We start from the raw sequence: 56,907 nt of genomic DNA, 5'->3' as shown, positions 1-56,907 counted from the left end.
TCCGGGTACGCCCCGCTCGGCGCGATGATCGCCAGTGAGCGGCTGATGGAGCCGTTCCTCACCGAGACCGGCATGTTCGCGCACGGGGTGACCTTCGGCGGCCACCCGGTCTCCTGTGCGGTGGCGCTGGCCAACCTGGAGGTCTTCGCCCGCGAGGACCTGATCGGGCACGTCCGGGCCAACGAGGGCGCCTTCCGGTCCACCCTGGAGAAGCTCACCGACCTGCCGATCGTCGGCGACGTCCGGGGCGACGGCTACTTCTACGGCATCGAGCTGGTCAAGGACAAGACGACCCGGGAGACCTTCGACGAGGCCGAGTCGGAGCGGCTGCTGCGCGGGTTCCTCTCCACCGCGCTCTTCCAGGCCGGGCTCTACTGCCGCGCCGACGACCGGGGCGACCCGGTGGTGCAGCTCGCCCCGCCGCTGATCGCCGACCAGCAGCAGTTCGACGAGATCGAGCAGATCCTGCGGGCCGTGCTGACCGAGGCATGGGCACGGCTCTGAGCGGCGGCTCAGGTTCGGTCGGGGCCGGGACTCGCGACGGCGAGGACCGGCCCCGCGCCGTCGGCCCCGCCACCGCCGACCGCGACGGGGTCGGGGACACCGACCGGACCCGGGTACGCCGGCTGCCCGACCTCGCCGTCCACGACCGGGCGGTCCTGCACGCCGTGCTCGACGCCGGCCGGGTCGCCCATCTCGCCATCGCCGACGGCGCCCAGCCGTACGCGCTGCCCGTCGCGTACGCCCGCGACGGCAACCGGGTGCTGGTGCACGGCTCCACCGGCAGCCGTCTCTTCCGGCACCTCGCCGCCGGCGCCCCGGCCTGTCTCACCGTCACCCTGCTCGACGGACTCGTGCTGGCCCGCAGCGCCTTCGAGTCCTCGATGAACTACCGGTGCGCGATGGTGCTCGGGAGCCTCGCCGTGCTGAACGGCGACGACAAGCTCGCCGGCCTGGAGCGGCTCTCCGAGCACCTGCTCCCCGGCCGCTGGGCACAGGTCCGGCCGCCCTCGCCGAAGGAGCTGGCGGCCACCCTGCTCCTCGCCCTGCCGCTGGACGAGTGCTCGCTGAAGATCAGCGCCGGGCCGCCCGACGACCCCGAGGACGACCTCGACCGGCCGGTCTGGGCCGGGGTCGTACCAATCATGGAAAACTACGGGATCCCGCAGCCCGACCCGCGGCTGCGCCACGATCTGCCCCCACCGGAGTGGTGATGCGCTACCAGGAGCTGTCGTACTGGCTGTCCGGCGTGGACGAGCCGTTGACCCCGCGCCCCGGGTTGCCCGGCGACACCGACGCCGACGTGGCCATCGTCGGCGCCGGCTACACCGGCCTGTGGACGGCGTACTACCTGGCGCTGGCCGACCCGTCGCTGCGGATCGTCGTACTCGAGAAGGAGATCGCCGGGTACGGTGCGTCCGGCCGCAACGGCGGCTGGTGCTCGGCACTGCTTCCCACCTCGCTGCCCGCGCTGGCCCGCCGGCACGGCCGGGACCGGGCGCTGGACATGCAGCGAACCATGCACGAGACCGTCCGCGAGGTCGGCCGGGTGGTCGCCGCCGAGGGGATCGACTGTGACTGGCGGGCCGGTGGGACGGTGGTGCTGGCCCGCAGCGAGGTCCAGCTCGGCCGGGCCCGGGCCGCCGTGGCCGAGGCCCGGGAGTACGGCCTGGCCGACGAGGACCTGGTGCTCCTGGACGCCGCGGAGGCGGCCGCCCGCTGCCACGCCGAGGGGGTACGCGGCGGCACGTACACCCCGCACTGCGCCGCCCTGCACCCGGCGAAGCTGGTCCGCGGGCTGGCCCGGGCGGTGGAGCGCCGGGGCGTACGGATCTTCGAACGGACGCCGGTCACGGTCGTGCGCTCCGGTGCCGCGGTGACCCCCGCCGGGGTGGTCCGCGCCCCGGTGGTGGTCCGGGCGACCGAGGGCTTCACCTCCGCCCTGCGGGGGCAGCGACGCACCGTCGCGCCGGTCTACTCGCTCATGGTCGCCACCGAGCCGCTGCCCGAGGCGACCTGGGCGGAGATCGGGCTGGCCGAGCGGGAGACATTCTCCGACTACCGGCACGTCATCATCTACGGCCAGCGCACCGCCGACGGCCGGCTCGCCTTCGGCGGCCGGGGCGCGCCCTACCACTTCGGCTCCCGGATCCGTCCCGACTACGACCGGGAACCCCGGGTGTTCGCCGCGCTGCGCCGCGTGCTCGGCGAACTCTTCCCGGCGCTCGGGCCGGAGGTGCCGGTGAGCCACACCTGGGGCGGGCCACTCGGCGTGGCCCGGGACTGGACCGCCTCGGTGGGGCTGGATCGGTCGAGCGGTCTCGCCTGGGCCGGCGGCTACGTCGGCGACGGCGTCGGCACCAGCAACCTGGCCGGGCGTACGCTGGCCGACCTGATCCGGGGCGTGCCGAGCGACCTGACCGCGCTCCCCTGGGTCAACCACCGCTCTCCCCGGTGGGAGCCCGAGCCGCTGCGCTGGCTCGCGGTGAACGCCGGCCTGCGGATCATGTTCTCGGCCGACGAGGCGGAGCTGCGCACCGGCCGCCCGTCCCGCCGCGCCGCCGCCTTCTCCCGCCTCCTCGGCCACTGACCCCACTCACCTCTCCCGCCCCACCCCCACCGGCCGCATCCGGCCGCGCCGTCTCCGTTGATCAAGGAGTTTGCGTCGCCCCGAGCCCGGATCCCGACGCAAACTCCTTGATCAACCCGGACGGGGGCGGGGGGCGCGGGGCGGGGGGCGGGAGGGGGCGCGGTGGGGGTCAGTGGGTGGGGGGGATGACGCGGAGGTGGCCGCGACGGCCGGTCTGCTGGGGGTGCTGGGGGGCCACCTGGTCGTCCTCGGGCGGGCGCGGCGGCGCGGGGCGGGCGGCCTCGCGCACCGCCTCGGCCAGGGCGACCAGGTCGTCGGTGGTGGGCGGCGGGGGCTCGAACTCGCCCTCGTGCCGGACCACGTCCCAGCCGCGGGGCGCGGTCAGGCTGCGGGCGTGCGGCTCGCAGAGGTCGTACGTGTGCGGCTCGGCGAAGGCCGCCAGCGGACCCACCACAGCGGTCGACTCGTTGTAGACATAGGTCAATGTGGCGACCGCTTGCCGGGGGCAGCCGTTACGGGAGCAGCGCCGTGGTGACCTCACGGCGGCAGGGTATCTCCATTACCGGGTCCGGCGCACCGCTTCGCGTTGCGACACGCCCGTCTTGGTGATCACAAATCATCCGATCGGATCACCGGCACGCCACACCAGCGGCGCAACGGCGGACGGCCCGGCGGCGCGGGCTACCCTGTGCGTCATGACGAGCCCGGAACACCGCCGCCCCGGCTCCGGCCGGCGCACCCACCGCGACCGCCACGGGCGGGGGCTGCGGGGGCGGTTGGTGCCGGCCACCGTACCGCTGGCCCGGACCAAGGCCGAGGTCTTCGACGACCTGGTGCTGGACACGGTCGAGACCCTCGAACGCCGCTTCGCCAAGGAGCTGGCGGGCGTGGAGTTCGCCGTCGAGGACGTCCCGCCGGATCTGAACGTCTACGACTCGGACGTGCTGGAGGACGGCGAGGTGCCGCTCGCCCGGCTGCTGCCGGGGCGCCCGGGCCGGCAGGAGGTGCCACCGCGGATCGTGCTCTACCGGCGGCCACTGGAGTTCCGCGCGATGGACCGGGAGGATCTCGCGGACCTCGTACACGACGTGATCATCGAGCAGGTGGCGAACCTGCTCGGAGTGGACCCCGACGAGCTGGCCTGACCCGGCCCGCCCGTCACCGCCCGGCCGGCCCCCACCGGCCGAGCTGTCGGCCCGAGCCGGGCGGCCCCCACCGCCCCGGCCCGGTCCCGCCTCAGGCGGCTACCCGCCGCTTCAGCTTGCGCCGCTCCCGCTCGGAGAGCCCCCCCCAGATTCCGAACCGCTCGTCGTGCCCGAGGGCGTATTCCAGGCACTCCGTCTTGACCTCACACCGCGAGCAGATGCGCTTCGCCTCGCGGGTCGAGCCGCCCTTCTCGGGAAAGAACGCCTCCGGGTCGGTCTGCGAGCAGAGCGCCCGCTCCTGCCACTCCGGCGCGTTTCCGAGCAGGTCGGCCACCTCGAGCTGGCCGTCCATCAGTTGCCTCCTTGTCGCGCACCGGCGTCATCGCCGCTGCAACCCCCCACGCGAAAGGCGTGCTTGTCCGTCCGGTCACAATTTGTTGCGTTCCGAGCGAACAACCCCATTCAAATTACACGCGTGTAATACGTGCGCCGTCAAGCCAAACTTGATAATGGAGTCGCCCTCCCGACACCTTCCGGACGGCCATCTCCACCGCCCGAGCCTCGCAACCTGCCCTATCGATTCAGACCCCGGACGGGTAACGCCCTCTCCGGCGAGTTGCCCGACTTTTCTGCCGTGGCGGGCGCGGTGCGAACACCACCGGCGGCCCCCGGTGGAGGCTCCGGAAGGCCGGACCCCGGCGGCCGTCGCGGCACTGTCCAAGATCAGCATGTGGTTGGGAAAAGGTTAACGCGCCCCGCGCGGGACCGCCCGTCGAGCCGGCTCCCGCCGATCGCGCTCAGTCCACCATGTGGACGGAGCACGATGCGGACCGGGCCGGCCGATCAGTTCGTCTCCGGCGGCACGCTGGTCGGCCGGCCGAAATCGGCGACCGCGCCACCGGTGCCGGGGACCGCTCCGGCGGCTCTCCGCTCGTCCCACCAGGCGGTATGGAGACCGGCCGTCAGATCCGGGTGGACGGCACTGTGGAACGCCCGCCCCGCACGTGTCGCCGTCGTACCGCGGAGCGGGTGCGCGGCCCCTCCGGTCCGCGGCTGATCCCGATCTCGCGGCCGCCCAGTTCACGTCCGGTGTAGCTGCTCGGTGCGCCCGGAGTCGCCACCCGGGTCGAGCACGAGGCTGCTCCGCTCCGCCGGACCGCACAGATGTCCGTGCCCGCCCGGCTCCTGATTTCTGTCCGCGGAGGGGTTGTCGAAACCGTCGTAACGCAGCGCGTGGAACGGGAAGTCGCCGAGAAGCGGAAAACGACCGGTGGCATCCGGATAAGCACCGCCACGGTTGTCGATCCGAATCTCGGACCGGACGTCGTCGCCGTACTCGAAGAGGTTGGGGCCGGCGGCGGGGAGGGGCTACGCGCCGGCGTGACCGTAGGCGGTCGTCCGCCTGCGGGCCGGCCGGCCCGCCGCCGCCGCGATCGCCCGCAACTGCTCCTCCGTACGGGCCGAGCCGTTGCCCGAGCCGGCCATCCGGGAGATCGTCTCCTCCATCAGCGTGCCGCCCAGGTCGTTGCAGCCGCCCTGGAGCATCGCCACGGTGCCCTCGTCGCCGAGCTTCACCCAGGAACACTGGATGTTGGCGATTCGGCCGTGCAGCAGCAGCCGGGCCATCGCGTGCACCGCCCGGTTCTCCCGCCAGGTCGGCCCGGGACGGGCGATGCCGGCAAGGTAGATCGGCGCGTTGGTGTGCACGAACGGCAGCGCCACGAACTCGGTGAAGCCGCCGGTCCGGTCCTGCACCCCGGCCAGCACCCGGAAGTGTCCGAGCCACTGCCCCGGGTGGTCGACGTGGCCGTACATCATCGTGGAGCTGGACCGGACGCCCAGCTCGTGGGCCGTGGTCACCACCTCGACCCAGGCGGCGGCCGGCAGCTTGCCCTTGGTGAGCACCCAGCGGACCTCGTCGTCGAGAATCTCGGCGGCGGTGCCGGGGATGGTGTCCAGGCCGGCGTCACGGAGCTGGAGCAACCACTCCTTCACCGGCACGCCCGCCCTGGCGGCGGCGGTGGCGATCTCCATCGGCGAGAACGCGTGCACGTGCATCCCCGGCACCCGGGCCTTGATCGCCCGCACGAGGTCGGCGTAGCCGGTGACCGGCAGCTTCGGGTCGATGCCGCCCTGGAGGCAGACCTCGCTCGCCCCGGCCGCCCAGGCCTCCGCCGCCCGGTCGGCGACCTGCTCCACCGAGAGCCGGTACGCGTCGGCGTCGGTCTCCCGCTGGGCGAAGGCGCAGAACCGGCAGCCGACGTAGCAGACGTTGCTGAAGTTGATGTTGCGGTTGACCACGTAGGTGACGTCCTCGCCGACCGCGTCCCGGCGCACGTCGTCGGCGATCCGGCACAGCTCCTCCAGCGCCGGGCCGTCGGCGCCGAACAGCGCCAGCGCCGCGTCGGTGTGCCGGGGCTCCAGCAGCGCCGCCGGGTCGTCCGCGGCCAACCGCAGGCCGGCGCGCAGGTCGGGATCGCTCGACCCGCTCGTCGGGACGCTGACCCTGCCGGCGACCTCGGACCAGTCGCCGTAGACGCTGTCGAAGTCGCCCCGCCGGTCCCCGGTCCGCCCGCTGGTGTCGATGGTGGCGTGCAGGTCGGTCCGCCCGCCGAAGATCTCCTCCGGCTCCTGCCAGGGGCGGCCCACCGGGCGGGCCGCCTCGACCGCCAGGCCCGTCTCCGGATCGGCGAGGGCGGTGACGTGCGGCAGCAGGCGCGGATCCAGCCACGGGTCGCCCGCCCGGACGTACTCCGGGTAGATGGTCAACCGCTCGCGCAGGGTGAAGCCGGCCCGGGCGGTGTGCCGGGCCAGCTCGTCCAGCTGCGGCCAGGGGCGCTCCGGGTTGACGTGGTCCGGGGTGACCGGCGACACCCCACCCCAGTCGTCGATGCCGGCCCGCAGCAGCAGGTCGTACTCGCCGGCGATGAGGTTCGGCGGGGCCTGGACGCGGGCCTTCGGACCGAGCAGGATCCGGGCCACCGCGACCGTCGCGGCCAGGTCGTGCAGCTCGGCGTCCGGCATGCCACGCATCGCGGTGTCCGGCTTGGCGCGGAAGTTCTGCACGATCACCTCCTGGAGGTGGCCGTACTCCCGCATGCCCCGCCGGATCGCGAAGAGCGCGTCGACCCGCTCGGCCAGGGTCTCCCCGATGCCGATCAGGACGCCGGTGGTGAACGGCACCCCGACCCGGCCGGCGTCGTCGAGCACCCGGAGCCGGACCGCCGGCTCCTTGTCCGGCGAGCCGTAGTGCGGGCCGCCCGGCTCCGACCAGAGCCGGGTCGCCGTGGTCTCCAGCATCATGCCCATGCTCGGCGCCACCGGCTTGAGCCGGTGCAGCTCCGACCAGGACAGCACGCCCGGGTTGAGGTGCGGCAGCAGGCCGGTCTCCTCCAGCACCGCCACCGCACAGGCCCGCAGGTAGTCGAGGGTGGAGTCGTAACCGCGCTCGTCCAGCCACCGGCGGGCCGCCGGCCAGCGCTCCTCGGGCCGGTCGCCGAGGGTGAACAGCGCCTCCTTGCAGCCCTGCGCCGCGCCCTCCCGGGCGATCGCGAGGACCTCGTCCCGCTCCAGGTAGGCGGCCGGCAGCCGGTGCGGCACGGTGGCGAACGTGCAGTAGTGGCAGCGGTCCCGGCAGAGCCGGGTCAGCGGGATGAAGACCTTCTTCGAGAAGGTGACCACGCCCGGGCGGCCGGCCTCGCGCAGCCCGGCGTCACGTACCTCGCCGGCGATCCGGAGCAGCTCGTCGAGCGCGGGGCCACGCGCCGCCAGCAGTGCGCTCGCCTCGTCGCCGTCCAGCGCCCGGCCGGTCGCGGCCCGGCGCAGGGCCCGCCGCACACTAGCCTCCGTCGGCACGGACTCGCTGCGATCAACCATCCGCCCACCCTAAGCGCTGCCCACTTTGCGGACGCGAAGCCCGCGCCGGCCACCCCACGGTGGGCGATGGGCCAGCCTCGGCGGCGCGACGGCCACGTGCGGTGGGCACGGGACACCTGCGGCCGGCGTGTGCACCCCGCGTCGCGCGGTGGGTCCGCGTTCGCGCAGCGGGTGGCCTCCCCGGAACGGGAGGCCACCCGCTCCGTCAGCGCGGCTGGTTCGGGTCGTCCCGGTCGAAGCGCTGGGTACGGTCGCTGTCCTCGGGGGACGCCGGCTGGCCGGGCTCGGCCGGCTGACGCGGGATGGCCTGCGTCGGGTCGGCCGAGGGAGGCTGGCCGAAGGGCGGCGCCGGGTGCGGCGCACCGTACGAGGGCGTCGGCTGCGGAGTCCCGTACGGCGCGGCGGACTGCGGAGTCCCGAACGGCGGCGCAGACTGCGGAGTCCCGTACGGCGCGGCGGACTGCGGAGTGCCGAACGGCGGCGCGGACTGCGGGGCGTGCGGCGGGGCGGTGTTGAACGGCGCCGCCGGCGGCTGACCGTACTGGCCGGGGGTCGGGTAGCCGCCCGGGCCGGGGTGGGCGCCCGGCTGGCCCGGCGCGGGATAGCCGCCCGGCTGCTGCGACCAGCCCGGCTGGGGCTGCCCGTACACGCCGGGCTGCGGCTTCGGCTTCGGGACGTAGTAGAGGGTCCGCCAGATCCGGTAGACCATGAACGCGGTGGCCCCGAAGATCGCCAGCCAGGCCAGCCGGGTCAGCATGCCGAGGAAGGCGTCCAGGATCTCGCCCTCGGCGAGCCGGCCGACCAGCCAGATCAGGAAGGCCAGCGCACCGAAGAGGGCGGCGAGGGCGTACTCGCCGAGGGCCGCCTCGGTGATCAGCTTCGCCCTCGACACCGACGGCCGTACGTGGGTGGCGAGCAGGACGGCCAGCACCGGCAGCACGACCGACTCGACGCCGACGAAGATGAAGAACGTGCTGCCCGCCCGGAGGCCGAAGGTGCTGTAGGCGTCCATCGGCACCAGCAGGCGAAGCAGGCCGACGAAGAGCAGCACGGCGTTCGCGCCGAGCAGGACGAGCGCGGCCAGTTCGCGCAGCGGCTTGGTCACCTGGCTGGCCTGCGTGGCGTCGCCGGACGCGGGCTCGGCGGGGCTGGTCACGGACTCCCCCTTGGGGACGAAAACGGACAGTTGCCGACGTGAGCCTAGTCTGCCGGGCCACCGGCCGACGGGCGGCGGCGCGTGGGGAAGGATGGACGTCATGCGCATCGTGGTTCTGACCGGCGGGATCGGGGGCGCCCGGTTCCTGCTCGGCGTCCGGGCGTACGCCGGGGAGGTGGAAGCCGAGGTGACCGCCCTGGTCAACGTCGGCGACGATCTGCTGCTGCACGGGCTCAAGGTCTGCCCGGACCTGGACAGCGTGATGTACACGCTGGGCGGCGGCGCCGACCCGGAGCGGGGCTGGGGCCGGGTGGGCGAGACCTGGACGGTCAGGTCCGAGCTGGCCGCGTACGGCGCCGAGCCCGCCTGGTTCGGCCTGGGTGACAAGGATCTCGCCACCCACCTGGTCCGGACGACCATGCTCAACGCCGGGTACCCGCTGTCCCAGGTGACCGAGGCGCTCGCCACCCGCTGGCAGCCCGGCGTACGCCTGCTGCCGGCCACCGACGACCGCCTGGAGACCCACGTGGTCGTGAGCGGGAGGAGTGAGCCGGCGAGCCCCGCAGTCGCGAACCGCGCCGCCGAACTGGACGGCGGCCAGCGGGCGATCCACTTCCAGGAGTGGTGGGTGCGCTACCGGGCCGACCTCCCGACCCACCGGTTCGTCTTTGTCGGCGCGGAGACGGCGAAGCCGGCGCCGGGCGTGCTGGAGGCGATCGGCGCGGCCGACGTGGTGCTGGTCGCGCCGAGCAACCCCGTGGTGAGCATCGCCCCGATCCTGGCCGTGCCGGGGCTGCGGGACGCGGTCGTCGACGGGCGGGCCCCGGTGGTCGGCGTGTCCCCGATCATCGGTGGCGCCCCGGTACGCGGCATGGCCGACCGCTGCCTCGCCGTGCTCGGGGTGGAGTGCAGCGCGGCCGGCGTGGGCGGCCTCTACGGTGGCCGGTCGGCCGGCGGTCTGCTCGACGGCTGGCTGGTCGCCCCCGAGGACGCCGGGACCCTGGTGCCGGACGTGACCGTACGGTCGGCACCGCTGCGGATGACTGACGAGGCGGCGACGGCCGCGATGGTCCGGGCCGCGTTGGAGCTGGTGTGAAACTGGAGATTCTGCCGGTGCTCGGCATCGGCGACGTGACCGAGGGCGACGACCTGGCGGCGCTGATCGCCACCGCGGCGCCGTGGCTGCGCGACGGCGACGTGCTGGTGGTCACCAGCAAGATCGTGTCGAAGGCGGAGGGCCGGCTGGTCGACGTGCCGGCGGACGGGCCCGAACGCCTGGCCGCCCGGGACGAGGTGCTCGCGACGGAGACCGCCCGGGTGGTGGCCACCCGCGGGGCGACCCGGATCGTGCAGACCCACCACGGCTTCGTGATGGCCTCCGCCGGCATCGACGCCTCGAACGTGGACAAGACCCGGCTGGTGCTGCTGCCGAAGGACCCGGACGCCTCGGCCCGGGCGCTGCGGGCCGCCCTGCGCGACCACTACCACCTCGATGTCGCGGTCATCGTCAGCGACACCATGGGCCGCCCGTGGCGCAACGGGCTCACCGACGTGGCGCTCGGGGTGGCCGGGATGCCGGCGATCCGCGACCACCGGGGCGAGATCGACCCGTACGGCAACGAGCTCCATCTCACCCAGATGGCGGTGGTCGACGAGCTGGCCGGCGCCGCCGAGCTGATCAAGGGCAAGTGCGACCAGGTGCCGGTCGCGGTCGTCCGTGGCTACCTGGGGGTGGAGCGGGCCGCCGACGGCGAGGGCGCCGGGGCGCTGATCCGCGACGCCGCACTGGACCTGTTCTCGCTCGGCACCGCCGAGGCGAGGGCGGCCGGGCTGCGGGAGGCGGCCGTACTGGCCGACGGCCCGGGGTCGACGCCGGCCGACCCGGCCGCCGTGGACCGGGCGATCGCCGCGGTCGCCGACGTGGTCGCGCCCGGCACGGTCTTCACCCACGTCACCGACGACGAGGTACGCGCCGGCCTGGTCGCCAGCCTGCCCGGGTGGCCCGCGCGGGCCACCGGACTCGTCCTCGGCGCCCCGCCGGCCCCGGTCGACCAGTCGGACCTGGTGCGTTTCGGCGCCGACCTGCAACGCCTGCGGTCCGGGTTGGCCGCCGAGGGCGTCTCCTCGGCGCTGCTCCCGCCGCCGGCCGGCAGCACCGCCAGGGCCGCCCTGGCCCTCTGAGCGGGTGGCGGTCAGGCGTCGAGGACGGCGCGGCCGAGCGGGGTGAGGGTGTGCAGCACCGTGTTGCGGTCCCGCTGGCTGACCAGCAGGCCGGCGTTGCGCAGCACGGTGGTGTGCTGGCTGGCCGCGGCGGCGGAGATGCGCAGCCGGCGGGCCACCTCACCGGTGGTGCAGCCGTCGTCGGCGGCCTCCAGCACGGCGGCGCGGGTACGGCCGAGCAGGGCGGCGAGGGCCTCCCTGGTGCCGTCCGGGTTGCCTCCGGCGCCGGTCCCCGCCTCCCCGAGGAGGCCGCCTAGCCGGTCGACGGGGTAGACCAGCACCGGGGGCAGCGTCGGGTCCAGGAGCGCGACCGGGGTGCGCGCGCAGAAGAACGACGGGACCAGCAGCAGCCCCCGGCCGTCCAGGCGCAACTCCCGGCTGTCCGGGTAGTCCAGCACCTCGAGCACCCCGTCGGCCCACCGCATGCTGGGCCGCAGGCTCGCCAGCAGCCCCTCGGGGCCGCCGTCGAGCATCGCCCGTGCCCGCCGCGCCCGGTCGGCCTCCACCGCGGCCTGGATGCGCGACCAGTACGGGGTGACGGCGAGCGAGTGGTAGCGCGCCATCGAGTCGGTGAGGTGTTCGAGCACCTCGGGTTCACCCCGGGCCAGCGCGGCGGCCGAGGTGGGCAGCGGGCTCTCCTCGGCGAGCCGGGTGAGATCCCGGCGCAGCATGTCGACGGAAGTCTCCCGGACCGCCTCCAGCCCCGCCTGGAAGCCCTCCTTGCTCGCGTACGGGGTGAGGAAGTCGGGGAAGTAGCCGCGCGGCGGGTTGAGGGCGAGGAGGAGGCGGAACCGCTCGTTGGCGCTGTGCGTTCGCAGCCGGCGGGCCGTGTTGCGGCGCCACTCGGTCAGCAGCGGCTCACGCTGGCGCCCCTGGAGCAGGTGCAGGCTGAGGACCAGTTCCCAGACCGGATCCGCGGCGGAGGCCACCCTGGTCCGAAGGATGTCCGCACTCGTGAAAATGATCTTCAGCATGGTGTGCTCCCGGGGCGGACCGCAGGGACGCCCGCCACCGTTGGCACTGTACCTGGCGGCACTAATCTCCATCTTTAAGCGACGACTGAAAAACCTCGACGGGGAGCGGGCCGGTTCGGCAGACTTCGCCTTACCCGCCGGGGCCGGTGCGCAGCACCCTGGCCCGAGGTGAGCGGGGTTCTGGGGGAGCCGGACGGCCGGGCGGCACCAACGAGGGCCTGCGGCACTCGCCGCAGGGGTGCCCCCCGGTCGTCCCACCCGGCGGACCAGGGATACGAACCCCGCGCTCGTAGAGTGTCAGGATGACCGACACCCGCACCGACCTGTCGGCGTACGCCGCACTGCACGCCGATGCCAGCGCGGTGCTGAGCCGCTGGACGGCGACCAGCCCGGCCGCCGCGGAGGCGCGCGACCGCACCCTGGAGCTGCTGGCCGCCGGGCCGGTGGCGATGAGCCGCGGCAACCGGGTCGGGCACGTCACCGCGAGCGCGCTGGTGCTCGACGCCACCGCCCAGCGGGTGCTGCTCTGCCTGCACGGCAAGTTCCGCAGGTGGGTGCAGCTCGGCGGGCACTGCGAGCCCGGCGACCCTACCCTGGCCGCCGCCGCCCTGCGCGAGGCCACCGAGGAATCCGGGATCGCCGGGCTGGTGGTCGACCCGGAGCCGATCGACATCGACATCCACCCGGTCGCCTGCCAGGGTGGCTCGCTGCACTACGACGTACGGTTCGCCGTGCTCGCCCCGGCCGGGGCGACCGAGCGGGTCAGCGACGAGTCCGAGGCGCTGGGCTGGTTCCCGCCGGACCGGCTGCCCGAGCCGCTGGCCGACGGCACCGTACAACTGGTCGCGCCGGCGCTCGCCGCCTTCGCCCGCCGCGCCGCCGGCTGAGCCGACGGCGCGAGGCAGCAGTCAGACGAGGCCCTCCTCGCCGCGGTCCTTCAGCTCGTCGACCAGCTTCTTGACGTCCTGCGCCCGGTCGCGCGGGCAGACCAGCAGCGCGTCCGGAGTGTCCACCACGATCAGGTCGCGTAGGCCGAGCGCGGCCACCAGTCGGCCCGAGTGCGGCACCACCACCACGCCGCTGCTGTCCCGCAGCAGCACGCCCGGCTTGGCGTCCGCGCCCAGCACCACGTTGCCGACCTCGTCGGCGGGCAGCACCTCGCCGAGGGTGTGGAAGTCGCCGACGTCGTTCCAGCCGAAGTCGCCCGGCACGGTCGCCACCCGGCCGGCGGTCGCCGCGCCCTCCATCACCGCGTAGTCCACGGAGATCTTCGGCAGGGTCGGCCAGACCGTGCCGAGGACGTCGTCCTGCTCGGGGGTGCCCCACGCCGCCGCGATCGCGATGATCCCGGCGTGCAGGGCCGGCTGCTGCCGGGCCAGCTCGGCCAGGAAGACGTCCACCCGCCAGACGAACATGCTGGCGTTCCAGAGGTGCCGCCCGGAGCGGACGTAGCCCTCGGCCACCTCGGCGGCCGGCTTCTCCTTGAACTCGATCACCGGGCGCAGCGGACCGTCGCCGGTCGGCTCGCCGGTCTCCAGGTAGCCGTAGCCGGTCTCCGGGCGGGTCGGGGTGATGCCCACCGTCATCAGCAACCCCTGCTCCGCGCCGCGGATCGCCTGGCGTACGGTCTCGGCCCAGCGCGCCGGGTCGCCGATCAGATGGTCGGCGGCGAACGAGCCCATCACCGCGCTCGGCGCGCGCTCCGCAATCACCGCGGCGGCCAGCGCGATCGCCGCACAGGAGTCCCGCGGCGAGGGCTCGACCAGGATGTTCTCCTCGGGCAGGCCAGCCAGTTGCCGGGCCACCGCCGCGACGTGCGCGGCACCGGTGACCACCAGCGTCCGCTCGGGCGTGGTCAGCGGCGACAACCGGTCCACGGTCGCCTGGAGCAGCGACGCCGGGGTGCCGGTCAACGGGTGGAGGAACTTGGGATGGCCGGCCCGGGACAGTGGCCACAACCTCGTGCCACTGCCGCCCGCCGGGATGACGGCGTAGAACATCAGCACATCATGCCCGAACCGCCCCGCTTCGGGCCGGGGGTCGGCCGTACCCGCCCGGTCAGGACCGGGCCCGGTCCCACGCGGCGATGTGCACCTCGGCGCTGGACTCCCAGGTGAACTCCTTGGCCCGGTCGAAGCCGGCCTTGGCCAGGGAGAGCCGGCGCTGCTCGTCGTCCAGCAGGGCGGTCAGGTCGGCGGCGATCTGGTCCGGGTCCTCGCTGGTGTACGCCACCGCGTCGCCGCCCACCTCGGGCAGCGAGAGCCGCGGCGTGGTCAGCACCGGCGCGGCGCAGGCCATCGCCTCCAGGATCGGCAGGCCGAACCCCTCGCCGTACGACGGGTAGGCGGCGACCAGCGCGCCCCCGAGGAAGCCGGGCAGGTCGGCGTAGCGGAGGTAACCCGGCCGGAGCAGCCGCAGGTGCGAGGGGACCTCGGCCACCGCGCGGTCGATGTCGTCGTCGTGCCCCTGGCCGCCGGCGATGACCAGCGCGGGCGGGTCCTCCCGGTCGGCCACCGCCCGGGCCCAGCCACGAATCAGGTTGGGCACGTTCTTGCGCGGCTCCTTCGCCCCGAGAAACGCGACGTAGCTGCTGCCACCCAGCCCCAGCCGGGCGCGGACCCGGGCCTTCTCCTCCTCGCTCGGGGCGTGGAAGGCGGCCTGGTCGACCCCGTGGTAGGCCACGTCGATCCGGGTCGGGTCGGCGTCCAGCAGGCGGATCAGCTCGTCCCGGGTGGCCTTGCTCGGCACGATCACCCGGTCGGCCCGGCGTAGCGAGGTCTTGATCGCGCTGCGGAAGAACGTCCGGCGCGACTTGTCGTAGTGCTCGGGCTCGGTGAAGAACGTCGCGTCGTGCACGGTGACCGTCACCGGGCAGCCGGCCCGCAGCGGGCAGGTGTAGAAGGGCGAGTGCAGCACCTCCGCGCCCACCTGCTGCGCCAGCAGCGGCAGGCCGGTCTGCTCCCAGGCGAGGCGGGCCGGGCGGTGCGCGACCGCCGCCGGGGCGGGGATCACCTCGGCCCCGGGCAGCATCCGGGTGTAGCGCTCCAGGTCGGTACGGAGGCTCACCACCACCAGGTCCACGCCGGAGCCGCAGACCCGGCCGAGGGCGCCGAGCAATCCATCGACGTATCTACCGACGCCGCCGCGATCGGCGGGGACACTCGTGGCGTCGATGAGCACGCGGGGCGGGCGACCGGCGGTCACGGGGCGACTCCTCAGGCAGGCGGTCTGTGGGGAACGACACTGTCGGCAAGCCTACGCCGGGCCCGGGCTCCGGCGCTGACTGCGACCCGACGGTACGCCGACTTGCCGTTGTCATCGAGTACGGACCTGAGCGCGTATCGTTCGCGCCGATGGCCGACAACATTGCCCGGGTCTTCGCCGACGCGATCGCGACCGACCCCACCCGCCCCGTGCTGACCTGGTACGACGACGCCACCGGGGAGCGCACCGAACTGTCCGGCGCGACGCTGGCGAACTGGGTGGCCAAGACGGCCAACCTGCTCGTCGACGAGGCCGCCCTGGCCCCCGGCGACACCGCCGCCGTGCTGCTGCCGCCGCACTGGCAGACCGCCGCCGTGCTGCTCGGCTGCTGGTCGGCGAAGCTGGCCGTGGTCGATGCCCCGGGCCCGGTGGACGTGCTCTTCGCCGCCGCCGACCGGATCGACGCGGCGGCGGCCTGGCCGGCCGGCGAGCGGTACGCCCTCGCGCTCCACCCGTTCGCCCTGCCGATGCGGGAGGTGCCGGCGGGATTCACCGACTTCGTGTCGGCGGTACGCGGCCACGGCGACCACTTCACGCCGTACCCGCAGGCGGGCGAGACGGACGCGGAGCTGCTGGCCCGCGCGGAGGCCCGCGCCGCGGAGCTCTGCCTCACCCCCGGCGACCGGCTGCTGGTGAACACGGGGCGCTACCCCGACCCGGTCGACTGGCTCCTCGCACCGCTCGCGGCCGGCGCCACCCTCGTCGCCTGCGCCAACCTCGACGAGTCCCGCCTCACCCCCCGCACCGCCACCGAAAAAATCACCCACACCCTCCCCTAACCCCCTCCCCCCTCCCCCCTCGCCCCTCGCCCCCCTCCCCGCCGCGATCTTGCAGTTGCTGTCCGTGCAATTCGGGCGAATGCCTCGACGCAGGGACCGGAACTGCAAGATCGGCGAGGTGGGGGGGTGGGGTGGGGGTGGGGGCCTGGGGGTGGGTTAGGCGGGGGTGGGGTGGGGGGTGGGGGGGCGGCGTTGGGCGAAGGCGGCGAAGGCGGTCAGGGACTCGGGGTTGGCCAGGGCACCCTTTGCCGCCGCGCGGTCGACCGGGGTGCCGGTGAGGATCTTCTTGACCGGGACCTCGAGCTTCTTCGCGCTCAGCGTGCGCGGGACGGCGCGGACCTGGTGGATCTCGTCGGGCACGTGCCGGGGCGACAGCGCCGTACGCAGCTCCCGGCAGATCTTCTTCCGCAGCTCGTCGTCCAGCTCCAAGCCCTCGGCGAGCACCACGAAGAGCAGCAGCTCGCCGGCCCCGCCCTGGTCGTCCTCCAGGTGCACGACCACCGAGTCGACCACCTCGTCCAGCCCCTCGACCACCGAGTAGAACTCGGCGGTGCCGAGGCGTACGCCGCCCCGGTTCAGGGTGGCGTCGGACCGGCCGGTGATCACGCAGCCGCCCCGCTCGTTGACGGTGATCCAGTCGCCGTGCCGCCAGACGCCCGGGTAGACCTCGAAGTACGCCTCGCGGTAGCGCGAGCCGTCCGAGTCGTTCCAGAAGGCCACCGGCATGCTCGGCATCGGCTCGGTGATGACCAGTTCGCCCAGCTGCCCGATCACCGGGGTGCCGTCGGCGGAGCGGGCCTCCACCTTCGCGCCGAGGGCTCGGCAGGTGATCTCCCCGGCGTGCACCGGCAGCAGCGGCACACCCCCGACGAAGCCGGTGCAGACGTCCGTGCCGCCGGAGAGCGACTGGAGCTGGAGGCGGTCGCCGACGTTCTCGTACACCCAGGTGAAGCCCTCGACGGGCAGTGGGGCGCCGGTCGAGCCGAGCCCCCGCAGCGCGCTGAGGTCGGCGATCTCCGCAGGCTTCAGGCCGGCCTTGCGGCAGGCCAGCAGGAACGGCGCGGAGGTACCGAAGTACGTGGTGCCGGTCTGCTCCGCCATCCGCCACAGCGTGCCCAGGTCCGGGTGGCCCGGGTTGCCGTCGAACAGCACGATCGCCGCGCCCACCGCCGGCCCGGAGACCAGGAAGTTCCACATCATCCAGCCGGTGGTGGTGAACCAGAAGAACCGGTCCGCCGGGCCCAGGTCGTGGTGCAGGGCCAGCATCTTGAGGTGCTCCAGCAGGATGCCGCCGTGACCGTGCACGATCGGCTTGGGCAGGCCGGTGGTGCCGGAGGAGTAGAGCACGTAGAGCGGGTGGTCGAACGGCACCGGGGTGAAGGTCAACGGCTCGTCGGTCGCCGCCGCCAGCTCGGCCCAGGAGATCACGCCCGGCATGGGCGCGCCGGCCGGATCGAGGTACGGGATGCCGACGATGTGCTCCAGCGAGGGCAGGGCGGCCCGGATGGCGGCCACCTCGCCGCGGCGGTCGATCGGCTTGTCGCCGTACCGGTAGCCGTCCACCGCCACCAGGACCTTCGGCTCGATCTGCTGCCACCGGTCGGTGACGCTGCGGGTGCCGAACTCCGGCGCGCAGGAGGAGAAGATCGCGCCCAGGCTGGCCGTGGCGAGCAGCAGCACGAACGTCTCCGGGATGTTCGGCGCGTACGCCGCGACCCGGTCGCCCGGCCCGACGCCGAGCCGGCGCAGCCCGGCCGCCACCCGGCGGACCCGCTCACGCAGCTCGGCCGCGGTGAGCGTCTCCGGCGCGCGGGTCTGCCCGTACGCGATCACCACCGGGTCGTCGTCGGCCCGGCCCGGCATCCGCAGCACGTTCTCGGCGTAGTTGAGCGTCGCGCCGGGGAACCAGCGGGCGCCGGGCATGCCCCGGTCGGCCAGCGTGCCGGTCGGCGGGGTGTGCGCGACCACGTCGAAGTAGTCCCAGATCGAGCGCCAGAAGGCGTCGAGGTCGGTCACCGACCAGCGCCACAGGGCGTCGTAGTCGGCGAACTCGAGCCCCCGGTGCTCGGCCAGCCAGCGCAGGTAGTCGCCGATCCGGGACCGCTCGCGCACGTCGGCCGGCGGCGTCCACAGCACGTCACCCATCGCTCAACCCTCCTCAGGCCCCCGGTCACGACACTGTGCATGGGCCGTGGCGCCATCTTGCCCTACCTCGCGTCGCCATTCTCCGCACCGGGTGCCGGATCCGGGGCGTGGCCGGCCCACACCGCACCCCAGCCCGGTATGTGGCCCTTCCTTGCCCGTCAGCCGGCGCGGTGCGCCTGGATGGCGCGGCGGCGGGCCAGCCGGTGGGCCCGGCGGATCTCCGCCTCCCGGTAGCGCCGCTCGTCCTCCGGGGTCTCGGGCAGCACCGGGCGGACCGGGCGCGGCGAGCCACCGACGTCCACGCCCACGAAGACCAGGTACGCCGTGGCGACCGGGACGGGCTCCTCCTCGGCCGAGTCCCAGCGCTCGGCGACCACCTTCACCCCGACCTCCATCGAGGTGTGCCCGGTCCAGTTGACCTGGGCGTGCGCGTGCACCAGGTCGCCCACCCGGACCGGCTCGGAGAAGACGATCTCGTCGATCGAGGCGGTGACCGCGGTGCCGCCGCTGTGCCGGGCCGCCGCCGCCCCGGCGACGTCGTCGACGAACTTCATCAGTACCCCACCGTGCACGGTCCCGTACAGATTGACATCGACGGCGGTCATGATCCGGCTCAGCGTGACCCGCGAGTACGAGGTCGGCTTGCCAACCGGCCCGGCGGAGGGGTGATCTGTCATGCCAGAAACGGTACGGTGCGCGGATGCGACATCTCTGGAGCTTCCTCGCCGGGTTGGTGGTGGCGCCCGTCACCTGGGCGCTCGTCACCCTCGGTCAGGACGGGTCTGGACGCACCGTGCACCGCTGGGTGGAGATCGGTACGTACAGCACGCCCAACCTGATCGAGCCGGCCGTCTACCTCGGCGTCGCCGGCATCCTGCTCGGCCTGCTCGGCACGCTGCGCTTCTCGCCGCTCGGTCCGCTCGTGGCCGGGCTGCTGCTGGTCGTGCCCTACCTCGGCCTGTTCGTCGCGCCGTTCACCGTGCGGGACCGGATCCCCGACGGTTGGAAGCTGCTCGGGGACCCGCTGCCGCTGCGCCAGCCGCTGGAGAACGGCACGCTGTTCCTGATCGGTGTGCTGCTGCTGATGGCCGTGTTCAGCGGGCAGCGCTGGCGGCAGTGGCCCGGGAAGCCCGTGGCCGAGGCGGAGCTGACCTCGGCCGACAAGCCGGTCGAGCACCCCCCCTCGCTCGGCGACTGGCCCCCGTCCGACCTGACCGACCAGGACACCGCGCCGCTCAGCCTGGGCTACCCCGACACCACCCCCACCGAGCCGCTGCCCCGCCGCGTCGGCGGCGAGTCCCCGTGGTCCGCACCCCCGCGTGCCACGTCGCGACCGGAGGGCAGCACCGAAACCCGCTGACGACCGCGGGCGGGCCGGAACCCCGGCCCGCCCGCCCGATCGTCGCGGCTCGGCCGGTCAGCCCTTGAGCAGCTGGCGCGCCATCACGATTCGCTGCACCTGGTTGGTGCCCTCGTAGATCTGGGTGATCTTGGCGTCCCGCATCATCCGCTCGACGGGGTAGTCGCGGGTGTAGCCGTAGCCGCCGAGCAGCTGCACGGCGTCGGTGGTGATCTCCATGGCGGCGTCGGAGGCGAAGCACTTGGCGGCGGCACCGAAGTAGGTCAGGTCCGCGTCGCCCCGCTCGGACTTCCCGGCCGCGGCGTACGTGAGCTGCCGGGCCGCCTCCAGCTTCATGCCCATGTCGGCGAGCATGAACTGAACCCCCTGGAAGTCGGCGACGGGCTTGCCGAACTGCTTGCGCTCCTGGACGTACCCCTTGGCGTAGTCCAGCGCGCCCTGCGCGATGCCGAGCGCCTGGGCGGCGATGGTGACGCGGGTGTGGTCCAGGGTGCGCATCGCGGTGGCGAAGCCGGTGCCCTCGGCGCCGATCATGCGATCCGCCGGGATCCGGACATTGTCGAAGTAGACCTCGCGGGTGGGCGAGCCCTTGATGCCGAGCTTCTTCTCCGGCGCGCCGAAGCTGACCCCGGGGTCGGACTTCTCCACCACGAACGCGGAGATGCCCTTCGAACGAGCTGTGGGATCGGTCACAGCGAAGACGGTGTAGTACTCGGACACACCCGCGTTGGTGATCCACCGCTTCACGCCGTTGAGCACCCAGTGGTCGCCGTCCCGGACGGCCTTCGTGGTCATCGAGGCGGCGTCGCTGCCCGCCTCCGGCTCGGAGAGGCAGTAGGAGAACATCGCGTCGCCGCTGGCGACCGGGGTCAGGTACTTCCGCTTCAGCTCCTCGGAGCCGGCCAGGAGCAGCGGCATGGTGCCCAGCTTGTTCACCGCCGGGATCAGCGAGGAGGCGGCGCAGGCGCGGGCCACCTCCTCGATCACGATGGCCGTGGCCAGCGCGTCCGCGCCGGCGCCGCCGTACTCGACGGGGATGTGCGGGGCGTGGAAGTCGGCCGCCCGCAACGCGTCGTACGACGCCTTGGGGAACTCGCCGGTCTCATCCGCCTCGGCGGCGTGCGGGGCCACCTTCGCCGCACAGACCTCACGGACCGCCTCCCGGACCGCCTCGTGCTCCTCCGGCAACCGGTAGACGTCGAACGACTGCTCTGCGGCCATGTCGGCCCCTCCCCTTCACCGCTAAGATGCGCAGTCTGTGGTGCCCGGAGGCCGCCGACTGCCGCAGACTGAAGGATAGGCCACCAGGCATCAGCCGGAGCTTACCGGCGGGTAGGCTCGCGCACGACAGGCGGCGACACGGCACAACTACCCTCACACAAGACGACAGGAATCCCCTCGGTGCCCGGCCAGGCGCCCAGCCGAACGCGACGCGAGGAAGCGCCGCCAGTGCGAGCGGAGAGACAGGCGTGACGATCCCGTACCCGAACACCCAGCCGGTGCCCGCCATCGCCGCGGTGACCCCGCCCTCGGGCGCGGCCCGGCCCCGGGTGACATTCCTGGGCACCGGTTACCTCGGTGCGACGTACGCCATCTGCTATGCCGAGCTGGGCTACGAGGTGCTCGGCTACGACGTCGACGCGGACAAGATCGCCAAGCTGAACGCGGGCGAGGTCCCGATCCACGAGCCCGGCCTGGACGAGTTGCTCCGGCGTAACCTGGCCGCCGGCCGGTTGCGGTTCAGCACCGACATCCAGGAGACCGCCGACTTCGGCGACGTGCACTTCATCTGCGTCGGCACCCCGCAGCGGGCCGACGGCATGGGCGCGGACCTGTCGTACGTCGAGGCGTCGGTGACCAGCCTCGCCCAGCACCTGACCCGCAAGGCGCTGATCGTCGGCAAGTCCACCGTCCCGGTGGGCACCGCCGAGTGGGTGGAGCAGCTGGTCGGCAAGCACACCCCCGCCGACCTGGGCGTGGAGGTGGCGTGGAGCCCCGAGTTCCTCCAGGAGGGCTTCGCCGTCGACGACGTGCTGCGGCCGAACCGGATCGTGGTCGGCGTCAAGAGCGAGTGGGCCAACGGCATGCTCTACGCCGCCCACAAAGGCGTCTTCGACCTGGCCGCCACCGAGGACCGCGAGGTGCCCCTGGTGGTCACCGACTTCGCCACCGCCGAGCTGGTCAAGGTCGCCGCGAACGCTTTCCTGGCCACCAAGATCTCCTTCATCAACGCGATGGCCGAGGTCTGCGAGGCCGCCGGCGGCGACGTCACCCAGCTGGCCCGCTCCATCGGGTACGACCCCCGCATCGGCAACCGGTTCCTCCAGGCCGGCCTCGGCTTCGGCGGCGCCTGCCTGCCCAAGGACATCCGGGCATTCCAGGCCCGCGCCCAGGAGCTCGGCGCCGGCGAGGCGCTGCGCTTCCTGCACGAGGTCGACCTGATAAACCTGCGCCGGCGGACCCGGGTGATCCAGCTCGCCGCCGACCTGCTCGGCCGCCGGTCCGGTCCGGCCGGGCCGGACCTCTCCGGCACCCGGATCGCCGTGCTCGGCGCCACGTTCAAGCCCAACACCGACGACGTACGGGACGCCCCGGCCCTCGCGGTCGCCGCGCTGCTCGGCAAGGCCGGCGCCGACGTGCACGTGTTCGACCCGCAGGGCATGGACAACGCCCGCCGGACGGTGCCCGAGCTGACCTACGAGGCGAGCATGAACGACGCGGTCCGCGACGCCGACCTGGTCTGCGTCCTCACCGAGTGGGCCGAGTTCCGCAACGCCGACCCGGTCGCCCTCGGCGAACTCGTCGCCGGCCGCAAGGTCGTCGACGGCCGTAACTGCCTGGACTCCACACTGTGGACCCAGGCGGGCTGGGCGTACCGCGGCATGGGCCGCCCCTGACCCACCGACACCTCGTCGGCGTCCCGACCCGGCCTCGCGCCGCGGGCCCGGAATCGTCCACCGGCCGGCCATGGATCCGTTCCCCGGCCGGCCGGTTTCTTTGTCGCCCGGAACGCGCCGGCAACGGTCGAAATCCGCGCCCGGCCAAGGCATGCTGCGACAGTGGAGGCCCACAGTGCGGGCCGGCCGGACGGAGGGGTGTCGTGCAGGACTTCAGGTGCGCCTCGTGCGGGCGGGAGATCAAGCCGGCCGTCGCCTGCCCGCACTGCGGGGCCGACCAGCCACAGTGGCTCGAGCACCTCGCGGAGATCGAGCGCTCGATCGCGGAGATGAAGGCGCGCGACGCCGAGATCGCCCGCGAACAACGGCAGATCGCCGCCAAGATGCAGGCCGCGCTCTTCCAGCGGGACATCCTCGCGCACGCCGGTGAGAAGCAGCAGAAGCAGGCCACGCGGCCCCGCCGGGTGCTCCGTCGGCGACCGACCCGCCGCCCGCCGACGGCCGCCACCGGTGCGCCGCCGCGGGTGCCCCGGCAGGGCACCCCGCCGCCGGCCCCCGAGGACCTCCCACCCCGGGTCCACCCGCAGCGGCTCGACGTCGACAAGCCGGGGCACCCGCCGGAGGCGTCCTCCCGGGAGGTGCAGAACATCCCCCTCGGGCTCGGTGCGCTGCTGCTCGGCGTCGCCGCGGTGGTCTTCGCCGCGGTCGCCACCAGCTCGATGGACGCGCTGGCCCGGCTCGGTGTGCTCCTGGTGGCGACCGTGCTGATGCTGCTCGCCCCGCCGGTGCTGGCCCGCCGGGGGCTCACCTCGACCGCCGAGACGATCGCCGCGGTGGGTCTGCTGCTGGTGCCGCTGGCCGGGTACGCGCTCTGGGCCGTCGACCGGATCGGCGGCGGGGCCTCCGGCTCGGCCTTCGCCGGCTCGATCTTCCTGGTCACCACCGTCGTCTCCGTCGGGTACGCGTACTGGACCGGGCTGCGGGCACCGCGCTTCGCCACCGTGCTGGCCGCCCAACCGGTGCTGCCGCTGCTGGCGTACGAGCGCATCACCGGGCCGGCCGGCTGGGCACTCGTGCTGACCGTGGTGGCCGTCGTCGACCTCGCCCTGGTCCGCTCGGCGGTGGTCGTCGAACGGCCGGTCCGGCAGGATCTGCCCACCCCGTCCCCGGCGCCGCCCACCCCGCCCCGGCAGCGCACCGCCGACGACCGGCCCGAGACGGACCCGGAGGAGTCCGCCGAGGTGCTCGGCGCGGAACCGACCGGAGGCTCCTCCGCCACCGTCCCGGCCCGTCCGGTGCCCTGGCTGCCGGAGCTGACCTGGACGCTGCACGGGATGGCGGTCGCCGTCGCCCTGGCGTACGCGGTCACCGCGCTGCTGCGCGCCACGACGGTGCCGCCCGCCGCCGGCGCGGGAGCCGTGCTGCTGCTCGCGGCGCTCGTCGGGCTGGCCGGGACACTGGCGCTGGGCCGGCCGCCCCTGCCGGACGTGGGCGCCGGCCTCGTCACCCTCGCGATCATCGGCGCGCTGGGCCGGGTCGCCTCGGTCGCCTTTCCCGGCCGGTCGCTGCTGCTCATCGCGGCGGTCATCGCGCTGACCGGGTTCGCCGTCCGCGCCGTACCGGAGGCGGCCCGGCGCGGGCCGCAGCTCGCCTCCGCGGTGGCGCTGACGGTCAGCGGTCTGGTGGTGGCCGGTGGCGCGCTGCGCGCCGGGCTGGCGCCGGTCCGGGCGTCGTTGCCCGCCTGGTCGGCCGACCTGGGCCGGTGGCAGGCCGAGCTGGCCGCCGCGGTCGGGCCGACCGGCTGGCAGCTCGCGGCCAGCGCGCTGCTGCTCACCATCGCCGCGGTGGTCGCCCTGCCCCCGGAGATCCGCCGCGAGTTCGCGGTGGTCGGGGCGGCGCTGACCGCGCTCGCCGTGCCGGCCTCGCTCGGGCTGGGCTGGGCGGTGGCCTGCTGGCCGATGCTGCTGACCGCGGTCGGGATCGGGGTGCTCGGGCTCACCGTCCGCACCGAACGGTCCGCCGTGGTCCACGCGGTCACCGCCGCCGGGCTGGGCGTGCTCGGCGCCGGGGCCTCGCTCGCCCGGCCGGCGCTCACCGCCGCCGCACTGACCACCCTCTTCCTGGCCGGCGCGTTGGTGTCGCTGGCACCCCGGGTCCGTATCGCCGCGGCGGCGGCCGACACGGTCTGCGCCTGGGCGGCCGGCGGGGCGGCGTTCGCGCTGCCCGGAGCGGTGGCCGCCTTCGTCGCCGCGACCGTGCCCACCGATCCGACCCCCACCCCGGCGAGCCTGCGCGAGGTCACCGTCCCGATCCTCGCGGCCAGCTTCCTCGGCGTCTGCGTCACCCTCGGCTACGCCGCCCTCGTCCAGGTCGCGCAGCGGCACCTCGGCGCGCCGCACGCGATCGGCACCGTGCTCGGCGCGGTGGCGGTCGCCGCGGCCGGGTTCGGCGCGCCCGGGGCCACCGCCGCCGACGCCTGGGTGGGCGGGCTGCTGCTGCTCGCCGCCGCGCTGCTGGCGCTGGCCCCACGGGTCGACGCGGGCCGCCGCTCCGACGTGTCGCTGGACGGGTCGGACCTCGCGCTCGCCGCCACCACGGCGGCGTTGATCGCCACCCTGGTCCGGATCGCCGCTGTGCTCGCACCCGGCGGCCAACTGGTGGTGGCGGCCGGGCTGGTGCTGCTGGTCGCCGTCGCCGCCCGGGCACTGCCCGAGGAGTGGCGACGCGGGCCGGTCCTCGGCCTCGCGATCGGCGGCACGCTGGTCGGCCTGATCGCCGGCTGGAGCGCGCTGCGCGGCGGGGTCGGCGTCCTGGCCACCCCCGGCCCCATCTGGGCCGGTGACCTGAGCGGCTGGCCGGCCGCGCCGACCGGCGGGTCCGCCTGGCAGGCACCGGTCGCGCTGGCGCTGCTGGCGGTGGCCGCGGGCATCCTGCTGCCACCGCCCTGGAGGTACGACGTGGCCGGGGCGGCGGCCGTGCTCGCCACCATCGGCACCCCCGCCGCGTTCAGCCTGCCCTGGTGGTCGCCCGTGCTGGTGGGCGCCACGGTCGCCACCATCTTCGGGATGGCGGCGGCGGCCACGGTGGAGCCGCGGGCCGCGCTGTCCCGGGCCACCGTGGCCGGGGCGGTCGCCCTGCACGCGGCCGGCGCCGGGCTGGTCCGCCCGTGGACCACCGCGCTGGCGCTGGGCAGCATCACGCTGATCGGAGTGGTGGTCGCCGCCTTGGCCCGCTCGCTCGCGCCGACGCTCGTCGAGGATCTCCGTACCGAGGGGATGCCACCGCACCTCGTGCAGGTGGGTGGTGCGGCGGTGGGCGCGGCCCTGCTCGCCCTGCCCGGGGCGGTCGCCGCGCTCGCGGCCGAGTTCGGCCGCTCACCGCAGGTGGTGCTCACCGCCGCGCTGGCCGCATCCAGCATCGGTCTCGCCGCGGTGGCGGCGGTCCGCCGGCAGGTGCCGCAGTACCTGCCGTACGCGAGCGTGGCCGTGGTGGGCGGCGCGACCGTCAGCGCGCTCGTCGCGGTGATCGCCCACCTGCCCTCCGGGGTGTACGCCGCCGCAGCGGCGCTGCTCGGCGTGCTCGCGGAGCTGGTCCGGGCCGCCACCGCCCCGCCGGTCGGCTCGGCCCGGCCGGTGCGCCGCTGGTCGGTGCTGCTCGACGGGGCGCTGCGCCGGCTGCCCGACGACGGCACCGAGCTGCGCTGGCGGGTCAGCCCCGCCGCCGGGGCGCTCGCGGCGGCGGTGCTGCCGACCGCGCTGGCCCTGATCAGCCTGGCACCACCGCTGCTGGTGGCCCTGGCCGAACCGTTCCGGGTGCTGCCCCGAATCTGGCAGGGGGCCCCGCCCGAACTGCTCACCCCACCCGCCGAGGCCGTCGATCCCACCCATGTGCTGACCGCGCTGCTGCTCACCGCGACGGCGGCGCTCGCCGCCACCGGGTTCAGTGGCGGCCGGCGTTCCCGGGCCGTGCCGGTGGTGCTGCCCGGCGCGGCGGTCACCGTGCTGATCACGCCGGTGGCCCTCGGGCACGGCTGGCCGCAGAGCGCGCTGGCGGGGCTCGCGGTCTTCACCCTCGCCATGCTGGGGCTGGCGCTGACCCCACCCCCGCCGCTGGTGGAGCCGGCCCGTTCGCTGCGAGTGACCCGGGTGCTGGTGTTCGCGATCGGGCTGGCCGCCGGGGGCGCCGGGCTGGCCGGCAGCCTCGCCACCCGGGAGCTGACCCTGTTCACCCTGGGTGGGGCGGTCGGCGTGGGTGCCGTCGCCGCGCTCTTCGGCACCACCCAGCGGGCCCGCATCCTCGGCTGGCTGTTCGCCTCGGTGATGGCCGAACTGTTCGTGCTCACCCTCGGCCTGGTCGCCGGGCTCGCTGCGGTCTGGTCGGCGTTCGGGGTACTGGCGGTCGGGGCGGCGCTTCAGGTCTTCGCCGCCATCCTGCCCCGGCTGCGCCGGCCGGAGGCGTACCGGGAGGCGGCCACCGTGGAGTGGAGCGGGTACGCCGCCGCCCTCATCGCGCTGGCCCTGGCGTACGACTCGCCCCGGCACATCGCCGCGCTGCTGGCCGCCTGGGGTGCCGTCCTCGGGGTGGCGGCCGGCCGCCCGGGCCGTCGGCCGGTCGAGCGGCGGATCCTGTTCTGGTCGGTGGTGTTCTGCGAGATCAGTGCCTGGTGGATCCTGATGCGGGTGGCCGACGTGGCGCTGCCCGAGGCGTACACCCTGCCGTTCGCGGCGCTCGCCCTGCTGGTCGGGTTGCTGGAACTGCGGCACCGGCCCGACCTGTCGAGCTGGGTGGCGTACGGGCCGGCCCTGGTCGCCGCGTTCCTGCCCACCCTGGCGATCGTGCTGGCCACCGACACCACCATGCTGCGCCGGGTGCTGTTGCTGCTCGGCGCGGTGGCGGTGCTGATCTTCGGCTCGACGAGCCGGCAGCAGGCACCGGTGATCGTGGGTGCCACGGTCACCGCGATCGCCGCGGTGCACGCGCTGATCAGCCTCGGCCCGTGGCTGGTGCTGATCCCGGTCGGCCTCGTGCTGCTGGTGCTCGGCGCGAGCAACGAGCGCCGCCGCCGGGCCCAGGAACGGTTGCAGAGCGCCCTACGCGGCATGAGATGAATCGGAGGGGCTGGCATCCAACGTCGGGGGCAGGCAGAGGGGTGCCGGTTCGCGGGAAGGCTGCGGCAGGGGGTGCCGGTTCGCGGGAAGGCTGCCGCAGGGCGTGTCGATCAAGGCTTGGGGCGGCCGGCGCGGTGCCGGTCAGGGCAGCGAGGCGCGGAGGGCGGCGTCCTTCTCGGCCACCAGCTTCTCCAGGTTCGTCTGGAAGTCGGCCATCCGCTTGAGCAGGGCCGGATCCGAGGCGGCCAGGATCCGGACGGCGAGCAGGCCGGCGTTGCGAGCGTTGCCGATCGACACGGTGGCCACCGGCACACCGGCCGGCATCTGCACGATGGAGAGCAGTGAGTCCATCCCGTCGAGGTGCTTGAGCGGCACCGGCACGCCGATCACCGGCAGCGGGGTGACGGCGGCGACCATGCCGGGCAGGTGAGCGGCGCCGCCCGCCCCAGCGATGATCACCTTGAGCCCACGATCGGCGGCGTTCCGGCCGTACTCGATCATCTTGACCGGGGTGCGATGTGCCGACACCACCCCGACCTCGTACGCCACCTCGAACTCGTCGAGCGCCTCGGCAGCGGCCTTCATGGTCGGCCAGTCCGAGTCGCTACCCATGATCAGCCCGACGGTGCTCACTCGTGTCCCTCCCGCAGCCAGCGTGCGGCGCGCGCCGCCCTGGCCCGTACCTCATCCAGATCGTCGCCCAGCGCCGTGACGTGCCCGATCTTGCGGCCCGGGCGGACCTGCTTGCCGTACAGGTGGACCTTGGCCCCGGGCTCGGCGGCGAACAGGTGGTGCAGCCGCTCGTCGATCGACATCCCGCCCGGCTCGCCGCCCAGCACGTTCGCCATCACCACGACCGGCGCGGTGAGCGAGGTGTCCCCCATCGGGTAGTCGAGCACGGCCCGCAGGTGCTGCTCGAACTGCGAGGTGCGGGCTCCCTCGATGGTCCAGTGCCCCGAGTTGTGCGGCCGCATGGCCAGCTCGTTCACCACGAGCCCGGCGGGCGTCTCGAACAGTTCCACGGCGAGGAGGCCGACCACGCCGAGCGCGGTGGCCAGGTCGATGGCGAGCTGCTGGGCGCCGACCGCCAACTCCTCCGGCAGGCCGGGCGCCGGGGCCAGCACCTCCACGCAGATGCCGTCCCGCTGCACCGTCTCCACCACCGGATACGCGGCGACCTGCCCGAACGGCGAGCGGGCCACCTGCACGGCCAGCTCCCGGCGCAGCGCGACCCGCTCCTCCACGATCAGCGGGGTGCCCCCGGCGAGCAGCGTCTCGGCCAGCTCGCCGGCCTGGACGGCGTCGTCCACCAGCCAGACGCCCCGGCCGTCGTAGCCGCCCCGGGCCGCCTTCAGCACCACGGGCCAGCCGACCTGCGCACCGAAGGCGACCAGGTCGGCGGGCGCCTCGACCGGGCGCCAGGCCGGGTTCGGTGCGCCCAGCTCGCCGAGGCGCTCGCGCATCGCCCGCTTGTCCTGCGCGTACAGCAGCGCCTCGGCCGGCGGGAAGAGCTTCACGCCCTCGTTGGTGAGGGTGCGGATGTGCGCGTTGGGCACGTGCTCGTGGTCGAAGGTGACCACGTCGCAGCCCTTGGCGAAGGTACGCAGGGCGGCGAGGTCGGTGTGGTCGCCGTACTGGACGTCGGCCGCGACCAGGGCCGCGCCGTCGTCCGGGGTGAGCGCCAGCACGCGCAGCGACTGGCCGAGGGCAATGGCGGCCTGGTGGGTCATCCGGGCCAGTTGGCCTCCGCCCACCATGCCGACGACAGGCAGTCCGGTACGGGAATCCATAGCGCCGCCAGCCTATCCGGGCCGGTGCCGGGCCCCGCCCACCGGGCCTGACCCGGGCCGGCCGCCCCGGCGCCCGGTGGGACACCGGTCACCGACGCCGGTTCAGCGTCCCGCGGTCACCACGATCCGGCGCTGCCGGGCCACCTCCCCGGCGGTCGTCCGGGCGATCAGCAGCGAGCCGACCACCGTGGGCGCGAGCCAGGCGACAAGGCTGCCGCCGGTCATCTGGACGGCGAAACCGGTGACGAACGCGATCACCGTGCTGCCCATCAGGTTGAGGTGCCAGATCCGCCAGGCGCGACCGCCCATCACCCGCGGACGGCGGCGGGCGAACCAGAGGCCGCCGACCAGCCAGCCGAGGGTGAGCGCACCCAGCAGGGCCAGCCCCCACAGCCGGGTGGGGTCGAAGGCGAAGAGACCGAAGGCGCTGAGGCTCAGGCCGGCGGCGGCCACCGCGTAGACCCGGCCGAGGAGGGTGTGCCGGCCGCGCCGCTTCGGCGCGAGCAGCACGGGCAGGGCGAGCAGCAGCCCGGCGGTGCCGCTGAGGCCGTGGACCACGACGAGAACCGTACGCATGGCACCCTCCCCTGACCTCCCACTTTGGGAGGTCGACACCACCATCGTGCGACCTGACACAATGGGATGTCAAGCGATTCGCAAAGGAGCACATCCCGATGCCGGACCGGCCACTCAACGCCACCGCCGCCTCCCTGCTGGGCTTCCTGCACGACGGTCCGATGACCGGCTGGGACCTGGTCGAGTACGCGCAGCAGCGGATCGGGGCGTTCTGGTCGCTGACGCAGAGCCAGGTCTACCGGGAGCTGACCGCGATGGCCGCCGCCGGACTGGTACGCGCCGGCGAGCGCGGGCGCCGCGACCGCAAGCCGTACGAGATCACCGACGCCGGGCGGGCCGCATTCGCCGAGTGGGTCGCGAAGCCACCGGCGGAGGAGACCATCCGGTTCCCACTACTGCTCACCATGCTCTTCGGCCGGCATCTGCCGGCGGACCGGCTGGCCGCGTACCTCGCCGAACACCGGGTCGCCCACGCCGCCCGGCTGGCCGAGTACGAACAGATCGCCGCCGCGCTGCCGCCCGAGGCGGACGAGGCCGACCCGTACTCGGTGGCGACGCTGCGCTTCGGGCTGGCGTACGAGCGGGCGGTGCTGGACTGGTTCGACGCCCTGCCGAAGCCGCTCCGGCCGGCACATTGACATGATCGGGTCATGACGATCCGCGAGACGCTGCGCGCGCGCCGCGGCGGTCCCCGCGACGTGGACGAGCCGCACGCGATGACCGTCTCGACGCTGGACGCGGACGGCGCGCCCGACGCGCGGGTGCCGATCCTCAAGGACCTCGACGACGAGGGATGGCACCTGGCCACCACCGCGACCAGCGCCAAGGGCCGGCAGCTCGCCGGCAACCCGGTCAGCGGAGCTGCGCGACCAGGTCGTCGACGGAGGTGACCGGCCGGTCGCAGACGAAACCCCGGCAGACGTACGCCGTGGAGCCCCCGTCCAGCGCCGGCCGCCCGGCCAGCAGCGGCACGCCCGGCTGGTCGGCGCGGCCCGCCACCACCACCGCGCCGGGCGGGGCGTGCCGGTGGGCGGCCGCCACCAGCGGGTCGCCCACCGGGTCGTCGGTCACCACCGCGATCTCGTACGGCCCGGACAGCAGCGCCTCGCCGGCGGTGGCCGCGTACCCCGTGAACCGGGCGTGCCGGCCGACGATCGGCGCCACGGTCGACAGGGTGGCCTCGGCCGCCTCGCGGTACCGGGTCTCGCCGCTCAGCGCCGCGTACGCGATCAGCGCCGCGACGATCGCCGACCGGCCGGACGGGGTGGCGTTGTCGGTGGGGTCGGCCGGCCGGGTGACCAGGCTCTCCGCGTCGTCGGCGGTGTCGTAGAAGCCGCCGTCGGGAGCGGCGAACCGGGCCAGGGCCACGTCCAGGAGCTGGCCGGCCAGCGTGAGCCAGCGCCCCTCGCCGGTGAGCTGGTGCAGCGCGCAGAACGCCTCGGCCACGCAGCCGTAGTCCTCCAGCACACCGGCCGGCTCGCCGACGGTCTTGTCCCGGGAGACCCGGCGCAGCCGGCCGTCCACCAGATGCACGCTCGCCAGGTGCTCGGCGGCGTCCCGCATCGCCCCGTCGGAGACGATGGTGACGCCCTCCATCAGGTTCGCGTCCTCGGCCTCCGGCGCCGCGTAGAGCGCGGCGACCTGCTGGAACTCGGCGATCGCGGTGATCGCCAGTCCGTTCCAGGCGGCCACCACCTTGTCGTCCCGGGCCGGCTGGGGACGGGTGTCCCGGGCGGCGAGCAGCCGCCCCACCACGTCCTGCCAGCGCTGGCGCACCGAAGGGTCGGCGTCGTCGACGTCCCGGGCCAGCCGCAACACGCTGGTGCCGTGTTCAAAGGTGCCGGCCTCGGTCACCCCGAACAGGTCGGCGGCCCAGCGGCCGTCCTCCTCCCCCAGCACCTCGACCAGCTGCGCCGGGGTCCAGACGTAGGTGAGGCCCTCGACGCCCTGGGTGTCCGCGTCCAGCGCGGACGCGAAGCCCTCACCCGGCCGGTGCAGCTCGTCGGCGAGGAACCGGGCGGTGTCCCGGGCGATCCGCCGGGCCAGCCGGTCCCCGGTGAGCCGCCAGAGCTGGGTGTAGACCCGCAGCAGCAGCGCGTTGTCGTAGAGCATCTTCTCGAAGTGCGGCACGGTCCAGTGGCCGTCCACGGAGTAGCGGGCGAACCCGCCGGCGAGCTGGTCGTGGATGCCACCCCGGGCCATCGCCTCGGCGGTGTGCCGGACGATCTCCAGGCTCCGGGCCGAGCCGGTGCGCTGATGGTGCCGGAGCAGGAAGAGCAGGTTCATGTGCGGCGGGAACTTGGGCGCCCCGCCGAACCCGCCGTTCGTCTCGTCGTACTCCCGGGCGAGCTGGTCCGCGGCGGCGTCGAGCAGCTCGGCGGTGAGCGGGGCGGTCAGGCCGCCCACGGCCTGGGCGCCGCCGATCGCCTCGACCACGGCGGCGCCCTGGCGCAGCACGGCCTCCCGCTGGTCGCGCCAGGCGGTGGCGACGGACCCGAGCAGGCGAATGAAGTTCTGCCGCGGGAAGTAGGTGCCGCAGAAGAAGGGAGTGCCGTCCGGGGCGGCGAAGACGGTCATCGGCCAGCCGCCCTGGCCGGTCATCGCCTGGGTGGCGGTCATGTAGACGGCGTCGACGTCCGGGCGCTCCTCCCGGTCCACCTTGATCGAGACGAAGTCGTCGTTCATCAGCCGGGCGACGGCCTCGTTCTCGAACGACTCGTGCGCCATCACATGGCACCAGTGGCAGGCCGCGTACCCGACTGAGATGATCACCGGAACGTCCCGCCGCTTCGCCTCGGCGAACGCCTCGTCGCACCAGGGCCACCAGTCGACCGGGTTGTCGGCGTGCTGGAGCAGGTACGGGGACGTTGCGTTGGCGAGTCGGTTCACCCGATGACCATATCGAGGGCGCCCCGGTGGCGCTGCGGGAGCGGACCGGCCGGACCGGGGACAGCGCCCCGGACCGACCTGGATGCCACGCTGTCGGGGTCAGGCGACGTCCAGCCGCACCGGGAACAGTGGGGGAATCACCTCGACGAACTCGTCGTAGAACGGGTCGCGGCCCTGGATCTGCACCCTGACCTGTGTGTCACCCGGCCGGAACCGCACCCCACTCGCCGGCGTCCCCGTCGCGGTCCAGCCGACCGTCTGGCCCGGTACGCACTGCACCTCGACGCGCTCGAAATGGATGATCCGGCCGTCCTGCTGCGCATTGGCGTCCACTGACACCGTGGCCGCCTGGCCGCAGGTCAGCGTGCCCTGCACCGTCACCGGACCGTCCGGCATGACGACCGTGCCGGACGTCACGGTGGCCTGCGGGTCCAGCAGCGGCGGCGCCGGCGGGTTGGTCAGGTCGATCTCGCCCCGGGCCGCCGGCTCCCCGCCGTCGCAGTGCTGCTCGAAGGTGGCGTGCAGCTTCTCCACGTAGTGGTACGGCCCGAACTTGACGTCGTGGACGGTGAACGAGCCGGTCAACGCGTCGCCGCAGGTCGCACCGTTGCCGTGCACGATCATCCCCGGGTCGCCACCCTCCTGGTACGGGAAGCGGGTGGCACCGGTGTAGGTGGTGCCCGGTGCCAACGGGTCACGACCGGACGCCAGGGCCAGGTAGAAGCTGACACCGGTGGCGGGGTCGTTCAGCGCGACCGCAACGCCCCCGAACTGGTCGTACATCTGGGCCGTCAGGCCGGACGCCGTGGTGAAGGAGAAGGACTCTCCCCTGGTGATCGGATCGTCCGGGTCACCGCTCAGGGCGAAGGTGCCCGAAGCGGGGCCGCTCGGCGGCTCCGCCGAGGCGGGTGCGGAGACGACCAGGCCGACGGCGCCGGCGGTCAACGACAGGGCTGCGGCGAGCAGGGATCGGCGCCAGGAACGAAGCATGTGGTCCTCCCCCGAAGTGGACATTGCGGCCGCTCCTCTGTGCACGCGTCCGCACCAAGGGTAGTGTTCGCGCCGCCGTCACGCTGTCCCGTCCGATGTTGCCGATGCGACTCCGTCGACGACGTGCTGCCGCGCGGCTGAGCCGGGTCCGCACCCGCCGGTCCACGTCGTCGGGCGTCCGCCCCCGGACCGTGCCGCCGGGTCCGCCGCCGGGAGCCCGCCGGGCCGTCAGGAGGCGCCGTCGGCGCGCAGCGGGACGACGTTGTCGCGGGCGGTGTCCACCAGCGACCCCAGCACCGCGCCGATCTTGTCCGCCGGCATTGGCTTGAAGAAGTGGTAACCCTGGGCGGCGGTGCAGCCCAGCTCGGCCAGGGCAATCCGCTGCTCGGCGGTCTCCACCCCCTCGGCCACCACCCGCAACCCCAGCTCGTGCGCGAGCCCGACGGTGGTCCGGACGATCGCCGCCGCCTCCGGCGAGTCGGCCATCCGGATCACGAAGGAGCGGTCGACCTTCAGCTCGTCGACGGCGATCCGGGTCAGGAAGGTCAACGACGAGAACCCGGTGCCGAAGTCGTCGACGGCGAGCTGCACCCCCATGGACCGCAGGGTGGCGAGCACCTCGTCGATGACCTCCAGCTCACTCATCACCACCGTCTCGGTGATCTCGAGGACCAGCCGGTGCGGCGGCACCTGGTGCCGGCGCAGCGCCTCGCCGATCTCCGTCGGCAGCCGCGGATCGAGCAGGCTGCGCGCCGAGAGGTTCACCGAGATCGGCAGGTCCAACCCCTCGCGGGCCCAGCCGGCCGCCACGGCGAGGGCCTTGTCCAGCACGTACCGGGTGAAGCTGCCGAGCTGCTCGCTGTTCTCCACCGGGCGGATGAAGTCGGCCGGGCCGAGCAGACCCCGCCGCGGATGCCGCCAGCGGATCAGTGCCTCGACCCCGGTCGGGGCGCCGGTCGCCAGGTCCACCGCCGGCTGCAACGCCAGCACCAGCTGGTCGTCGGCCGCCAGGGCCTCCCGCAGCTCCGCGAGCAGCGCCAGGTGGTCGGTGCTCGCCGCATCGCGGGAGCTGTCGTACGCGGCGACGCTGCCGCCGCCCTCCTTCGCCTGGTACATGGCGATGTCGGCCCGGCGCAGCAGCTCGGTCAGGTCGGCGGTGCCCGCGTCGGCGACCACCACCCCGACCGCCACCTCGACGGACATGCGTACGCCCGCCACCTCGGTGGGCGCGGCCAGCCGCTCGGCGATCTCCCGGGCCTGGCGCAGCGCGTACGCCAGCGGCGCGGCCCGGTCGTCGACCACCGGGACCGCGGTCAGCAGCAGGGCGAACTCGTCGCCGCCGAGCCGCCCGAGCAGGTCGCCCGGACGGGCCAGGGCGGCGAGTCGGTTCCCGGTCAGCCGCAGCAGCTGGTCGCCGGCCGCGTGCCCCAGTGTGTCGTTGACCTCCTTGAACTGGTTGATGTCGAGCAGCAGCAGCGCCACCGGGTGGTCGTGGGCGAGCTGCCGCAGCGCCTGGTCACCCTTGGTGAGCATGGCGGCCCGGTTGAGCAGCCCGGTGAGCTGGTCGTGCACCGCCTCGTACGACGAACGGGCGGTGACCAGCCGCAGTTCCCGGTGGGTCGCGGCGTCGTGCAGGGCGGCGGCCAGGGCGTCGCCGAAGGCGGCCACCGCGTCCCGTTCGCGAGTGGACGGCGGGGCGGACCGGGGAAAGTGGACCCGCAGCCGGCCCACCACGGCGCTCCCCACCGTCAGCGGCCGGACCAGCTCCTGCTCGCTCGGCTCGGTACGCGCCGGCGACGCCACCTCGCGGTCGCGTACCTGGCCGCCGGTGTCGCCGCGGTAGCGCCGCCACCGGCCGTCGCCCCGGGCGACGTCCACCTCGACCAGCTCGGCGCCGAAGAGGCTGAGCGCCCCGGTCACCGCGGCGGTCGCCACGCCCCGCTCGTCGAGCTGGTTGAGCGCCGCGGTGGCCTCGGCGAAGGCACGCCAGGTGCGCCGCTCCTGGTCGGCGCGGAGCCGGTGGCGGTAGGTCTGCTGGAGCAGCCAGAGCGGCGGCGGGAGGAGCAGCAGCCAGCGCACGTCGAGCTCCAGCAGCGTGACCACCACCAGGCCGACGGCGACGTTGCCGACGAACATGAGCAGCTTGCCGCGGAGCGCCGCGAGCAGCGGAGGCCCGATCGGGATGCCGTGCCGCAGGGCGAGACTGGCGCCGCCGAGCCAGGCGGTGGTGAGCAGGTAGGCCACCGAGCCGGCGACCAGCGCGAGCGCGAGCTCGGGGGTCGGCGCGGCGAGCATCGGCCGGCCGAGTGCGCTGGCCACCACGGCGGCGAGCGCGGTGGCGGCGGTCAGCGAACCGGTGATCCGCACCAGTTCCAGCACGGGCTGACGGTCGGCGAGCAGGGACATCACGGCCCACGCGGCGCCGGCACCGAGCAGGGCCGCGCCGGGCAACCAGCCGGCCGGGACAAGATAGAGGCAGACGATGAGGGCGGCCTCGCCCCAGGTGATGCTGACCATTCCGGATGCGGTCCGGAAACGCAGGCGGGCGAGCTGGGCGACGACGAACGCGGCGACCGCGATGCCGAACCGGGCCGGGGCCGGCAACGGGTCGTCCGGCGGAAGGGACGCCGTGACGGTGAGGCCGAGCACCGCGGCCACCAGGGCGGTGACCGCGACGGCGAAGGTCAGCAGGAGCACTCCGCTCGGCGTACCGCGCAGGCCCAGCCGATCCGAGGATTGGCCGTCCCCGCCGGGGATCACGGGCCCACCCCGCCGGCCGATGGATCGGGGGCACGGCGGGTGGCCGGTGCTGCCACGGACATCGACGCCCCCTCCCGCGCACGGCTCGGGGACTTCTGGTCCCCCGGCGGAAGGCTAAGCCAAAGCCGGTGGCCGCAACAGGGGTCGGCCACCGGCTTCGGCGTGATTCACGTGCCGACTACCCGTTTCGGCGCTGCTGGGGGCCGTTGGGACCGTTCGTCGAGGATTCCTGGGGCGCGGTCCCGTCTGTCGGATCAACGACCGTCGCCTCGACCCGGCCCTCGTCGGCCGGGTCGGCCTGGTGGGGGAACCGGTCCGGCAGCCGGCGCAGCCGGGCGTTCATGTTGCGGATCAGCAGGACGGTGGCGGTGCCCAGCAGCAGGATGAGGAAAAGGCCCATCGGGCCGGCCAGACCACCCGTGCGCGTGTCACCGAAGTTGTTCTGCGCGAGCACCTGGGCGGTGGTCAGCATGGTGTTCCTCCGATGTGCGGTTACCGACCAGCGTAGCCGCTGGCGGAGTCAGCGGACATGGCACGTCTCGCGGACCCCGGCGAAGAGATCGGACTCCGGCAGCGGGCTGTCCACCAGCGAACGGGCGAGCTGGAAATCCTCCGTCGGCCAGGCGCGCCGCTGCAACTCCATCGGCACCTGGAACCAGAAGCCGTCCGGGTCGATCTGGGTGGCGTGGGCGCGCAGGGCGTCGTCGCGGACCGGGAAGTATTCCGCGCACTCGACCCGGGTGGTGATCCGGAAGCCCTTGTCCGGCCGCTCGTCCCAGCGCTTGAGCCAGTCCTCGTACGGCGACTCGACGCCGGCGGCGAGCATGGCCTCGTGCAGGGCCATGATCTTGCCCTTGGAGAAGCCGACGTCGTAGTAGAGCTTCAGCGGCTGCCACGGCTCGCCCAGCTCCGGGTGGCGCTCCGGGTCACCGGCGGCCTCGAAGGCGGCCACGGTCACCTTGTGGGTCATGATGTGGTCCGGGTGCGGGTAGCCGCCCTCCTCGTCGTAGGTGGTGACGACGTGCGGGCGGAACTGCCGCATCAGCCGCACCAGCGGGACGGCGGCGACCGCCACGTCCTGGAGGGCGAAGCAGCCCTCGGGCAACGGCGGCAGCGGGTCGCCCTCGGGCAACCCGGAGTCGACGAAGCCGAGCCAGGCCTGCTCGATGCCGAGGATCGCCCGGGCCGCGTCCATCTCGGCGCGGCGGATCTCGCCGATGTTGGCCCAGACCTCCGGCCGATCCATCTTGGGGTTGAGCACGCTGCCCCGCTCACCGCCGGTGCAGGTGACGACCAGGACATCCACCCCCTCGGCGACGTATTTCGCCATGGTCGCGGCGCCCTTGCTCGACTCGTCGTCGGGATGGGCGTGCACGGCCATGAGCCGCAGCTGCTCTGCCACCTTCGGCACTCCTCGTCTGTGCCCGCCGGCCGACCCCGCCCGGGACCAACCAGCTGACCTGCCGGAATCCTCCCCCGGGCCCGCGAAAGCCCCCGTGCGGCCGGCCGGCGGCGCGGCCGACCTGCCATCCTTGACTCAGCGCCGGGCTGGGAAGATGGACTCTGCCATTCTTGCCGATGCCGCTGACAACAACGCCAGGAGATACCCGCCGGTGAGCGAGACGCACGCCACAATCACACCGGGTGCGCCGGTCTTCCCGCCCGGTCGTTACGGCCGGCGCCGGGAGCCGGGGCGTCGCCGCCCCGTCCTGCTGGCGCTGCTGGTGGCCGTCCTGATGGCGGTCCTCGGCCTGGTCGCCGCCCGGCTCTACAACCAGTACGGCGACCCCGAGTACCGGGCCGAGCTGATCACCTACACCGGGATCACCGACTCCCGGGTGGTGGTCGACTTCCGGGTCACCCTGCCGCCGGGCGGCTCGGCGACGTGCCTGCTGCGGGCCCGCTCCCACGACGGCGCCCAGGTGGGCCACGCCGAGGTCACGGTGGCCGCCCGCCCCGGCGAGCGGCACGTCACCGCCCGGCACGAGGTGCCCACCACGGCCCGCCCGTTCATCGGCGAGGTGCTGCGCTGCCGGCCGGCCGCCTGAGCGAGGGCCGGCCGGCACCTGCCGAAACGCCCCGCCGGTGACCCGCCGGTGACCCGCCGGCACCTCGGGTGATCTACGGCACCCGGAAAAGCCCGCCGCTGCTAACCTTGGAAGTTCACCTGTCAGCCAGCACCCGCACGACCGAGGAGATCGCCTGTGTCCACGAATGGCAACGAGGCGCCCGCCACCTGGCTGTCCCAGGACGCGTACGACCGTCTGCAGGCCGAGCTCGACGAGCTGATCGCCAACCGGCCGGTCATCGCCGCCGAGATCAATGCCCGGCGCGAGGAGGGCGACCTGCGGGAGAACGGCGGCTACCACGCCGCCCGTGAGGAGCAGGGCAAGGCGGAGGGCCGCATCCTCTACCTGAAGGAACTGCTCCGCACGGCCAAGGTCGGCGAGGCACCGACCGCCGACGCGGTGGCCCCCGGCATGGTCGTCACGATCTACTTCGACGACGACCCCGACGACACCGACACCTTCCTGCTCGGCTCCCGGGAGATCGCCTCCACCACCGACCTGACCGTCTACAGCCCCGAGTCGGCGCTCGGCCGGGCGATCCTGAACGGCAAGGCGGGCCAGAGCTGCACCTACACGGCGCCCAGCGGAGCCGACATCAAGGTGACCATCGTCAAGTTCGAGCCGTTCTCCGGCTGACCGCCCTCCGGACCCGCGCCGGACGGCTCGGGTCCGACCCGACCGAGGCTGACAGGCTCCTCGGGCCCGAGCCACCCGCGACCGCCCCGGACCGGATCATCCGGCCGGGGCGGTCGCGTCTTCGGGGCGCACGGAACGCGATCACGCCTCGCCGGCGAACACCACCTGGTAGCCGCTCGCCCGCAGGGCGCTGATCAGCGTGTCCGAGTGCTCCACGCCGCGGGTCTCCACCGAGAGCGCCACCTCCACCTCGCCGAGGCGCAGGTGCGGGTTGACCCGCTGGTGCTCCACATCGACCACGTTGGCCCGGTGTTCGGCGATCTGGCTGAGCAGCGAGGCGAGCTGACCCGGCCGGTCCGAGCAGCGCACGGTGACCCGCAGGTAGCGGCCGGCCGCCGCGAGCCCGTGCTCGATCACCCGCAGCATGAGCAGCGGGTCGATGTTTCCGCCGGAGAGCACCGCCACCACCGGCGCCTCCACCTCGACCACCCCGGCCAGCAGCGCGGCAACCCCGACCGCACCGGCCGGCTCCACCACCTGCTTGCCGCGTTCCAGCAGCATCAGCAGCGCCCGCGAGATGTCCTCCTCCGACACGGTGACGATCTCGTCGACCAGCTTGCGGACGTGGGTGAAGGTCAGCTCGCCCGGGCGGCCCACCGCGATGCCGTCGGCGATCGTCGAGAACGACGACAGGCGTACCGGCGCGCCGGCCTTGAGCGAGGGCGGGAAGGCGGCGGCGGTCGCCGCCTGCACCCCGATCACCCGTACGTCGGGGCGCAGCGCCTTGGCCGCCACCGCCATGCCGGAGACCAGGCCACCGCCGCCCACCCCGGTGACGATGGTCTTCACGTCCGGGCACTGCTCGAGGATCTCCAACGCCACCGTGCCCTGGCCGGCGATGACGTCCCGGTGGTCGAACGGGTGGATGAACACCGCCCCGGTCCGCTCGGCGAAGGTCTGGGCCGCGACCAGTGACTCGTCCACGGTGTTGCCGATCAGCTCGACGGTGGCGCCGTACCCCTTGGTGGCGGCCACCTTCGGCAGCGGCGCGTTGACCGGCATGAAGACGGTGGCGTGGGTGCCGACCAGGCCGGCGGCGAGCGCCACCCCCTGTGCGTGGTTGCCGGCGCTCGCCGCGACCACGCCGCGTTCCCGCTCCTCGGCCGAGAGCCGGGCGATCCGCACATACGCCCCGCGCACCTTGTACGAGCCGGCGCGTTGCACGTTCTCGCACTTCAGCCACGCCGGCCCGCCGAGCGCGGCGCTGAGCGGCCGGGAGGGTTCCAGCGGGGTGGTGCGGGTGACGCCGGCGAGCAGTTCCCGCGCGGCCCGTACGTCGGCGAGACCGACCAGTTCCGTCATGCCCCGATGGTGCCACCCGCCTCCGGGGGAACCTGCGGCGACGCCACCGTCGGATCGGCCACCACCTGCGGCGACGACCCGGTGACGGGCTGCACCGGATACCGCGGGGCATAAGCGGCGGGCGCGCCGGGCACGGGCCAACCGGGGTGGTAGGGCCAGGCCGGCACGGCCCGGTCGATCCGGTCCTGCTGGGCGGCGGAGATCCGCCGGAGCAGCACGATCAGCGAGACCCCGGCGATCAGGCAGAACACCGCCGGGATCAACCGTGGGACGACCATGTACTGGTAGTAGCTGACGTACTCCTGAAACTCCGCCGCGTTCCGCGGCGTGTCGGCGACTTCCGCGTACTGCAGGGTGTCGATGCTGTTGACGACACCATCACCGATGCTGAACCCCAGCCAGGCGATCCACCAGAGGGCGACCAGCGGGGGCGGGCGCCGACGCCACAGGCTGTCCCGGGCGATGTTGGCCATCACCCGGGCCGGGACGACGAGGTTCGCGAACGGCACCAGCCAACCAGCGATCGCCCAGGCCGGGCTGAGCGACGGCAGGGCGCCGGGGAACGCGTCGGTGTTCTTCCGCGCGCGCCAGGTCCAGACGATCAACAGCACGGCGGCGGTCAGGTACGCGAGGAAGTAGGGCAGGGTGAGCAGACCCTCGGCCACCGCCGCACCGAGCAGCAGGTCGCTGTCCGCCTGGGCGGCGGCCCGGCGCGCCATCGCCCCTCCGACGACCGGGAACAGCGCGCCCGGCAGGTAGAGCACGGTGGTCGCGCAGACCGCGACCGAGGTGGCCAGCCCGAGGCCGCGCACGCCGTAGGTCGCCAGGCCGGGGGTGACCGCCGGCTGGCCGAGCGGGGTGCCGCAGCGCTGGCACTCGTTGAAGGCCGGGGACGTGGGGTCCCCGCAGGTCTGGCACTGCATCGTGACCGTCCAGGGTGGTGGGGGTGCGCCCACGCTAGACGATCATGCGGTCGCCGGCGACCCCGTGCCGACTCGGGGATAACCGGGGGCGTGCCGCTGCCAGGGCGCCTGCAACTCGAACTGGCCGGCGACGCCGAGCAGCAGCAGCTCGGAGCCGGGCGGGCCGACGAACTGCACGGCGACCGGCAGGCCGTCCGGGCGGCGGCCGACCGGCACCACGATCGCCGGCAGCCCGGCGATGTTCCATGGGGCGGCGTACGGGGCGTACCGGATGTTGGCCGCCATGTTCGCCCGCCAGGACCGGCCGGACCAGCCGGCGGCCTCCGGCGGCGGGCCGGCCAGCGCCGGAGTGAGCAGCAGGTCGATGGAGTGGTCGGCGAAGAAGCTCACCGAACGCTCGCGCCAGGCGACCCGGTCCGCCTCGCGGACGTACCCCCGGCGCTGCGCCCACTCGCCGAGCGCGATGTGCCGGCGGCTGCGCCGCTGCAACCCGCCCCGCTCGAGCCCGGCGGCCCGCGCGTCGGCGGCGGCCGCGGCGAACCAGGTGGCCAGACCCTTGAAGCCGAGCGCGGCCGGGTACACCGGGTCGGCCGGCACGGTGTCGTGGCCGGCGGCGGCGAGCAGCCGGCCGGCGGCGGCCACCGCGTCCCGGTTGGGCGCGTCCGGCGCGACACCGCGCACCGGGGAGCGCAGCGAGACGCCGACCCGCAGCCGCGGCGGCTGCGACAGCTTGTCGGGTCGGCGCCCGGCCAGCACCGAGAAGCCGACCACCGCGTCGGCCACCGTGCCGGTGAGCACGCCGTGCTCGGCGAGCCCGAACCAGTCGTCCGCGCCGAGCTGGTACGGGATCACCCCCCGGCCGGGCTTCAGCCCGACCAGGCCGCAGCACGCGGCCGGGATCCGGATCGAGCCGAGGCCGTCGTTGCCGTGTGCCATCGGCACCAGACCGGCGGCCACCGCGGCGGCCGCGCCGCCCGACGAGCCGCCGGGGGTACGCGACAGGTCCCAGGGGTTGCGGGTGACCCCGGACTCGTCGTCGGTGAGCGCCCAGAGGCCGAGCTCCGGCATCCGGGTCACCCCGAGGATCACCGCGCCGGCGCCGCGCAGCCGCCGGACCACCTCGTGGTCGGCCTCCGCCACCGGAGTACGCGCGGCGGCGGAGCCGTTCCAGGTGGGCAGCCCGGCCACGGGAGTGTTCTCCTTCACCGCGACCGGTACCCCGGCGAGGGGGAGGTTGGCCAGATCCTCCTGCTCGTCGACCTTCTCCGCCTCGGTGATCGCCGCCCCGCCGCGTACCGTGCGGAACGCGGCGAGGTCGGCGTCGACGTGCGCGATGTGGTCCAGGTGATCGGCCACGACCTGGGTGGCGGAGACGTCACCCCGGCGTACGCCCCGGGCGATCTGCTTGGCGGTCGCCCCCACCCAGGTGGTCGGCATGATCTCCGGCACGGCCAATCCTCCCCAGCCAGCGGTCAGCCCAGCGCCTGCTCCAGATCGGCGAGCAGGTCGTCGACCGTCTCGATGCCGACAGACAGTCGCACGAGATCGCCGGGAACTTCAAGCGGCGAGCCGGCGGCACTTGCGTGTGTCATCCGTCCCGGGTGCTCGATCAGGGATTCGACGCCGCCGAGGGACTCGGCGAGCACGAAGAGCCGGGCCCGGTTGCAGATCTGCACAGCGTGCTCCTCGCCCCCCGCGACGCGGAAGGAGATCATGCCGCCGAACCGGCGCATCTGCTTGGCGGCCACCTCGTGCCCGGAGTGCGTGGGCAGGCCCGGGTAGAGCACCTCGCTGACCTTGGCGTGACCGTCCAGGTAGGTCGCGATCCGCTCGGCGTTGTCGCAGTGCCGGTCCATCCGTACACCGAGGGTCTTGATGCCGCGCAGGGTGAGCCAGGCGTCGAACGGCCCGTTGACCGCGCCCATCGCGTTCTGGTGGTAGCGCAACTGCTCGCCGAGCCCGGGGTCGGCGGCGACCAGGGCGCCACCGACCACGTCGGAGTGTCCACCGATGTACTTGGTGGTGGAGTGGACGACCACGTCGGCGCCGAACGCGATCGGCTGCTGCAGGTACGGCGAGGCGAAGGTGTTGTCGACCACCAGCAGCGCGTCCGCGTCGTGCGCGACGGCGGCCAGGGCGGCGATGTCGGCGATGCCGAGCAGCGGGTTGGTCGGCGTCTCCACCCAGATGATCTTCGTGCTGCCGGGCCGGATCGCGGCCCGCACGGCGTCCGGGTCGGAGACCTTCGCCGGGGTGTAGTCCAGCCCCCACCGCTCGGCGACCTTGGCGAACAGCCGGTAGGTGCCGCCGTACGCGTCGTCCGGGATCACCACGTGGTCGCCCGGCTTGCAGACGGTGCGCAGCAGGGTGTCCTCGGCGGCCAGGCCGCTGGCGAAGGCGAGGCCCACCGGCCCGCCCTCCAGCGCCGCCAGGCACTCCTGGAGCGCGTCCCGGGTGGGGTTGCCGGAGCGGCTGTACTCGTAGCCCTGCCGGGGCGCGCCGACGGCGTCCTGGGCGTAGGTGCTGGTCTGGTAGATCGGTGGGATCACCGCGCCCGTGCGGGCCTCCGGGTCCTGGCCGGCGTGGATGGCGAGCGTCTCGAAGCCGTGACTCATTCCCGAGACGTTAGTCCGCCGTCGCGTCCCGGTGCGCGGAACCCGGGCCGGCACTAACCTGGCGCGGTGAGCGGGTGCGTGTTCTGCGGGATCGTGGCGGGCGAGGTGCCGGCGTTCACGGTGGCCGACGAGCCGGACGGAGTGGCCTTCCTGGACACCCGGCCGGTCTTCAAGGGCCACGTGCTGGTGGTGCCGCGCGCCCACGTGGTCACCCTCGACACCCTGCCGGCCGAGGCGCTTCCGGGCTACTTCCGGCTGGTGCAGCGGCTCATCGTGGCGGTCGAGGCCGGTCTGGGGTCCGGTGGGACGTTCGTGGCGGTCAACAACAAGGTGTCGCAGTCGGTGCCGCACCTGCACACCCACGTGGTGCCGCGGACGAAGGGCGACGGGCTGCGCGGCTTCTTCTGGCCACGGACCCGCTACCCGGACGACGCCGAGGCACGGGAGTTCGCCCGCAAGATCTCCGCCGCCCTGGCCTGAGTCACGCCCGGGCGGGTAAGGAGGCGGGAACCGGCGGTGTTGCATCCTGGGAGAGGCAAGAGAGGAGTCCAACCGTGTTCCTTCGCCGCATGAAGGCCGAAATGATCTCTCCCGAACAGGCCCTGCCGGGCCGGGCGATCGCGATGCCGATCTCCGACCGGCACGAGGTGCTGCCCTCCTCGCTGAAGGGCCCGTTCCCCGCGGGCTCCCAGGTCGCCGTCTTCGGGATGGGCTGTTTCTGGGGCGCCGAGCGGCTGTTCTGGACCCTCCCCGGCGTGATCACCACCTCGGTCGGCTACGCGGGCGGCTACACCCCGAACCCGACGTACGAGGAGGTCTGCTCGGGAATGACCGGGCACGCCGAGGTGGTCCAGGTGGTCTACGACCCCGCCCGGATCAGCTACGAGGACCTGCTCAAGGTCTTCTGGGAGAACCACGACCCGACCCAGGGCATGCGCCAGGGCAATGATGTCGGCACACAGTACCGCTCGGCGATCTACGCCACCACCGACGAGCAGCTCGCCACCGCGCAGGCGTCCCGGGACGCGTTCGCGCCGATCGTGGCGCGGGCCGGCAAGGGTGAGATCACCACGGAGATCACCCGGCTCGGGGACTACTACTTCGCCGAGGACTACCACCAGCAGTACCTGGCGCCGACCAAGAACCCGAACGGGTACTGCACCCACGGCCCGACCGGGCTGAGCTGCCCGGTCGGCGTGGCCCGTACCGCCGGCTGACCGACCCGAGGTCCGTCACCCAGCTGCGACGGTGGCACAGCTCCCTCACGCCCTTTGGGCTTGACGCCCGACACCTCCCGACGCCCGGCCGGACCTGTGATCCAAATCCGTTGCCTGGGTCCCGGGCGAGTGGATAGCGTGGCGGTACACGGGAAAGGAGGTGGTCCAGCTTTGTATAGCAATCGGACTCGTGAGGTGGCTGTCCGCTAGCCGCTGTCCTCGACAGTGATCCCGTCCGCCGCGAGGCGGGCACAGGCACCAATCGTCGAGACCGTGTGGCAGCGGTGCGGCGAATCCACGACAGCCACCCGACCCCCGGGGTACCGGCCCAGTCCAGCCGGCCCGCGCGCGAGCGCGGACACCCCGGGGGTCGCTTCATGTCAGCGGCAGGAGGCACCGTGTCCATGCGCGAGCTGGTGGTGCTGGGGACGGCCAGCCAGGCGCCCACCCGGCACCGCAACCACAACGGCTACCTGCTGCGCTGGGACGACGAGGTGCTGCTCTTCGACCCGGGCGAGGGCAGCCAACGGCAGCTGCTGCACACCGGGATCTCCGCCACCGACCTCACCCGGATCTGCGTCACCCACTTCCACGGCGACCACTGCCTCGGCCTGCCCGGCATGATCCAGCGGCTCTCGCTCGACCGGGTACCGCACCCGGTGGCCGTGACCTTCCCGGCCGGCGGCACCGAATACTTCGACCGCCTGCACCACGCGTCGGCCTTCTACGAGACCACCGAGCTGGCCGTCGAGCCGGTGCACGCCGACGGGCAGCGGTTCCCCCTGGGCATCGGCACGCTGGAGGCCCGCCGGCTGCGGCACCCGATCGAGACGTACGGCTACCGCCTCGTCGAGCCGGACGGCTGCCGGATGCTGCCGGAGCAGTTGTCCGCGTACGGCATCGCCGGCCCGGCGGTCGGCGAGCTGCTCCGCGTCGGCCACCTGGACCTCGACGGACGCCGCGTCACCCGGGACGAGGTGAGCGTGACCCGGCCGGGGCAGCGATTCGCGTTCGTGATGGACACCGGGCTCTGCGACGCGGTGTGGGCCCTGGCCGACCACGCCGACCTGCTGGTCATCGAGGCGACCTTCCTGGAGTCGGAGGCCGCGCTCGCCGCCGAGGTCGGCCACCTCACCGCCGGCCAGGCCGCGCGGGTCGCGGCCGAGTCCGGGGTACGCACACTCGTGCTCACCCACTTCTCCCAGCGGTACGCCGACCCACGCCGCTTCGCCGACGAGGCCCGGCGGCATTTCACCGGCGAGCTGGTGATCGCCGAGGACCTGCTGACCGTGCCGGTCCCGCCCCGGCGGGTAGCCTCGGCCCGGTGACCGTTTCCCTACGCCCCGCCACCCTGGCCGATCTGATGGCGGTCGGCGCCCTGCACCAGCGCTCCCGGGCGGCGGCGTACTCGTCCTTCCTGCCGCCCGAATCCCTGGCCGAGCCGACGGCGGAGGCGATGGGACGGTACTGGGTGGAACGGGTCGGTTGGGAGGCCGAAGACCACCGGATGACCCTGGCCGAGCGGGACGGCACGCTGGTCGGCTTCAGCTATCTGGGCCCCGACGACGCGGGCGACCCGGCCACCGGCCTGCTCAACGCGATCCACCTGGAGCCGGACCAGCGTGGCCGCGGCACCGGGCGGGCGCTCATGGTCGACGCGCTGGCCGCGATGCGGGCGCGCGGCTGGACCCGGGCGGCGCTCTGGGTGCTGGAAGGGAACGTCCCCGCCCGCCGGTTCTACGAGCGCGGCGGCTGGACCGCCACCGGCGTGTGCCGCGACGACCGGATCGGCTCCGTCCTCGTCCCGCAGCTGCGCTACGCCCGCGAGCTGTGAGGGCCGCTCCGCCGGCGGCGAAGCGGCCCGTGGCCGGGAGGACTCAGCGGGCGCCGAGGTGGGCGAGCAGGTCCTGCCGGGTCAGCACGCCCCTGGGCTTCCCGTCGACCAGCACGAGCGCGGCGTCGGCCTTCTCCAGCAGCGCGACCGCCTCGCTGACCGGCTGACCGCCGCCGATCATCGGCAGCGGCTCGGCCATGTGCCGCTCGATGGTGTCGTGCAGGTGGGCCTGCCCGGTGAAGAGCGCGTCGAGCAGATCCTTCTCGGCGATCGAGCCGGCCACCTCGCCGGTCACCACCGGCGGCTCAGCCTTGAGCACCGGCAGCTGGGAGACGCCGTACTCGCGCATGTAGTCGATGGCGTCGCGGACCGTCTCGGTCGGGTGGACGTGCACCAGCTCGGGCAGGCCGCCCGGCTTGCCGCCGAGCGCGTCGGCCACGGTCGGCTCGGTGCCGGAGTTGTCCAGGAAGCCGTACCGGGCCATCCACTTGTCGTTGAAGATCTTCGACAGGTAGCCCCGGCCACCGTCGGGCAGCAGCACCACGATCACGTCGTCCGGGCCGGCCTTGCGGGCCACCTCCAGGGCGGCCACCACGGCCATCCCGCACGACCCGCCGACCAGCAGCCCCTCCTCGCGGGCCAGCCGCCGGGTCATCTCGAAGGACTGCTTGTCCGACACCTCGACGATCTCGTCGGCGATCGTCCGGTCGTACGTCTCCGGCCAGAAGTCCTCGCCGACACCCTCGACGAGGTACGGCCGGCCGGTGCCGCCCGAGTAGACCGAGCCCTCCGGGTCCGCGCCGATGACCCGGACCCGCCCGTCGGAGGCCTCCTTCAGGTAGCGGCCGATGCCGGAGATGGTGCCGCCCGTGCCGACGCCCGCGACGAAGTGCGTGAGCCGGCCCTCGGTCTGCTTCCACAGCTCCGGGCCGGTGCTCTCGTAGTGCGAGCGGGGGTTGGCCGGGTTGCTGTACTGGTCGGGCTTCCAGGCGCCGGGGATCTCCCGGGCCAGCCGGTCGGAGACGTTGTAGTAGGAACGCGGGTCCTCCGGCGCGACCGCGGTCGGGCAGACCACCACCTCGGCGCCGTACGCGCGCAGCACGTCCTGCTTGTCCTGGCTGACCTTGTCCGGGCAGACGAAGACGCACTTGTAGCCCTTGAGCTGGGCCACCAGGGCCAGCCCGATGCCGGTGTTGCCGCTGGTCGGCTCGACGATGGTGCCGCCGGGCTGCAGGATCCCCGCCCGCTCGGCGTCCTCCACCATCCGCAGCGCGATCCGGTCCTTCACCGAACCGCCCGGGTTGACGTACTCCACCTTCGCCAGCACGGTCGCCTGGATGCCCTCGGTGACGTTGCGCAGGCGTACCAGCGGGGTGTTGCCGATCAGCTCGACGACGTTGTCGTAGTACTGCACCTCGTTGTGCCCTTCGTTGCGGCACCGGCGCCGGCGGCCGGGCGGACGTCTGTTCGTCGCCCAGGGTACGTGCCGTCAGGGCACCGCATGCCCGGGGATGACGGTGCTGCGCCGCGCCTCCCACTGCAGGAACCGCTCCGTCTCGGCGAGCACGCTGCCGGCCAGCCAGCTGACCATCACCGCGTCATCGGCCAGGCCGAAGATCCCCAGCGGGAACTCCGGGATCAGGTCGATCGGCGAGACGATGTACGCCGTGGCGGCGGTCATCATCGCCAGCCGCAGGCCGCCGTCGTACTCGCCCTTCGCGGTGGCCCGGATCATCCGCGGCAGTGCCGCCAACCGCGCGCCCAGCGACGGGCCGCCCCGCGCCCCCGCCATCAGCGCCCGGGCCAACGCGGCGAAGGCCGCGCTCCGCTTCAACGTCTTTGCCATCCTCGTCGCCCCTTTCCGCCCATCAGCGTGCCGCCTCGGCGCAAGCGTGCCACTGTTCCGAACAAATACCCGGAACAGTCGATTTCCAGCCCCCTGATCACGGGAGCGCGGGGTGTCGGGGCGGCGCGATAATGTCGGTTCATGGGGGACGCTGGTTCCGTCGCACCGTCCGCTTGGCGGGATGTCCGGCGGATCGCCCGCCTGGCGGCGATCGGCACGGGCGCCACCGTGGCGGCCACCGTCGCGACCGGCGGGGTGCTGCTCGGCCAGGCCCGGCAGGCCCGCCGCACCATCCCGATGGCCGAGGCGCCCCCGCCGCGCTGTGACGGAGTGTACGGCGCGAAACTCCCCGGCCCGCCGATCACCATGGTCATCCTCGGCGATTCCTCGGCCGCCGGTTACGGCGTGCACCGTCGCCGCGAGACGCCGGGCGCGCTGCTGGCCACCGGGCTGTCCCGCCGGCTGCACCGGCCGGTGCGGCTGCACCGGTTCGCCGTGGTCGGCGCCCTCTCCGCCGGGCTGAAGCCGCAGGTCGAGTCGGCCCTGGAGGTCGAGCCGCACATCGCGGTCATCCTGATCGGCGGTAACGACGTCACCAACCGCACCGCACCGTCGGTGGCCGTGCGCTACCTGGTCGACGCGGTCCGCGCGCTGCGCGCGGCGGGCTGCGAGGTGGTCGTCGGCACCTGCCCCGACCTGGGGGCAATCCGGCCGATCCAGCCACCGCTGCGCTGGCTGGCCCGCCGTTGGAGCCGTCAGCTCGCCGCCGCCCAGACGGTCGCCGTGGTCGAGGCGGGCGGCTGGACGGTCTCCCTCGGTGACCTGCTCGGTCCCCGGTTCGCCGCGGAGCCGGCCCGGATGTTCGCCTGGGACCGGTTCCACCCGTCCGCCGAGGGCTACGCGGTCGCCGCGGCGGCGCTGCTGCCCACCCTGCTCTCCGCGCTGGGCGCCGGCCAGGAACGCCGGGCGCCGCTCGCCGGCCGCGACGGCGTACGGTCGCTCCCCGAGGCGGCCCACGAGGCGGCCCGGCACGCCGGCACCGAGGTCAGCGGCACCCAGGTCCGGGGCCGCGACCGAGGTCCCGCCGGCCGCTGGGCACAGCTTCGGCGGCGCGCCTTCTTCGGGGTCGGCGCGGTGCCGCAACCCGGCCCCTCCGCGGATTCACCGACCCTTGAGGGTCTGGCGTGAGCGGGCCCGGCGAGGCATCATCAGCAGGCACAACGCGGGCCGCGCCCATTTTCGAGGCCGTTCGCGGGAAAGGCGCGGCAGTTCCCGACGTCGCGAAGGGAACGGTTCACGCCGTCGGAGCTGGGGAGGTGTCGTCGTCATGACGGAGCGTAACGGGCTCGTCGTCCGGCTGGGCCGGGCCGCGGCACTGTCCCTGGTCGCCGGCACGGTGGGCGGCGCGGCGATCCTCGCCGGCCAGGCCATCGCCGCCCGCAGCCGCCAGTACGCCCAGCCCGAGCTGGGCCTCGCGCTGCGCGCCACGGTCGGCCGGGCGGATGCCCCGGCGCTGCGGCTGGTGCTGCTCGGCGACTCCTCGGCGCTCGGCGTCGGGGTGGCGCGCCTCGAGGAGACCGTCGGCGGCCAGCTGGCCCACCTGCTCGCCGAGGGGCCGACCGGCCGGCGGGTGCAGCTGTCCAGCGTGGGGGTGTCCGGCTCCCGCTCCACCGACCTGGCCACCCAGGTGGCCCGGGCGCTGCTCGGTGAGCGCCCCGACGTGGCGGTGATCCTGATCGGGGCCAACGACGCCACCGCCCTGGCCCGGCCCGCGGACGCCGCGGCGTACCTCGGCTCGGCGATCCGCCGGCTGCGCGAGGCGCACGTCGAGGTGGTCGTGGGCACCTGCCCCGACCTCGGCGCGGTGCGCGCGGTCGCGTCCCCGTTGCGGCAGGTGCTCGCCTGGTCGGGGCGGCGGATCGCCCGGGCGCAGATCTCGGCCGTGCTGGACGCCGGCGGCACCGTGGTCGACCTGGCCGCCGAGACCGGCCCCGTGTTCCGGGCGGACGCGGGGACGCTCTGCCACGACGCCTACCACCCCTCCGCGGACGGCTACCGGGTCTGGGCACACGCCCTGCTGCCGGCGGTCGAAGCGGCGGCGACGGTCGCCTCCCGGCACCACTGACCGCCGCCCCGGCACCAGCAACCCGACGCCGGGCGTGACATTTCCCGCCGGGCGGCCAGCTTCCGCCACAAGTTACCCGCGAGTTAGCGTTGGCTCATGCCGATTGAGTCGCCCCGTGACGCCGTCATCGTCGCCACCGCCCGCTCCCCCATCGGTCGGGCGGTCAAGGGTTCCCTCCGGGACGTCCGACCGGACGACCTGACCGCCACCATCGTGCAGGCCGCCCTCGACAAGGTGCCCGCGCTCGACCCCACCACCGTCGACGATCTCTACCTGGGCTGCGGCCTGCCCGGCGGCGAGCAGGGCTTCAACCTGGCCCGGGTGGTCGCCACCCTGCTGGGGCTGGACGGCCTTCCCGGCGCCACGCTGACCCGGTACTGCGCGTCCTCGCTGCAGACCACCCGGATGGCCATGCACGCGATCCGGGCCGGCGAGGGTGACGTCTTCATCTCCGCCGGTGTCGAGACCGTCTCCCGGTACGCCCGGGGCAACTCCGACACCCTGCCCCCGGAGGCGCAGGCGCTGGTCGGCGGCGGCTGGGAGAACCCGCGCTTCGCCGAGGCCCGCGAGCGCTCCGCGGCCCGGGCCCGGGGCGGCGCCGAGGTGTGGACCGACCCGCGGGAGGCCGGCCGGCTCCCCGACATCTACCTGGCGATGGGACAGACCGCGGAGAACCTCGCCCAGGTCCACGACATCACCCGTGAGGACATGGACGCGTTCGGCGTACGCAGCCAGAACCTGGCCGAGAAGGCGATCGCCGCCGGCTTCTGGGCTCGCGAGATCACCCCGGTGACCACGCCGGACGGCACCGTGGTCAGCGCCGACGACGGCCCCCGCCCGGGGGTGACCATGGCGGGCGTCGCCGGCCTGAAGCCGGTCTTCCGCCCGGACGGCCGGATCACCGCCGGCAACTGCTGCCCGCTCAACGACGGGGCCGCCGCCGTGATCGTGATGAGCGCCCAGCGGGCGAAGGATCTCGGCCTCACCCCGCTTGCCCGGATCGTCTCCACCGGCGTCACCGCGCTCTCCCCGGAGATCATGGGTCTCGGCCCGGTCGAGGCGTCGAAGCAGGCGCTCCGGCGGGCCGGCATGACCATCGACGACGTCGACCTGGTCGAGATCAACGAGGCGTTCGCCGCCCAGGTGATCCCGTCGTACCGGCAGCTCGGCATCCCGGAGGAGAAGCTGAACGTGATGGGCGGCGCGATCGCCGTCGGGCACCCGTTCGGCATGACCGGCGCCCGGATCACCGGCACCCTGCTCAACGCCCTGGAGTGGCACGACAAGACCATCGGCCTGGAGACCATGTGCGTCGGCGGCGGCCAGGGCATGGCCATGGTGCTCGAACGGCTGAGCTGAGCCGAATCGACGCCAGCCGGGCGCGGGCCTAGAGCGAGGCGCGGGTGCTGGCCACCGCGGCGGCGGCCTCGGCCAGCACCGACTCCGCCGGGCCGGCCGCCACCAGGTCGGCGGCGACCACCCGGAGCTGGTCGGGCAGGACCAGGTCGCTGCCGAGCCGGGGCACGTCCCGGCGCGGCTCACCCTGCGCGTCCGCCGCCAGGTTGGCGATCTCCTGCACCAGTTTGTGCACCAGGTCGGCCCGGGAGACGTTGCCGCCCTCGGCCGATGCCGACCAGCGCGGCTGCTGCCAGTGCCCGACCTGGCGGACCAGCAGCTGCACCGCCCGGTCCAGTTCCCCTGCGCTCATCGTGGCCGAGTCTACGACGGCTCCAGGTCGCGGCGCGGCGGCAGACCGGCCTTCATTCGGACCGGAGCGCCGCCTAGCGGCGGGAGGCCGAATCATGGCCGCCAGCCGAGCTGGAGTTGTCGCTGGTCAGCGCCGGACGTAGCTGAGCAGGCGGAGGATCTGCCAGTACAGGAAGATCAAGCCGACCAGCAGCCCGAACGCGCAGTACCAGGCGTACCGGCGGGACAGGCCGGCCCGGACCGACCGCTCGACCAGGTCGAAGTCGAGGATGAAGCTGAACGCTCCGGCGATGATCGCCACCACCGAGAAGAGGTACGGCAGCCAGCCCACCCGCGCGGTCAGGCTGTAGACCACCAGCCCCTGCCGCCCGGTGAACAGGTAGGCGGCCAGGTTGACCAGGCTGAGCACCAGGATCCCGAGCAGCACGCCGGCGACCAGCCGGGCCATCCGTGGGGTGGCTCGGACGATCCGGGCCCGGTAGAGCAGCGCCATGCCGAGGAAGACGCCGAAGGTGCCGATCACCGCCTGCACCACGATGCCCGGATAGACCAGCTCGAAGGCCCGGCTGGCCACCCCGAGCAGCAGCCCCTGGAGCACCGCGTACGCGACGATGAGCGGCGGGTTGGTGACCTGCCTGAGGGAGATGAACAGCAGCAGCGCCAGACTGGCCAGGGAGCTGCCGGCCAGCGCCGCCGGGATCCACACCGCCTGCGGCACGAACACCCAGGCGACCGCGGCGGTGGCGCCGGTGAGCAGCAGCAGGCCCACGGTGCGGCTGACCACGTCGGCCACGGTCATCGTGTCGGCGGCGCCGAGCACCTGGCGCTCGGCCCGGCGGACGTCGTCCAGCCGGGTCAGCACCGGGTTGGCACTGCGCACCGCGACCTCCTCGCCGACGTACCCCGCTCCACTCTGCCCGGGGCGGCTCGGCGACGGCGGGGAAACGACGACGCCCGCCGCCGCGGTCGCGGCAGGCGGGCGTCGGAGGTCGGGCGGCGGTCAGTCGTCGCCCTGGAAGTAGCTGAGCAGGCGCAGCACCTCGAGGTAGAGCCAGACCAGGCCGACCACGATGCCGAAGGCGGCCGTCCAGGCGTACCGCTGCGGGAGCCCCATCCGGACGCCCTCTTCGATGTTCGCGAAGTTGAGCACGAAGCTCAGCGAGGCGACCACGATGCAGACCAGGCTGAAGACGATGGCCAGGCCGCTGCCGTCGCGCAGGTGGGTGTTGACCCCGAAGAGCGAGAGCACCAGGTTGATCATCATGGCCGCGAAGAGGCCACCCATGATCGCGACCATGATCTTGGTGAATTTCGGGGTGGCGCGGATGACGCGCGCCTTGTAGAGCATCGTCATCACGAAGAAGACGCCGAAGGTCGCCACCACGGCCTGCAGCACGATCCCGGGGTAGCGGTGGTCGAAGAACTTGCTCACCGCACCGACGAAGACACCCTCGATGATGGAGTACGCCACGACCAGGGCCGGGTTCGCCATCCGCGAGAACGAGATGATCATGCCGAGCACCAGGCCGACCACCGCGCCGCCGAGCCAGGCCAGCCCGAGCAGCTGGTCCGGGACCAGGACCCAGGTGGCCGCCGCGGCGCCGCCCAGGATCGCCAGCATGGTGACCGTCTTGACGACGACGTCGTCCAGGGTCATCGGGGCGGCGGTGGTCGGGGCCGCCGGGTAGCCGGTCGCGTACTGCTGCTGCGGGTACGGCTGGTACTGCTGCGGATATCCGGGCTGACCGTACGGCCCGGGCTGGGCGTACCCGGCCGCCCGCTCGCGCTCGGCCGCCTGGCCGAACCGGGAGAGCACCGGGTTCGAGGTCTTCACTTTCAGGCCTCCCTCAGGGGGTCAATGCACGTGAACGTGCAGCTCCAGGGTAGACGGGAGGCGCAACCCCGTGCTGGCAGTGAAGCTGTGGGAAAGCTGAGAGTCTGAGGTGCCCGGGGCGGGGCTCGAACCCGCACGCCTCGCGGCAGCCGCTTTTAAGGCGGCCGTGTCTGCCGTTCCACCACCCGGGCGGGTGACACCGACGCAGCGGTGCAGGTCTCACCGTAACCGTTCCGCGGCAAGCCGGCGTACCCGGCGGGGACCCGCCCCTATGGTCGAAGCCGTGACCAGCGCCGCCCGCGCGGGCCCCGGCCGGGAGGTCCGCCTCGAACCGGCGGCCGCCCGTCCGAGCCGGGCGGGCCGCCTGCTGGCCACCGTGGCCCGCCACCGCGCGGGCCTGCTGGCCGGGCTGCTCTTCACCCTGCTCGCCGGCTGGCTCACGCACGGCCTGTGGCCGGCCCCGGGGCAGCGGGTGCTCGCGCTCAACCCGGCGGACCAGACCCTCTACGAGTGGTTCCTGGCCGTCGACTCGCGGGCTCTGCTGGGCGACTTCAGCCTGCTCACCGACCGGCTCAACGCGCCGGACGGGGTCAACCTGCTGGCCAACACCACGGTGATCGCGCTCGGGGTGCTGCTCGCCCCGATCACGGTCGCGTTCGGGGCGCCGGTCACCTTCGCCCTGCTGGCCGCCGGCAACCTCGCCGGCACCGCCGTGGCCTGGTATCTGCTGTTCACCCGGGCGCTGCGCGCCCACCCGCTCGCCGCCGGCCTCGGCGCGGCGCTCTGCGGCTTCGGCCCCGGCATGGTCGCGCAGAGCAACGCCCACCTGCACATGACCGCCCAGTGGCTGGTCCCCGTGATCGTCTGGCAGGTGGTCCGGCTGCTCCGGGCCGCCTGTCGGTCGGACGGGCCGGACCGCCGGCGGCTGGCCGGCTCGGCGGTCGGGCTGGCCACGGCGGTGGCCGCACAGTTCTTCATCGGCGAGGAGGTGCTCCTCCTCACCGCGGTCACCCTGCTGGTGATGGCGGTCGCGTACGGGCTGGCCGACCGGGCGCTGCTACGCCGGGCGCTGCCCGCGTTCGCCGCCGGGCTCACGGTGGCCGCCGGCCTGGCCGGGTTCGTGCTCGCGTACCCGCTGTGGTATCAGTTCGCCGGCCCGCAGGCGGTGCCCACCGGGACGTTCGACCCACACCACTACGCCGCCGACCTGACCAGCTGGACGACGTTCTCCCCGCTGTCCGTGCTGGGCAGCGACGCCGCGTCCCAACTGACCAGCGGCCCGGCCGAGTTCAACACCTTCCTCGGCTGGCCCCTGCTGCTGGTCACCGTCGCCTGCGCAGTCCGGCTGGTTCGCCGCCCGGTGGTGGTCGCCTGCGGGGCCGGAGCCCTGGTCATGGGGGTGCTGTCGCTCGGCCCCGAGGTGCTGGTCGCCGGCGAGCGGACCGGGCTGCCCACCCCGTACGCGCTGCTGGTCGGACTGCCGGTGGTGGACAGCGCGCTGCCCACGCGGTTCGGCCTGGCGGTGCTGCCCCTGGCCGGCACGGTGCTGGCCCTCGCCCTGGACCGGGCAGTGGCGGAACGCGGCCTGGCCCGGCGGCTGGTGCCGGTGGCCGTCGGCGTGGGGCTGCTCACCGTCTTCCCCGCGCCGCTGCCGACCACAGCCCGGCCGCCGCTGCCCGAGTTCGTCGCCGCCGGCCACTGGCGGGAGTGCGTACGCCCCGGCGGGGTGCTGGTCCCGGTGCCGACGGCCACCCCGACCGATCCGTGGCCGATGCGCTGGGCCACCGCCACGAACGCGGCGTTCGGCATGCCGGAGGGCTTCTTCATCGGCCCGTACGGCAACGACGGCGCCCCGTCCGTCGGCACCTACCGGCGCCCCACCTCCGTTCTGCTGGCCGACGCCGCCGTACGGGGCGTACCGCCCGTGATCGGCGACGAGCAGCGCCGGCAGGCCGCCCGGGACGTCCGCTTCTGGGGCGCCTCCTGCGTGGCACTGACCGACGACGCGCCGCACCCCGAGGCCCTGCGCTGGACCCTGGAGGCGCTCTTCGGCCCGGGCATCCGCGTCGCCGACGCCTGGACCTGGCGGTTCTGATCGCTGTTCGGGCTGGTTGCTGTTGTGCTTGGTTGCTGTTGGTGGCTGGTTGCTGTTCGGGCTGGGGGCGAGGGTGACCGGCTCCGGGCGGTCAGGCTTGATCCCTGCGCCGGTCACCCTCGCCC

The 56,907-nt window shown here is 73.9% G+C and carries 50 protein-coding genes and 1 tRNA gene (1 of these 51 only partly in view); 23 read left to right on the top strand and 28 right to left on the bottom strand.

Annotated features, from left to right (window positions below; translation table 11 throughout):
• The 3 genes in view from ABZ570_RS14630 to ABZ570_RS14620 are tightly spaced (each overlapping or abutting the next) and all read left to right on the top strand, a layout consistent with a single transcriptional unit that may run on beyond the window.
• Positions 1-504 carry the 3' portion of an aspartate aminotransferase family protein gene (locus tag ABZ570_RS14630; RefSeq protein ID WP_358062366.1) on the top strand. It extends 843 nt beyond the left edge of the window, so only the last 504 of its 1,347 coding nucleotides appear in the window; the start codon falls outside the window, past its left edge; its stop codon occupies positions 502-504.
• A complete protein-coding gene (locus ABZ570_RS14625; RefSeq protein WP_358062363.1) occupies positions 489-1,214 on the top strand; it encodes a pyridoxamine 5'-phosphate oxidase family protein in 726 nt (241 codons plus the stop codon). The genes ABZ570_RS14630 and ABZ570_RS14625 overlap by 16 nt, the downstream gene beginning before the upstream one ends.
• The gene (locus tag ABZ570_RS14620; protein WP_358062360.1) at positions 1,214-2,590 is read left to right on the top strand and encodes an FAD-dependent oxidoreductase; all 1,377 of its coding nucleotides are present in this window, start codon (positions 1,214-1,216) and stop codon (positions 2,588-2,590) included. Before ABZ570_RS14625 ends, ABZ570_RS14620 begins: the two co-directional genes overlap by 1 nt.
• A gap of 169 nt (positions 2,591-2,759) precedes the next feature.
• Here the strand turns inward: ABZ570_RS14620 and ABZ570_RS14615 are convergent, their stop codons facing one another.
• Positions 2,760-3,131: a DUF3499 domain-containing protein gene (locus ABZ570_RS14615; RefSeq protein WP_358062357.1), complete on the bottom strand. Its 372-nt coding sequence runs from the start codon at positions 3,129-3,131 to the stop codon at positions 2,760-2,762.
• A gap of 154 nt (positions 3,132-3,285) precedes the next feature.
• On the opposite strand from ABZ570_RS14615, the gene ABZ570_RS14610 reads away from it, so the two are divergent.
• Positions 3,286-3,735 carry a metallopeptidase family protein gene (locus tag ABZ570_RS14610; protein ID WP_088963879.1) on the top strand — a complete coding sequence of 150 codons (450 nt, stop codon included), beginning with the start codon at positions 3,286-3,288 and terminating at the stop codon, positions 3,733-3,735.
• A 91-nt stretch (positions 3,736-3,826) separates the two neighbouring features.
• Here ABZ570_RS14610 and ABZ570_RS14605 read toward each other — a convergent pair whose 3' ends face one another.
• The 3 genes from ABZ570_RS14605 to ABZ570_RS14595 form a co-directional block, all read right to left on the bottom strand.
• Positions 3,827-4,087, bottom strand: a complete 261-nt coding sequence (locus ABZ570_RS14605) for a WhiB family transcriptional regulator (RefSeq protein WP_013284161.1) — start codon at positions 4,085-4,087, stop codon at positions 3,827-3,829.
• A 1,016-nt stretch (positions 4,088-5,103) separates the two neighbouring features.
• Entirely contained in the window at positions 5,104-7,611 is a 2,508-nt protein-coding gene (locus ABZ570_RS14600) for a bifunctional FO biosynthesis protein CofGH (RefSeq protein ID WP_358062354.1), read from the bottom strand.
• A 205-nt stretch (positions 7,612-7,816) separates the two neighbouring features.
• Entirely contained in the window at positions 7,817-8,767 is a 951-nt protein-coding gene (locus tag ABZ570_RS14595) for a hypothetical protein (protein WP_358062351.1), read from the bottom strand.
• A gap of 100 nt (positions 8,768-8,867) precedes the next feature.
• Here ABZ570_RS14595 and cofD point away from each other — a divergent pair, with 100 nt between their 5' ends.
• Both cofD and ABZ570_RS14585 read left to right on the top strand, forming a co-directional pair.
• Positions 8,868-9,863, top strand: a complete 996-nt coding sequence (gene cofD / locus ABZ570_RS14590) for a 2-phospho-L-lactate transferase (protein ID WP_358062348.1) — start codon at positions 8,868-8,870, stop codon at positions 9,861-9,863.
• The gene (locus ABZ570_RS14585; protein WP_358062345.1) at positions 9,860-10,948 is read left to right on the top strand and encodes a coenzyme F420-0:L-glutamate ligase; all 1,089 of its coding nucleotides are present in this window, start codon (positions 9,860-9,862) and stop codon (positions 10,946-10,948) included. The genes cofD and ABZ570_RS14585 overlap by 4 nt, the downstream gene beginning before the upstream one ends.
• Before the next feature lie 11 nt (positions 10,949-10,959).
• Here ABZ570_RS14585 and ABZ570_RS14580 read toward each other — a convergent pair whose 3' ends face one another.
• On the bottom strand, positions 10,960-11,961 hold the full coding sequence (locus ABZ570_RS14580) for a winged helix-turn-helix domain-containing protein (protein ID WP_358062343.1): 1,002 nt from the start codon (positions 11,959-11,961) through the stop codon (positions 10,960-10,962).
• 302 nt (positions 11,962-12,263) lie between these two features.
• On the opposite strand from ABZ570_RS14580, the gene ABZ570_RS14575 reads away from it, so the two are divergent.
• Complete coding sequence (locus ABZ570_RS14575) at positions 12,264-12,848, top strand: NUDIX hydrolase (protein ID WP_358062339.1); 585 nt, start codon at positions 12,264-12,266, stop codon at positions 12,846-12,848.
• A gap of 21 nt (positions 12,849-12,869) precedes the next feature.
• Here ABZ570_RS14575 and ABZ570_RS14570 read toward each other — a convergent pair whose 3' ends face one another.
• Positions 12,870-13,961, bottom strand: coding sequence for a sugar phosphate nucleotidyltransferase (locus ABZ570_RS14570; RefSeq protein ID WP_358062336.1), 1,092 nt, complete (start codon positions 13,959-13,961; stop codon positions 12,870-12,872).
• A 58-nt stretch (positions 13,962-14,019) separates the two neighbouring features.
• A complete protein-coding gene (locus ABZ570_RS14565; RefSeq protein WP_358062333.1) occupies positions 14,020-15,165 on the bottom strand; it encodes a glycosyltransferase family 1 protein in 1,146 nt (381 codons plus the stop codon).
• Between the two features lie 149 nt (positions 15,166-15,314).
• Here ABZ570_RS14565 and ABZ570_RS14560 point away from each other — a divergent pair, with 149 nt between their 5' ends.
• Positions 15,315-16,004 (top strand): TIGR03089 family protein, encoded by a 690-nt coding sequence (locus ABZ570_RS14560; RefSeq protein ID WP_358062330.1) that lies wholly within the window; start codon positions 15,315-15,317, stop codon positions 16,002-16,004.
• A gap of 156 nt (positions 16,005-16,160) precedes the next feature.
• Here the strand turns inward: ABZ570_RS14560 and ABZ570_RS14555 are convergent, their stop codons facing one another.
• Positions 16,161-18,149, bottom strand: coding sequence for an acetoacetate--CoA ligase (locus ABZ570_RS14555; protein WP_358062327.1), 1,989 nt, complete (start codon positions 18,147-18,149; stop codon positions 16,161-16,163).
• 158 nt (positions 18,150-18,307) lie between these two features.
• Positions 18,308-18,826, bottom strand: a complete 519-nt coding sequence (locus ABZ570_RS14550) for an acyl-CoA thioesterase (protein ID WP_358062324.1) — start codon at positions 18,824-18,826, stop codon at positions 18,308-18,310.
• Positions 18,827-18,849: 23 nt separating this feature from the next.
• Here ABZ570_RS14550 and ABZ570_RS14545 point away from each other — a divergent pair, with 23 nt between their 5' ends.
• Positions 18,850-19,509, top strand: coding sequence for a hypothetical protein (locus tag ABZ570_RS14545; RefSeq protein WP_358062321.1), 660 nt, complete (start codon positions 18,850-18,852; stop codon positions 19,507-19,509).
• A 57-nt stretch (positions 19,510-19,566) separates the two neighbouring features.
• On the opposite strand, the gene ABZ570_RS14540 is transcribed toward ABZ570_RS14545, so the two are convergent.
• Positions 19,567-20,730, bottom strand: a complete 1,164-nt coding sequence (locus ABZ570_RS14540) for an acyl-CoA dehydrogenase family protein (RefSeq protein ID WP_358062318.1) — start codon at positions 20,728-20,730, stop codon at positions 19,567-19,569.
• 248 nt (positions 20,731-20,978) lie between these two features.
• Here ABZ570_RS14540 and ABZ570_RS14535 point away from each other — a divergent pair, with 248 nt between their 5' ends.
• A complete protein-coding gene (locus tag ABZ570_RS14535; RefSeq protein ID WP_358062315.1) occupies positions 20,979-22,406 on the top strand; it encodes a UDP-glucose/GDP-mannose dehydrogenase family protein in 1,428 nt (475 codons plus the stop codon).
• 203 nt (positions 22,407-22,609) lie between these two features.
• Positions 22,610-27,514 carry a permease gene (locus tag ABZ570_RS14530; protein ID WP_358062312.1) on the top strand — a complete coding sequence of 1,635 codons (4,905 nt, stop codon included), beginning with the start codon at positions 22,610-22,612 and terminating at the stop codon, positions 27,512-27,514.
• A 141-nt stretch (positions 27,515-27,655) separates the two neighbouring features.
• Here the strand turns inward: ABZ570_RS14530 and purE are convergent, their stop codons facing one another.
• From purE to ABZ570_RS14515, 3 genes are all read right to left on the bottom strand, one after another.
• Positions 27,656-28,147 carry a 5-(carboxyamino)imidazole ribonucleotide mutase gene (gene purE / locus ABZ570_RS14525; protein WP_358062309.1) on the bottom strand — a complete coding sequence of 164 codons (492 nt, stop codon included), beginning with the start codon at positions 28,145-28,147 and terminating at the stop codon, positions 27,656-27,658.
• On the bottom strand, positions 28,144-29,304 hold the full coding sequence (locus ABZ570_RS14520) for a 5-(carboxyamino)imidazole ribonucleotide synthase (protein ID WP_358062306.1): 1,161 nt from the start codon (positions 29,302-29,304) through the stop codon (positions 28,144-28,146). The genes purE and ABZ570_RS14520 overlap by 4 nt, the downstream gene beginning before the upstream one ends.
• Before the next feature lie 102 nt (positions 29,305-29,406).
• A complete protein-coding gene (locus tag ABZ570_RS14515; RefSeq protein WP_358062303.1) occupies positions 29,407-29,880 on the bottom strand; it encodes a hypothetical protein in 474 nt (157 codons plus the stop codon).
• A gap of 98 nt (positions 29,881-29,978) precedes the next feature.
• On the opposite strand from ABZ570_RS14515, the gene ABZ570_RS14510 reads away from it, so the two are divergent.
• Positions 29,979-30,518, top strand: a complete 540-nt coding sequence (locus ABZ570_RS14510) for a PadR family transcriptional regulator (protein ID WP_358062300.1) — start codon at positions 29,979-29,981, stop codon at positions 30,516-30,518.
• 12 nt (positions 30,519-30,530) lie between these two features.
• On the top strand, positions 30,531-30,770 hold the full coding sequence (locus ABZ570_RS14505) for a pyridoxamine 5'-phosphate oxidase family protein (protein ID WP_358062298.1): 240 nt from the start codon (positions 30,531-30,533) through the stop codon (positions 30,768-30,770).
• Here ABZ570_RS14505 and ABZ570_RS14500 read toward each other — a convergent pair.
• From ABZ570_RS14500 to mca, 5 genes are all read right to left on the bottom strand, one after another.
• Positions 30,733-32,769: a thioredoxin domain-containing protein gene (locus tag ABZ570_RS14500; RefSeq protein ID WP_358062295.1), complete on the bottom strand. Its 2,037-nt coding sequence runs from the start codon at positions 32,767-32,769 to the stop codon at positions 30,733-30,735. The two genes, ABZ570_RS14505 and ABZ570_RS14500, sit on opposite strands and share 38 nt — an antisense overlap.
• A 99-nt stretch (positions 32,770-32,868) precedes the next feature.
• Positions 32,869-33,783 (bottom strand): hypothetical protein, encoded by a 915-nt coding sequence (locus ABZ570_RS14495; RefSeq protein WP_358062292.1) that lies wholly within the window; start codon positions 33,781-33,783, stop codon positions 32,869-32,871.
• 204 nt (positions 33,784-33,987) lie between these two features.
• A complete protein-coding gene (locus tag ABZ570_RS14490; RefSeq protein ID WP_358062392.1) occupies positions 33,988-36,483 on the bottom strand; it encodes a bifunctional diguanylate cyclase/phosphodiesterase in 2,496 nt (831 codons plus the stop codon).
• 214 nt (positions 36,484-36,697) lie between these two features.
• Complete coding sequence (locus ABZ570_RS14485; RefSeq protein ID WP_358062289.1) at positions 36,698-36,991, bottom strand: hypothetical protein; 294 nt, start codon at positions 36,989-36,991, stop codon at positions 36,698-36,700.
• A 48-nt stretch (positions 36,992-37,039) separates the two neighbouring features.
• Entirely contained in the window at positions 37,040-37,921 is an 882-nt protein-coding gene (gene mca / locus ABZ570_RS14480; protein WP_358062286.1) for a mycothiol conjugate amidase Mca, read from the bottom strand.
• A 211-nt stretch (positions 37,922-38,132) separates the two neighbouring features.
• On the opposite strand from mca, the gene ABZ570_RS14475 reads away from it, so the two are divergent.
• The gene (locus tag ABZ570_RS14475) at positions 38,133-38,567 is read left to right on the top strand and encodes a DUF4307 domain-containing protein (RefSeq protein ID WP_358062283.1); all 435 of its coding nucleotides are present in this window, start codon (positions 38,133-38,135) and stop codon (positions 38,565-38,567) included.
• Between the two features lie 156 nt (positions 38,568-38,723).
• Positions 38,724-39,224 carry a transcription elongation factor GreA gene (greA, locus tag ABZ570_RS14470; RefSeq protein WP_358062280.1) on the top strand — a complete coding sequence of 167 codons (501 nt, stop codon included), beginning with the start codon at positions 38,724-38,726 and terminating at the stop codon, positions 39,222-39,224.
• 141 nt (positions 39,225-39,365) lie between these two features.
• Here the strand turns inward: greA and ilvA are convergent, their stop codons facing one another.
• The 4 genes from ilvA to ABZ570_RS14450 are packed head-to-tail and all read right to left on the bottom strand — an operon-like array spanning position 39,366 to position 44,124.
• Entirely contained in the window at positions 39,366-40,586 is a 1,221-nt protein-coding gene (gene ilvA, locus ABZ570_RS14465) for a threonine ammonia-lyase (protein WP_358062277.1), read from the bottom strand.
• Entirely contained in the window at positions 40,583-41,542 is a 960-nt protein-coding gene (locus ABZ570_RS14460; protein WP_358062274.1) for a DUF4328 domain-containing protein, read from the bottom strand. Before ABZ570_RS14460 ends, ilvA begins: the two co-directional genes overlap by 4 nt.
• Positions 41,543-41,551: 9 nt before the next feature.
• Entirely contained in the window at positions 41,552-42,964 is a 1,413-nt protein-coding gene (locus ABZ570_RS14455; RefSeq protein ID WP_358062271.1) for an amidase, read from the bottom strand.
• A gap of 17 nt (positions 42,965-42,981) precedes the next feature.
• Positions 42,982-44,124, bottom strand: a complete 1,143-nt coding sequence (locus ABZ570_RS14450; protein ID WP_358062268.1) for a cystathionine gamma-synthase — start codon at positions 44,122-44,124, stop codon at positions 42,982-42,984.
• 66 nt (positions 44,125-44,190) lie between these two features.
• Here ABZ570_RS14450 and ABZ570_RS14445 point away from each other — a divergent pair, with 66 nt between their 5' ends.
• From ABZ570_RS14445 to ABZ570_RS14430, 4 genes are all read left to right on the top strand, one after another.
• Positions 44,191-44,604, top strand: a complete 414-nt coding sequence (locus ABZ570_RS14445; RefSeq protein WP_358062265.1) for an HIT family protein — start codon at positions 44,191-44,193, stop codon at positions 44,602-44,604.
• Positions 44,605-44,678: 74 nt separating this feature from the next.
• The gene (gene msrA / locus ABZ570_RS14440; protein WP_358062262.1) at positions 44,679-45,341 is read left to right on the top strand and encodes a peptide-methionine (S)-S-oxide reductase MsrA; all 663 of its coding nucleotides are present in this window, start codon (positions 44,679-44,681) and stop codon (positions 45,339-45,341) included.
• Positions 45,342-45,739: 398 nt separating this feature from the next.
• Positions 45,740-46,669: a ribonuclease Z gene (locus tag ABZ570_RS14435; RefSeq protein WP_358062259.1), complete on the top strand. Its 930-nt coding sequence runs from the start codon at positions 45,740-45,742 to the stop codon at positions 46,667-46,669.
• The gene (locus ABZ570_RS14430) at positions 46,666-47,175 is read left to right on the top strand and encodes a GNAT family N-acetyltransferase (protein WP_358062257.1); all 510 of its coding nucleotides are present in this window, start codon (positions 46,666-46,668) and stop codon (positions 47,173-47,175) included. The genes ABZ570_RS14435 and ABZ570_RS14430 overlap by 4 nt, the downstream gene beginning before the upstream one ends.
• A 43-nt stretch (positions 47,176-47,218) precedes the next feature.
• On the opposite strand, the gene ABZ570_RS14425 is transcribed toward ABZ570_RS14430, so the two are convergent.
• Both ABZ570_RS14425 and ABZ570_RS14420 read right to left on the bottom strand, forming a co-directional pair.
• A complete protein-coding gene (locus ABZ570_RS14425; protein ID WP_358062254.1) occupies positions 47,219-48,589 on the bottom strand; it encodes a cystathionine beta-synthase in 1,371 nt (456 codons plus the stop codon).
• A gap of 75 nt (positions 48,590-48,664) precedes the next feature.
• Positions 48,665-49,021, bottom strand: coding sequence for a YkvA family protein (locus tag ABZ570_RS14420; protein WP_358062251.1), 357 nt, complete (start codon positions 49,019-49,021; stop codon positions 48,665-48,667).
• Between the two features lie 141 nt (positions 49,022-49,162).
• Here ABZ570_RS14420 and ABZ570_RS14415 point away from each other — a divergent pair, with 141 nt between their 5' ends.
• From ABZ570_RS14415 to ABZ570_RS14405, 3 genes are all read left to right on the top strand, one after another.
• Entirely contained in the window at positions 49,163-50,209 is a 1,047-nt protein-coding gene (locus ABZ570_RS14415; RefSeq protein ID WP_358062248.1) for an SGNH/GDSL hydrolase family protein, read from the top strand.
• 139 nt (positions 50,210-50,348) lie between these two features.
• The gene (locus ABZ570_RS14410) at positions 50,349-51,146 is read left to right on the top strand and encodes an SGNH/GDSL hydrolase family protein (RefSeq protein WP_358062245.1); all 798 of its coding nucleotides are present in this window, start codon (positions 50,349-50,351) and stop codon (positions 51,144-51,146) included.
• A gap of 96 nt (positions 51,147-51,242) precedes the next feature.
• Positions 51,243-52,505, top strand: a complete 1,263-nt coding sequence (locus ABZ570_RS14405; RefSeq protein ID WP_358062242.1) for an acetyl-CoA C-acetyltransferase — start codon at positions 51,243-51,245, stop codon at positions 52,503-52,505.
• A 28-nt stretch (positions 52,506-52,533) separates the two neighbouring features.
• On the opposite strand, the gene ABZ570_RS14400 is transcribed toward ABZ570_RS14405, so the two are convergent.
• From ABZ570_RS14400 to ABZ570_RS14385, 4 genes are all read right to left on the bottom strand, one after another.
• Positions 52,534-52,854, bottom strand: a complete 321-nt coding sequence (locus tag ABZ570_RS14400; RefSeq protein ID WP_358062239.1) for a hypothetical protein — start codon at positions 52,852-52,854, stop codon at positions 52,534-52,536.
• Positions 52,855-52,980: 126 nt separating this feature from the next.
• Positions 52,981-53,733, bottom strand: a complete 753-nt coding sequence (locus tag ABZ570_RS14395; RefSeq protein ID WP_358062236.1) for a Bax inhibitor-1/YccA family protein — start codon at positions 53,731-53,733, stop codon at positions 52,981-52,983.
• Between the two features lie 120 nt (positions 53,734-53,853).
• Complete coding sequence (locus ABZ570_RS14390; RefSeq protein ID WP_358062233.1) at positions 53,854-54,687, bottom strand: Bax inhibitor-1/YccA family protein; 834 nt, start codon at positions 54,685-54,687, stop codon at positions 53,854-53,856.
• A 110-nt stretch (positions 54,688-54,797) separates the two neighbouring features.
• Positions 54,798-54,878 (bottom strand) — tRNA-Leu (locus ABZ570_RS14385).
• 92 nt (positions 54,879-54,970) lie between these two features.
• Between ABZ570_RS14385 and ABZ570_RS14380 the strand changes: the two genes are divergently transcribed.
• Positions 54,971-56,782 (top strand): hypothetical protein, encoded by a 1,812-nt coding sequence (locus ABZ570_RS14380; RefSeq protein WP_358062230.1) that lies wholly within the window; start codon positions 54,971-54,973, stop codon positions 56,780-56,782.
• Positions 56,783-56,907: the final 125 nt, after the last annotated feature.

Origin of the sequence: Micromonospora sp. NPDC007271 (genome assembly GCF_040634005.1) — a bacterium.
Classification (GTDB): domain Bacteria; phylum Actinomycetota; class Actinomycetes; order Mycobacteriales; family Micromonosporaceae; genus Micromonospora.
The sequence above is the reverse complement of the archived record's forward strand: the minus strand, read 5'-3'. Positions and strand labels throughout refer to the sequence as shown.

Excerpts from the sequence above, each read along its gene's own strand:
- ABZ570_RS14625 (WP_358062363.1), top strand. The coding sequence starts at position 489 with ATGGGCACGGCTCTGAGCGGCGGCTCAGGTTCGGTCGGGGCCGGGACT.
- cofD (WP_358062348.1), top strand. The coding sequence starts at position 8,868 with ATGCGCATCGTGGTTCTGACCGGCGGGATCGGGGGCGCCCGGTTCCTG.
- ABZ570_RS14520 (WP_358062306.1), bottom strand. The coding sequence starts at position 29,304 with ATGGATTCCCGTACCGGACTGCCTGTCGTCGGCATGGTGGGCGGAGGC.
- ilvA (WP_358062277.1), bottom strand. The coding sequence starts at position 40,586 with ATGACGGAACTGGTCGGTCTCGCCGACGTACGGGCCGCGCGGGAACTG.
- ABZ570_RS14555 (WP_358062327.1), bottom strand. The coding sequence starts at position 18,149 with ATGGGTGACGTGCTGTGGACGCCGCCGGCCGACGTGCGCGAGCGGTCC.
- ABZ570_RS14570 (WP_358062336.1), bottom strand. The coding sequence starts at position 13,961 with ATGTTCTACGCCGTCATCCCGGCGGGCGGCAGTGGCACGAGGTTGTGG.
- ABZ570_RS14450 (WP_358062268.1), bottom strand. The coding sequence starts at position 44,124 with ATGAGTCACGGCTTCGAGACGCTCGCCATCCACGCCGGCCAGGACCCG.
- ABZ570_RS14505 (WP_358062298.1), top strand. The coding sequence starts at position 30,531 with ATGACGATCCGCGAGACGCTGCGCGCGCGCCGCGGCGGTCCCCGCGAC.
- ABZ570_RS14605 (WP_013284161.1), bottom strand. The coding sequence starts at position 4,087 with ATGGACGGCCAGCTCGAGGTGGCCGACCTGCTCGGAAACGCGCCGGAG.
- ABZ570_RS14415 (WP_358062248.1), top strand. The coding sequence starts at position 49,163 with ATGGGGGACGCTGGTTCCGTCGCACCGTCCGCTTGGCGGGATGTCCGG.
- ABZ570_RS14620 (WP_358062360.1), top strand. The coding sequence starts at position 1,214 with ATGCGCTACCAGGAGCTGTCGTACTGGCTGTCCGGCGTGGACGAGCCG.
- ABZ570_RS14400 (WP_358062239.1), bottom strand. The coding sequence starts at position 52,854 with ATGAGCGCAGGGGAACTGGACCGGGCGGTGCAGCTGCTGGTCCGCCAG.
- ABZ570_RS14405 (WP_358062242.1), top strand. The coding sequence starts at position 51,243 with ATGCCGATTGAGTCGCCCCGTGACGCCGTCATCGTCGCCACCGCCCGC.
- ABZ570_RS14420 (WP_358062251.1), bottom strand. The coding sequence starts at position 49,021 with ATGGCAAAGACGTTGAAGCGGAGCGCGGCCTTCGCCGCGTTGGCCCGG.
- ABZ570_RS14495 (WP_358062292.1), bottom strand. The coding sequence starts at position 33,783 with ATGTCCACTTCGGGGGAGGACCACATGCTTCGTTCCTGGCGCCGATCC.
- ABZ570_RS14580 (WP_358062343.1), bottom strand. The coding sequence starts at position 11,961 with ATGCTGAAGATCATTTTCACGAGTGCGGACATCCTTCGGACCAGGGTG.
- ABZ570_RS14510 (WP_358062300.1), top strand. The coding sequence starts at position 29,979 with ATGCCGGACCGGCCACTCAACGCCACCGCCGCCTCCCTGCTGGGCTTC.
- ABZ570_RS14540 (WP_358062318.1), bottom strand. The coding sequence starts at position 20,730 with ATGGCCGCAGAGCAGTCGTTCGACGTCTACCGGTTGCCGGAGGAGCAC.
- ABZ570_RS14610 (WP_088963879.1), top strand. The coding sequence starts at position 3,286 with ATGACGAGCCCGGAACACCGCCGCCCCGGCTCCGGCCGGCGCACCCAC.
- ABZ570_RS14410 (WP_358062245.1), top strand. The coding sequence starts at position 50,349 with ATGACGGAGCGTAACGGGCTCGTCGTCCGGCTGGGCCGGGCCGCGGCA.
- ABZ570_RS14575 (WP_358062339.1), top strand. The coding sequence starts at position 12,264 with ATGACCGACACCCGCACCGACCTGTCGGCGTACGCCGCACTGCACGCC.
- ABZ570_RS14545 (WP_358062321.1), top strand. The coding sequence starts at position 18,850 with ATGCGACATCTCTGGAGCTTCCTCGCCGGGTTGGTGGTGGCGCCCGTC.
- ABZ570_RS14515 (WP_358062303.1), bottom strand. The coding sequence starts at position 29,880 with ATGCGTACGGTTCTCGTCGTGGTCCACGGCCTCAGCGGCACCGCCGGG.
- ABZ570_RS14560 (WP_358062330.1), top strand. The coding sequence starts at position 15,315 with ATGGCCGACAACATTGCCCGGGTCTTCGCCGACGCGATCGCGACCGAC.
- ABZ570_RS14600 (WP_358062354.1), bottom strand. The coding sequence starts at position 7,611 with ATGGTTGATCGCAGCGAGTCCGTGCCGACGGAGGCTAGTGTGCGGCGG.
- ABZ570_RS14485 (WP_358062289.1), bottom strand. The coding sequence starts at position 36,991 with ATGCTGACCACCGCCCAGGTGCTCGCGCAGAACAACTTCGGTGACACG.
- ABZ570_RS14550 (WP_358062324.1), bottom strand. The coding sequence starts at position 18,826 with ATGACAGATCACCCCTCCGCCGGGCCGGTTGGCAAGCCGACCTCGTAC.